General features: G+C 70.7%; 48 protein-coding genes and 1 tRNA gene (2 of these 49 only partly in view). 14 read left to right on the top strand and 35 right to left on the bottom strand.

Annotation, left to right across the window (positions count from 1 at the left end):
• A protein-coding gene (locus ACWFRJ_RS29560) for a helix-turn-helix domain-containing protein (RefSeq protein WP_453537405.1) crosses the window boundary here: on the bottom strand, positions 1-584 show its 5' portion. The gene continues 280 nt to the left of window position 1, outside the view; only the first 584 of its 864 coding nucleotides appear in the window; the start codon lies at positions 582-584; the stop codon falls past the left edge of the window.
• Between the two features lie 327 nt (positions 585-911).
• On the opposite strand from ACWFRJ_RS29560, the gene ACWFRJ_RS29555 reads away from it, so the two are divergent.
• A complete protein-coding gene (locus tag ACWFRJ_RS29555) occupies positions 912-1397 on the top strand; it encodes an ATP-binding protein (RefSeq protein ID WP_453537402.1) in 486 nt (161 codons plus the stop codon).
• Positions 1398-1423: 26 nt separating this feature from the next.
• Here the strand turns inward: ACWFRJ_RS29555 and ACWFRJ_RS29550 are convergent, their stop codons facing one another.
• The 5 genes from ACWFRJ_RS29550 to rpmG all read right to left on the bottom strand — a co-directional run bounded on the left by ACWFRJ_RS29550 (position 1424) and on the right by rpmG (position 3954).
• Positions 1424-1663 (bottom strand): DUF397 domain-containing protein, encoded by a 240-nt coding sequence (locus ACWFRJ_RS29550; RefSeq protein ID WP_383323480.1) that lies wholly within the window; start codon positions 1661-1663, stop codon positions 1424-1426.
• 454 nt (positions 1664-2117) lie between these two features.
• Positions 2118-2357 carry a 30S ribosomal protein S18 gene (rpsR, locus tag ACWFRJ_RS29545; RefSeq protein ID WP_453537398.1) on the bottom strand — a complete coding sequence of 80 codons (240 nt, stop codon included), beginning with the start codon at positions 2355-2357 and terminating at the stop codon, positions 2118-2120.
• Complete coding sequence (locus ACWFRJ_RS29540) at positions 2358-3491, bottom strand: CobW family GTP-binding protein (RefSeq protein WP_453537664.1); 1134 nt, start codon at positions 3489-3491, stop codon at positions 2358-2360.
• A gap of 47 nt (positions 3492-3538) precedes the next feature.
• Complete coding sequence (locus ACWFRJ_RS29535; protein WP_453537395.1) at positions 3539-3784, bottom strand: type B 50S ribosomal protein L31; 246 nt, start codon at positions 3782-3784, stop codon at positions 3539-3541.
• A 5-nt stretch (positions 3785-3789) separates the two neighbouring features.
• A complete protein-coding gene (gene rpmG / locus ACWFRJ_RS29530; RefSeq protein WP_383267870.1) occupies positions 3790-3954 on the bottom strand; it encodes a 50S ribosomal protein L33 in 165 nt (54 codons plus the stop codon).
• A gap of 83 nt (positions 3955-4037) precedes the next feature.
• Between rpmG and rpmB the strand changes: the two genes are divergently transcribed.
• The 3 genes from rpmB to ACWFRJ_RS29515 all read left to right on the top strand — a co-directional run bounded on the left by rpmB (position 4038) and on the right by ACWFRJ_RS29515 (position 5159).
• Positions 4038-4274 (top strand): 50S ribosomal protein L28, encoded by a 237-nt coding sequence (gene rpmB / locus ACWFRJ_RS29525; protein WP_453537392.1) that lies wholly within the window; start codon positions 4038-4040, stop codon positions 4272-4274.
• Positions 4274-4579, top strand: a complete 306-nt coding sequence (gene rpsN, locus ACWFRJ_RS29520; protein ID WP_453537389.1) for a 30S ribosomal protein S14 — start codon at positions 4274-4276, stop codon at positions 4577-4579. The genes rpmB and rpsN overlap by 1 nt, the downstream gene beginning before the upstream one ends.
• Before the next feature lie 82 nt (positions 4580-4661).
• Complete coding sequence (locus ACWFRJ_RS29515; protein WP_453537386.1) at positions 4662-5159, top strand: hypothetical protein; 498 nt, start codon at positions 4662-4664, stop codon at positions 5157-5159.
• Between the two features lie 36 nt (positions 5160-5195).
• On the opposite strand, the gene ACWFRJ_RS29510 is transcribed toward ACWFRJ_RS29515, so the two are convergent.
• Together ACWFRJ_RS29510 and ACWFRJ_RS29505 are read right to left on the bottom strand one after the other, a co-directional pair.
• Positions 5196-7448, bottom strand: coding sequence for an FUSC family protein (locus ACWFRJ_RS29510; RefSeq protein ID WP_453537384.1), 2253 nt, complete (start codon positions 7446-7448; stop codon positions 5196-5198).
• A gap of 219 nt (positions 7449-7667) precedes the next feature.
• On the bottom strand, positions 7668-8837 hold the full coding sequence (locus ACWFRJ_RS29505; protein WP_453537661.1) for a DUF2786 domain-containing protein: 1170 nt from the start codon (positions 8835-8837) through the stop codon (positions 7668-7670).
• A gap of 92 nt (positions 8838-8929) precedes the next feature.
• Here ACWFRJ_RS29505 and ACWFRJ_RS29500 point away from each other — a divergent pair, with 92 nt between their 5' ends.
• From ACWFRJ_RS29500 to ACWFRJ_RS29490, 3 genes are all read left to right on the top strand, one after another.
• Positions 8930-9727: an ABC transporter ATP-binding protein gene (locus ACWFRJ_RS29500; protein ID WP_453537381.1), complete on the top strand. Its 798-nt coding sequence runs from the start codon at positions 8930-8932 to the stop codon at positions 9725-9727.
• On the top strand, positions 9727-11901 hold the full coding sequence (locus ACWFRJ_RS29495) for an FtsX-like permease family protein (RefSeq protein WP_453537378.1): 2175 nt from the start codon (positions 9727-9729) through the stop codon (positions 11899-11901). The genes ACWFRJ_RS29500 and ACWFRJ_RS29495 overlap by 1 nt, the downstream gene beginning before the upstream one ends.
• Positions 11902-12073: 172 nt before the next feature.
• Positions 12074-13801 (top strand): bifunctional 3'-5' exonuclease/DNA polymerase, encoded by a 1728-nt coding sequence (locus ACWFRJ_RS29490; RefSeq protein ID WP_453537375.1) that lies wholly within the window; start codon positions 12074-12076, stop codon positions 13799-13801.
• A 45-nt stretch (positions 13802-13846) separates the two neighbouring features.
• On the opposite strand, the gene ACWFRJ_RS29485 is transcribed toward ACWFRJ_RS29490, so the two are convergent.
• The 4 genes from ACWFRJ_RS29485 to ACWFRJ_RS29470 all read right to left on the bottom strand — a co-directional run bounded on the left by ACWFRJ_RS29485 (position 13847) and on the right by ACWFRJ_RS29470 (position 21401).
• The gene (locus ACWFRJ_RS29485; RefSeq protein ID WP_453537372.1) at positions 13847-17401 is read right to left on the bottom strand and encodes a BTAD domain-containing putative transcriptional regulator; all 3555 of its coding nucleotides are present in this window, start codon (positions 17399-17401) and stop codon (positions 13847-13849) included.
• Between the two features lie 475 nt (positions 17402-17876).
• Complete coding sequence (locus ACWFRJ_RS29480; RefSeq protein ID WP_453537369.1) at positions 17877-20021, bottom strand: ATP-binding protein; 2145 nt, start codon at positions 20019-20021, stop codon at positions 17877-17879.
• Positions 20011-20892 carry a response regulator transcription factor gene (locus tag ACWFRJ_RS29475; protein WP_453537367.1) on the bottom strand — a complete coding sequence of 294 codons (882 nt, stop codon included), beginning with the start codon at positions 20890-20892 and terminating at the stop codon, positions 20011-20013. The genes ACWFRJ_RS29480 and ACWFRJ_RS29475 overlap by 11 nt, the downstream gene beginning before the upstream one ends.
• 86 nt (positions 20893-20978) lie before the next feature.
• Positions 20979-21401 (bottom strand): hypothetical protein, encoded by a 423-nt coding sequence (locus ACWFRJ_RS29470; RefSeq protein WP_453537365.1) that lies wholly within the window; start codon positions 21399-21401, stop codon positions 20979-20981.
• A 165-nt stretch (positions 21402-21566) separates the two neighbouring features.
• On the opposite strand from ACWFRJ_RS29470, the gene ACWFRJ_RS29465 reads away from it, so the two are divergent.
• Positions 21567-22058, top strand: coding sequence for a hypothetical protein (locus tag ACWFRJ_RS29465; RefSeq protein WP_453537363.1), 492 nt, complete (start codon positions 21567-21569; stop codon positions 22056-22058).
• Between the two features lie 55 nt (positions 22059-22113).
• On the opposite strand, the gene ACWFRJ_RS29460 is transcribed toward ACWFRJ_RS29465, so the two are convergent.
• Positions 22114-22707: a TetR/AcrR family transcriptional regulator gene (locus ACWFRJ_RS29460; RefSeq protein WP_453537360.1), complete on the bottom strand. Its 594-nt coding sequence runs from the start codon at positions 22705-22707 to the stop codon at positions 22114-22116.
• An 88-nt stretch (positions 22708-22795) separates the two neighbouring features.
• On the opposite strand from ACWFRJ_RS29460, the gene ACWFRJ_RS29455 reads away from it, so the two are divergent.
• Complete coding sequence (locus tag ACWFRJ_RS29455; protein WP_453537357.1) at positions 22796-23404, top strand: LppU/SCO3897 family protein; 609 nt, start codon at positions 22796-22798, stop codon at positions 23402-23404.
• Between the two features lie 29 nt (positions 23405-23433).
• On the opposite strand, the gene ACWFRJ_RS29450 is transcribed toward ACWFRJ_RS29455, so the two are convergent.
• The 13 genes from ACWFRJ_RS29450 to bldG form a co-directional block, all read right to left on the bottom strand.
• Complete coding sequence (locus ACWFRJ_RS29450) at positions 23434-24510, bottom strand: LacI family DNA-binding transcriptional regulator (protein WP_453537354.1); 1077 nt, start codon at positions 24508-24510, stop codon at positions 23434-23436.
• Between the two features lie 114 nt (positions 24511-24624).
• Positions 24625-24942 (bottom strand): hypothetical protein, encoded by a 318-nt coding sequence (locus ACWFRJ_RS29445; protein WP_453537351.1) that lies wholly within the window; start codon positions 24940-24942, stop codon positions 24625-24627.
• Between the two features lie 117 nt (positions 24943-25059).
• Positions 25060-25133: transfer RNA gene (locus ACWFRJ_RS29440), tRNA-Thr, on the bottom strand.
• Positions 25134-25234: 101 nt separating this feature from the next.
• Complete coding sequence (locus tag ACWFRJ_RS29435; protein WP_453537348.1) at positions 25235-26782, bottom strand: alpha/beta hydrolase; 1548 nt, start codon at positions 26780-26782, stop codon at positions 25235-25237.
• Between the two features lie 123 nt (positions 26783-26905).
• The gene (locus ACWFRJ_RS29430) at positions 26906-28111 is read right to left on the bottom strand and encodes a DNA polymerase III subunit delta' (RefSeq protein ID WP_453537345.1); all 1206 of its coding nucleotides are present in this window, start codon (positions 28109-28111) and stop codon (positions 26906-26908) included.
• 122 nt (positions 28112-28233) lie between these two features.
• The gene (tmk, locus tag ACWFRJ_RS29425) at positions 28234-31395 is read right to left on the bottom strand and encodes a dTMP kinase (protein ID WP_453537342.1); all 3162 of its coding nucleotides are present in this window, start codon (positions 31393-31395) and stop codon (positions 28234-28236) included.
• A 141-nt stretch (positions 31396-31536) separates the two neighbouring features.
• On the bottom strand, positions 31537-34368 hold the full coding sequence (gene topA / locus ACWFRJ_RS29420) for a type I DNA topoisomerase (RefSeq protein WP_453537339.1): 2832 nt from the start codon (positions 34366-34368) through the stop codon (positions 31537-31539).
• Between the two features lie 330 nt (positions 34369-34698).
• On the bottom strand, positions 34699-34896 hold the full coding sequence (locus tag ACWFRJ_RS29415; protein ID WP_389902071.1) for a hypothetical protein: 198 nt from the start codon (positions 34894-34896) through the stop codon (positions 34699-34701).
• Between the two features lie 289 nt (positions 34897-35185).
• The gene (locus ACWFRJ_RS29410) at positions 35186-36718 is read right to left on the bottom strand and encodes a DUF7059 domain-containing protein (RefSeq protein WP_453537336.1); all 1533 of its coding nucleotides are present in this window, start codon (positions 36716-36718) and stop codon (positions 35186-35188) included.
• Between the two features lie 138 nt (positions 36719-36856).
• Positions 36857-37438, bottom strand: a complete 582-nt coding sequence (locus ACWFRJ_RS29405; RefSeq protein ID WP_389902076.1) for a small secreted protein — start codon at positions 37436-37438, stop codon at positions 36857-36859.
• Positions 37439-37636: 198 nt separating this feature from the next.
• A complete protein-coding gene (locus tag ACWFRJ_RS29400; protein ID WP_453537333.1) occupies positions 37637-40045 on the bottom strand; it encodes a sodium-translocating pyrophosphatase in 2409 nt (802 codons plus the stop codon).
• A 349-nt stretch (positions 40046-40394) separates the two neighbouring features.
• Positions 40395-40832 (bottom strand): ATP-binding protein, encoded by a 438-nt coding sequence (locus ACWFRJ_RS29395; protein ID WP_453537330.1) that lies wholly within the window; start codon positions 40830-40832, stop codon positions 40395-40397.
• A 113-nt stretch (positions 40833-40945) separates the two neighbouring features.
• A complete protein-coding gene (gene bldG, locus ACWFRJ_RS29390; RefSeq protein WP_003975386.1) occupies positions 40946-41287 on the bottom strand; it encodes an anti-sigma factor antagonist BldG in 342 nt (113 codons plus the stop codon).
• A gap of 80 nt (positions 41288-41367) precedes the next feature.
• Here bldG and ACWFRJ_RS29385 point away from each other — a divergent pair, with 80 nt between their 5' ends.
• Complete coding sequence (locus ACWFRJ_RS29385; protein WP_453537327.1) at positions 41368-43821, top strand: DEAD/DEAH box helicase; 2454 nt, start codon at positions 41368-41370, stop codon at positions 43819-43821.
• Positions 43822-43917: 96 nt separating this feature from the next.
• Here the strand turns inward: ACWFRJ_RS29385 and ACWFRJ_RS29380 are convergent, their stop codons facing one another.
• From ACWFRJ_RS29380 to ssd, 7 genes are all read right to left on the bottom strand, one after another.
• Positions 43918-44412 carry an Rv3654c family TadE-like protein gene (locus ACWFRJ_RS29380; protein ID WP_453537324.1) on the bottom strand — a complete coding sequence of 165 codons (495 nt, stop codon included), beginning with the start codon at positions 44410-44412 and terminating at the stop codon, positions 43918-43920.
• A 32-nt stretch (positions 44413-44444) separates the two neighbouring features.
• Entirely contained in the window at positions 44445-44849 is a 405-nt protein-coding gene (locus ACWFRJ_RS29375) for a TadE family type IV pilus minor pilin (RefSeq protein WP_453537322.1), read from the bottom strand.
• Positions 44836-45048 (bottom strand): DUF4244 domain-containing protein, encoded by a 213-nt coding sequence (locus ACWFRJ_RS29370; RefSeq protein WP_453537319.1) that lies wholly within the window; start codon positions 45046-45048, stop codon positions 44836-44838. The genes ACWFRJ_RS29375 and ACWFRJ_RS29370 overlap by 14 nt, the downstream gene beginning before the upstream one ends.
• A 100-nt stretch (positions 45049-45148) precedes the next feature.
• Positions 45149-45931, bottom strand: a complete 783-nt coding sequence (locus ACWFRJ_RS29365) for a type II secretion system F family protein (RefSeq protein ID WP_453537316.1) — start codon at positions 45929-45931, stop codon at positions 45149-45151.
• Positions 45928-46773: a type II secretion system F family protein gene (locus ACWFRJ_RS29360; RefSeq protein ID WP_453537313.1), complete on the bottom strand. Its 846-nt coding sequence runs from the start codon at positions 46771-46773 to the stop codon at positions 45928-45930. Before ACWFRJ_RS29360 ends, ACWFRJ_RS29365 begins: the two co-directional genes overlap by 4 nt.
• Positions 46770-47942, bottom strand: coding sequence for a TadA family conjugal transfer-associated ATPase (locus tag ACWFRJ_RS29355; protein WP_453537310.1), 1173 nt, complete (start codon positions 47940-47942; stop codon positions 46770-46772). The genes ACWFRJ_RS29360 and ACWFRJ_RS29355 overlap by 4 nt, the downstream gene beginning before the upstream one ends.
• On the bottom strand, positions 47939-49081 hold the full coding sequence (gene ssd / locus ACWFRJ_RS29350) for a septum site-determining protein Ssd (RefSeq protein WP_453537307.1): 1143 nt from the start codon (positions 49079-49081) through the stop codon (positions 47939-47941). The genes ACWFRJ_RS29355 and ssd overlap by 4 nt, the downstream gene beginning before the upstream one ends.
• Positions 49082-49601: 520 nt before the next feature.
• On the opposite strand from ssd, the gene ACWFRJ_RS29345 reads away from it, so the two are divergent.
• On the top strand, positions 49602-50441 hold the full coding sequence (locus tag ACWFRJ_RS29345) for an HAD family hydrolase (RefSeq protein ID WP_453537305.1): 840 nt from the start codon (positions 49602-49604) through the stop codon (positions 50439-50441).
• A gap of 315 nt (positions 50442-50756) precedes the next feature.
• Here the strand turns inward: ACWFRJ_RS29345 and ACWFRJ_RS29340 are convergent, their stop codons facing one another.
• Positions 50757-51572 carry an oxidoreductase gene (locus ACWFRJ_RS29340; protein WP_453537302.1) on the bottom strand — a complete coding sequence of 272 codons (816 nt, stop codon included), beginning with the start codon at positions 51570-51572 and terminating at the stop codon, positions 50757-50759.
• A 100-nt stretch (positions 51573-51672) separates the two neighbouring features.
• Here ACWFRJ_RS29340 and ACWFRJ_RS29335 point away from each other — a divergent pair, with 100 nt between their 5' ends.
• Positions 51673-52653 (top strand): ATP-binding protein, encoded by a 981-nt coding sequence (locus ACWFRJ_RS29335; RefSeq protein WP_453537299.1) that lies wholly within the window; start codon positions 51673-51675, stop codon positions 52651-52653.
• Positions 52654-52821: 168 nt separating this feature from the next.
• Here ACWFRJ_RS29335 and ACWFRJ_RS29330 read toward each other — a convergent pair whose 3' ends face one another.
• Positions 52822-54102, bottom strand: a complete 1281-nt coding sequence (locus tag ACWFRJ_RS29330; RefSeq protein ID WP_453537296.1) for a hypothetical protein — start codon at positions 54100-54102, stop codon at positions 52822-52824.
• A gap of 364 nt (positions 54103-54466) precedes the next feature.
• Between ACWFRJ_RS29330 and ACWFRJ_RS29325 the strand changes: the two genes are divergently transcribed.
• Both ACWFRJ_RS29325 and acs read left to right on the top strand, forming a co-directional pair.
• Complete coding sequence (locus ACWFRJ_RS29325) at positions 54467-56842, top strand: bifunctional SulP family inorganic anion transporter/carbonic anhydrase (RefSeq protein WP_453537293.1); 2376 nt, start codon at positions 54467-54469, stop codon at positions 56840-56842.
• A 49-nt stretch (positions 56843-56891) separates the two neighbouring features.
• Positions 56892-57671, top strand: the 5' portion of a protein-coding gene (acs, locus tag ACWFRJ_RS29320; RefSeq protein ID WP_453537290.1) for an acetate--CoA ligase. 1224 nt of this gene lie beyond the right edge of the window; 780 of the gene's 2004 nt are visible here — the first part of the coding sequence; its start codon is at positions 56892-56894; the stop codon falls past the right edge of the window.

Raw genomic sequence — 57671 nt, 5'->3', positions numbered from 1 at the left:
TGAATCTGACCACGCATCACTTCCCGGTCTCCGTACGGACGTCGGAGGGCCGCTTCGTCGAGTACGCAGTGGAAACTGGGCGCACGCTCGGAGATGAGCAGCTTCTGGCGCTCGAGGCGCAGGGCGACGCGGCGATCGATGTCGGCCTCGCTGGCGCCCTTCATGCCGCGCGAGACGACCGCGTGCGCGTACGCCTCGGTCTGCAACAGGCCGTTGACGAACTGGACTTCGTAGACGCGGATGAGCGAGGCGGCGCCTTCGAGCCCCACGTATGTTTGGAACCAGCCAGGCAGGACATCCGAGTAACTGTGCCACCAGCCGGTGAGGTTGGCCTCTTTGGCGAGCGAGAGCAGGGCGACCCGCTCGGCATCGTCGGTGACGCCGTACAGCGTCAACAGGTCCTCGACGTCCCTGGACTTGAAGCTCACCCGTCCCAACTCCATGCGGCTGATCTTCGATTCGGATGCGCGGATCGAGTAGCCGGCCGCTTCACGGGTGATGCCGCGCGATTCCCTCAGGCGCCTGAGTTGCGAGCCAAGGAGCATGCGCCGTACGACCGAGCCGCTCGACTCCCCTGCGGTCACTTCGCTCAACCCTCCCCATCACTTGGAAGCCAGCAGTCTGCCATTAAACGCTTCAGGCCGTACTCGTTCGGTTACAGAAACGGAAAGACTTGGGAAGGTCTCCACAAGAAGTCGTAGGAAGAAATGGGCAAGAAGTAGCACGGGAACTAGCAAGTCCGGCGCGTGCACGTGCATCTGCCCTTGCATCTGCTGTACGCATTCGGAACCATGGACAGCGCGACGTTGCTGTATGACCGTCGGACCGAGCTGTACCGATGCGTCGGCGTTGCTGTACTGACCGCACCACCGCTCCATCGCTATGTACCGCGAAACCGGGGAGTGCCTCGCATGGGGACGAATGGATCGACCATGCTCGAGCCGTTACGGCAGGGGCTTCCCCCACTCGACCCCTCAGCGGTCTCCAGCGCGGCGTCCTGCTCCCTGCCCGCCCGCTATGAAGCGGTCAGCAGCGCACGGCAGTTCACCCGCAAGACGCTGTGTCAGTGGGAACTGGAAGAGCGCTTCGACGACATCGCCCTCGTCGTCTCCGAACTGGTCACCAACGCCCTGCGGCACGCCCTGCCTTCGGACACCCCGCGCGACCAGCGCCCGCCCGTGCGGCTGCACTTGATGTGCTGGACCTCGCGTCTGGTGTGCGCGGTGCGTGATCCCAGTGACGACAGTCCGGTCGCGCGCGAGACGGACGACGACTTCTCGGCCGAGTCGGGACGCGGTCTGTTCCTGGTGGACTCGTTCAGCGACAGCTGGGGCTGGCACCCGCTCGCGGGCGCACTGCGGGGCAAGGTCGTGTGGGCGTTGTTCCAGCTGGCTTAGTGGGACCGGCCGGCTGTCGTGGGGTGCTAACCACCTATCAGGTGGTCGAAATCCCCGTCCTTCATCCCGAGCAACATCGCCTCTATCTCGGCGCGCGTATAGACGAGCGCCGGACCGTCGGGGAACCGCGAGTTGCGTACGGCGACGTCGCCGCCGGGCAGTTTCGCGAACTCCACGCAGGCTCCCTGCGAGTTGCTGTGTCTGCTCTTCTGCCAGACCACCCCGTGAAGCTCCGTGGCGGCCATGCCGTTAAACACGTGGTGCACAGTCGCTCCCCGATGCTGCAGTTCCTGATGTGGTGGCCTTAGATGCAGTGGTCAACTGTCTCGGATCATAGCTGTGTTCATATGCCGATGCATGGGCAGATGCACGTGCACGCGGGGTGTTCCCTTGATTACAGCTCTGTCAGCATCCCTGTCAGCACCTGCCCAGGTCCCCGCGTGACATGCGAACTGATCGTCGGGCGGGGTCTCCGGGTCGGCGCTTCGCGAGCCAGGTGGGCGCACCGAGTTCGCGTACTTAGCTCGCGTACTAAGAAAAGACGCGTACCGCGCCCTATGTGTTCCAACGTTCAGGTAACGGACCGGATGAATCTTGACCTGCGCGCCCGCAAGACAAAAACACGACAAAAAGCAGGACGCTCCCTGTCGGGTAGACGGGGAGCGTCCTGCGGGTCCGGTTCGGTCCGATTCTGTCCGGTCCGGGGCGGGGCGGCACGCTTCAGCGAGCCGAGCCGTACGGCAGCAACGCCATCTCCCTCGCATTCTTGATCGCGCGGGCAAGGAGTCGCTGCTGCTGGGCGCTGACACGGGTGACCCGCCGGGAGCGGATCTTCCCCCGGTCCGAGATGAACTTGCGGAGCAACTCCGTGTCCTTGTAGTCGATGTACGTGATTTTCGCGGGGCCCAGTGGATTGGGGCGCGGCTTCTGGACGCGTGGGGACGGCTTGCGGGGGGACATTCAGACCTCCAGGAGGGTGTCGAAGGCAGGGGGCAAGTGCTTCCAGGCGTCGCGCCCCGCGGCGTACTCCTCGTCCGTCAGGAGGCAGGATTCGAGGACCTCTTCGAGGCCCTCGCGGTCCAGGCCCGGCGAGGTGAAGACCAGGTGCTGGCAGCAGTCGCCGTGCTCGGGATGCCAGTCGAGGGCCGCCGCCGCACGCCGCACCGGCGGCACCATCTCCCACGCCGCGTCCGGCAGCGAGGCCAGCCACGGCCCCGCGCTCTCTACGCAGAGCGCACCGCCCGCCGCATCCCAGCCGAGCAGCGTGTCCGGGTGGTCGGCGAGCCAGAACCGGCCGCGGCTACGGGCCGCGGCGCAGGTCAGGTCCTCCAGGGCCTGGTAGAGCCGCTCCGGGTGGAAGGGCCGTTCCCGGTGCCATACGAGGGTGGCTACCCCCGCCTCGTCCGCGTCGGTCGGCAGCAGCGCGCAGGACGGATGCTGGGCGGCGGCGGCCGCCTCGACGTCGAATCCGGCGAGCGCGGCGCCCGCCAGGTCCCCATGACCGCTGATCGGGACCTGACGGGCAGTCGGGTGGAGCTGGGCGAGGAGCGCGCGGTCCTCGTCGTCGGCTTCGGGAGAGTCCGCGACGGCGAGCACGGGCGCGTACTCGAGCTGGCGGGCCCAGGTGTCGGCGACCGTGCGCTGGTCCGTGGCGGCCGCGGCGAGCCCGGCTTCCGTCAGGTCATCGCCGTTGCCGAGGTACGGCAGAAGGAGCGCCGGGTCGACAGCCGTGATCACGCCGCTCAGCCGCAGCCCCTCGCGCACGTGCGCCGTGATCACCTCGGCCATCGCCTTGGGCTCGACGGAGTCCCACAGCTCGACGACCGCGAGCCGCGTGAGGCCGGAGTCCGCGAGCCGTTCGAGCTCGGGCACCAGGTCCTCGCGCAGGGCGCAGCACGCACAGTCGTTGACCAGGGGCGCCTCACCGGTGGAGAGCACTCCGGTGGCGTCGCGCACCGTACGTACGACTGTGCCGTGCACGGCCGTCGCCAGGTCGTGATGGAGCGCCACGCTCCCCGGAACGGTGGCGAGGAGCCGCTCGACGGCCTCCTTGCGGGCGTCGGAGTGCAGCCCGCCGACGATCGCGATGTCCATGTCGATGCCCATGCCCATGCCCATGCCTGTGCCTGTCTCCGCCGGGTTCACCGCGCGCCGTATCGGCGTTCGAAGCGCTCCACGCGGCCCGCGGTGTCCAGGACCTTGGCCGTGCCCGTGTAGAAGGGGTGGCTCGCGGAGGAGACCTCGACGTCGATGACGGGGTAGGTGCGCCCGTCGTCCCACTCGACCGTCTTCTCGCTGATCGCGGTGGACCGGGTGAGGAAGGCGAAGCCGGCGGACTTGTCGCGGAAGACGACGGGGCCGTACGGCGGGTGGATGTCCTTGCGCATGGCGGTCAGCGCTCCTCTCGGAAATCGACGTGGCGGCCGACGACCGGGTCGTACTTGCGCAGCGTCACGCGGTCGGGGTCGTTACGGCGGTTCTTGCGGGTCACGTACGTGTAGCCGGTGCCGGCCGTGGACCGGAGCTTGATGACGGGGCGGAGTTCGTTGCGAGCCATGGGGCTAGTGTATGAAAATGATTCCCGTTTTCAAAACGGTTTCCGCAGGGGATCTCGCCCCCACGACCGAGAGGTGCGTCACCTTGTCCGCCCACTGCCAGCTGACCGGCGCCACGCCGGGCTTCGGCAACCAGATCTCCCATTCGCACCGGCGCACGTCACGCCGGTTCGACGTCAACGTCCAGCGCAAGCGCTACTGGCTGCCGAGCGAGGGCCGCCACGTACGGCTGCGGCTCAGCACCAAGGGCATCAAGACCGTCGACGCCATCGGCATCGAGGCCGCCGTCGCCAGGATCCGTGCGCGTGGAGTGAGGGTCTGATGGCCAAGAAGAGCAAGATCGCGAAGAACGAGAAGCGGCGCGAGATCGTCGCCCGGTACGCCGTGCGGCGGGCAGAGCTGAAGGAGATCCTCCGCAGGCCCGGCACGGGCGAGGCCGAACGGCATTCCGCCCAGGCCGAGTTGGCGCGACAGCCGCGGGACGCGAGCGCGACCCGCGTACGCAACCGGGACAGCGTCGACGGCCGCCCACGCGGTTACGTAGGCAAGTTCGGCCTCTCCAGGGTGAAACTGCGTGACCAAGCGCACGCCGGATTCCTTCCCGGGGTGCGCAAGTCGTCCTGGTAGCTTGGCGCGCGATTCACCGACCTGATCCGACCGCCGTACAGCGTCATGCCGTAGGGCGTCATGTAGGGGGACTTCAGTGCGCATGCACGTCCGGAACGTACGTATCGGTGCCGCGGCCGCGGGTCTTGTCGCCGCCCTTGTCCTGACCGGTTGCAGCAGTGACGGCGGCGATGGTGGGGACGGCGGGAACGGCGGTGACGCGGGCAAGGACAAGAGCTCGGCGGGCGCCTCTGCCGGGTCCGACGGGTCCGATGCGCCGGACGAGGGTGGCGCCAAGGACGGCAGCTCCGAGGGCAGCTGGGTCGCCACCGCCGACGGGAATCCGCTCGCGCTTGTCATCGCGGGGAAGCAGGCGACGCTGCTCGGCGAGAACGTCCTGTGCAGTGGGACCGCCGGCGGTGAGAAGGTCACCCTCAAGTGCGCCAAGGGCGACTCGGGTCGCACCGAGGGCACGATCGAGTCGGTCGACAAGACGTCGATGACGGTCTCTTGGCAGGGTGCGGGCAAGGACCAGTTCAGGCGGACCGAGGGCGGGAAGCTGCCGGAGGGGCTGCCTACGGCGGGGCTTCCGCAGTCCTGAGGTGTTGCCTCACGTGTTGCCTCACGTGTTGAACGGCTAGCGGGCCGTGGGACCTTGTTCGGGGTCCTGCGGTCCGCTGTCTGCTTTCGCTTGCGTACCCGGACCTGTACCTGCACCTGCACCTGCACCTGCACCGGTACCTGTTTCCGAGCCGTCCACCAGCATGGGCGGAGGTGCGGTGTCCAGGGCGTCCGACAGTTCCTGGAGAGTCGCGAGAAGGAGGGTCGCTCCTCTGCGTACGACCCGGTCGGGGACACCGTCGCCGTCCCACGCGTCGAGGGCCTCGCGTACGGCTTCCCACTTCGGGACGCGGCGTTCGCGTACCGCCTTCGCGCCGTCCTCCGTCGACTTGCGCAGGGCTTCCGCGAGGTGGTCGGCGGCGGGGACGGGGGTCGCGTCGCGGTCCGGGAGGTGGGCCTCCATCAGCATGGCCACGCGGCCGAGTTGAGCTAGGACCTCCTCGGCGTCGGCAGCCGCGGCGCGGGAGAGGCCGCGGTGGCGCACCGGTTCGTGCTTGGCGCGGGCCACGGCTTCCTGCCAGGCGATACGGGCGTCGCGGGCGGCGAGGAGCGCCGCGCGGACATCCGGGCAGGAGCTTCCGGTGGGGTCGGCGTAACGGCTGACGACGGCTGCGGCGTAACGGCCGTCCGCCACCAGCCAGCCGGCCAGGCGGTTGCGCAGGCGCGGGGTCTCCCAAGCCGGGTACACGGCGTACGCGATCATCGCGAGGACACCGCCGAGGAGCGTGAGGACGACGCGTTCCGGCACGGTCTGCGTCCACTGCTCGCCGCCCATCCCGAGCAGGAACACGACGTACGCGGCCACGCAGGCCTGGGCCGCGACCTGCCCCGTACGCATCAGCAGATACATCATTCCGGCGCAGAGCACGGCGAGCGCCGCGGAGAGCTCGGTACCGGGGCTCGCCAGCTGCACCAGGCCCGTGGCCAGGGCGACACCCACGAGGGTGCCGCCGAAACGGGCCACCGCGCGGGAGTACGTCTGCGAGAAGTCGGGCCGCATGATCATGACGGAGGCCATGGGGGCCCAGTAGCCGTGGCCGAGGGGAAGCCAGGTGCCCAGGAGGTATCCGGCGGCGGCCACCGCGGTGACGCGGATCGCGTGGCGGGTGACGGGGGATTCGTGACGGCGGCGGAGCTCGGCCCTCATGGCGCGGAGGGCTGCGGGGAGCAGGGCGGGGAAGGTGGGGCGGAGGAGGGGGACGGGGGTGGGGGTCGGGGTTGCTCCCGCTGTTCCTGTGGTCTTGGTGCTGCCCGCTGTGGCGGTGAGGGCTGCGGCCTTGTCGGGGGGCTTGCCTGCTGTTTCGACGACGTCGCGCAGTAGTGCGGCCAGGCGTTTCGCCGCTCTCTGTGCCGGGCCCGTGAGGATCGCTCCGGTGTCCGGGGTCTGGAGGGTGGCCACGGCCGCGGGTGGGATCTTCACCGGTTCGCCCTGCCGGATCGCCCTGGCCGCCGCGTCCAGGATCGCGCCCGCCGCGGCCAGGACCTCGCGTACGCGGTCGCGCTCGGGCCCCTCTTCCGGTACGCCCACCGCCGGGTCGGCAAGGGAGGCGAGTACCGGCCGGATGCGTTCCGCGAGGCCGCGGGCGCCGTGTAGTTCGGCGGGGCGGCTACGGGCCTGGCGCGGGGTGACGGTCGCCGCGTCGCGGGCCGCCATCAGGGGTTCCGGGTCGAAGTCGGCGTGGGGGTCGTGGCGCAGGCGGCGGGCGTAGTCGGCCTCGGCCGCGAGCGCGTCGGCGAGGGCGTCTCTGTGGGCGCCCCATCTGCGTACGGGGAACAGGACCACGAGGGCGGCCTGGACCGCGCCGCCCACCACCATCATCGCGGCGTGTCCGGCGGCGGCGGCGAGCGAGCCGGGGAGGGTGACCGTGACCAGCATGATCGCGACGTTGGACGAGGCGATGATGCCGATGGTCGGGCCCGCGGCCCAGCTCAGCCCCGAGAGGAAGGTCCACAGGGAGAGGAGGGCGAGGAAGAGGAGGGTGTGGGAGCCGGTGAGGTAGCCGAGGAAGGTGGAGACGGCGAGGCTCGTGCCGGAGGCCAGGGCCAGTTCCGGGCGGGGACGCCAGCTGCGCTGAAAGGTGGCGATGGCGGCCTGAAAGGCCCCGAAGGCGGAGCTGGCGGCTACGGCCGGGCCGAAGAGGGTGAGGCTTACGCCGATGATGATGGCGAGGCCGGCCGCACCCCGGAGGGCGATAAGGGGTTCGAGGCGCTTCCGCTCGACGGTCAACCCCGAGCGGGTGGTCTCCTTCAGCGCCCGAAGCCAGGTCACTCTGTGATGATACGGGGCATATCGGGCTGAGGGGGGCGGCGGTCCCTGCCGGTGCGGGGGCGCCTGTCCCCTCCCTGCCTGGCCGCCCACAAGCCGACCCGGGGCAATCGGGCGGGTGGGCGGGAAGGGCTTGTTCGTTCAGGTAAGACTGCGGGGTAACGGGCGGGTGGGCGGGAAAGGTCCGTTCGGCCAGGCGGCACCCCGGGCCACCCGCACGCCCTAGGCGAGCCGCCGCCGCCCCGCCCGCACCTGCGCCTCATCCGCCGCCGCGGTCCCATGGGCCCAGCCCTCATGGTCGGTGACGCCCCGCACCCGCGTAGTGGTCGTCTCCGGAAACATCCGCTCGGCATGGGAAGTGACGGCCACATCCCGGGCAGCGAGGACGGGCAACAGCTCCCCCGCGTCCGGGGACCCCACGGCGACATCCTCCGCCGCCGCGGCGAGACGCGTCCCGAGACGATTCGCATACGCCAGCAGGAACGCCTGCCGAAACGTCTTCGTACGCTTCCGGCCCCCCGCCCGCTGCCCGGCCTCCGCCTTCGTCATCGCAGCCGTCCCCTGCACGAGGAGAGAGGTGTGGAGAAGCTCGACCACTTCCAGGTCGGGCTCGAAGCCGACGACGGTCGAGAAGCCGTACGCCTCGTTCCACACCGCGCGGCAGCGATTCGCGGTGGCCACCGCGTCCAGGAGGATCGCCTTCGCCGTCTCGTACGGGGCGTCCACGCCGATACGGCAGGCCCCCGGAGTGTCCTTGGCATGCGTACGGGACGCGAGCAGGGCCTCATCGATGGTGTGCCTGGCCATCAGCTCCTGCGCCTTGGCGGTGAGCGCCTCCGCCTCCTCGGGAAACCCGGTGGCCTCGGCCTTCGCCAGGAGGGCACGGATACGGGTGAGGATGCGGGGCTCCTCGTGGCCGGGAGGCGGCGGCGCGTGGAGCGGGGTGCCGGGGGCGGGACCCACCGGCTCGATCGAGGGGAGGCGCAGAAGAAGACGGTAGAGGGCGAGGGCGGCGGTGGCCTGGGAGAAGCGATCCGACTTCGGACGGCTGTCCTGGCAGGGACCGAACTCGGCGAGCTGCGCCTGCCAACGCGGCGGGAGAGTATCCCCGTACCGCCCGGTCTGCGTCGTGATCACCTCGGCGGCCAACCGCACCACCAGAACCCGGTCGACCCCGTGGGCGGTGTCGTCCTGGGCGCGGCCGACCATGCGTATGACGTCCGCGGGCTGCCAGCCCCGCTCCCACGCGCGGGCAACCAGTTCCTCGCCCCTGCGCCACAGCTCCGCGTCGGTCTCCGGGGCAGCCGCGAGGAGGGACGCGCCGGTGTCGAGCCCCTCGTCGCCGGCCGCGTACAACGCTGCCGCGAACGCCTTGTCGATCACCTCGGTCACCGGATCCATACGTCAAGGGTATGGCTGGCCCTACCCCCAGGACGCCCCCCAGTGGTCGTGCCCGGCGGGGCGGCGGACGGTTGGGTTGAGACATGGACTCAGCCACAGACTCAACTGCCGTACGACTCACCGCCGTCCGCCGCGCCTACCGCGATGTGACCGCCCTCGACGGCGTCGACCTCGCGATACGCGCCGGGACCTTCACCGCGATCATGGGGCCGTCCGGATCCGGCAAGTCGACGCTGCTGCAGTGCGCCGCGGGTCTCGACCGGCCGACCTCCGGAACGGTCGAGGTGGGCGGAACGGAGCTGACGGGGCTGAGCGAGCGGCGGCTGACCCTGCTCCGCAGGGACCGCATCGGCTTCGTCTTCCAGTCCTTCAACCTCCTCCCGTCACTGACCGCCGCCCAGAATGTCGCCCTGCCGCTACGGCTCGCGGGGCGCAGACCGTCGCGTACGGAGGTGCGCGACGCGTTGGCCCGGGTGGGCCTCGCCGACCGTTCCCGGCACCGGCCGGGGGAGCTCTCGGGCGGTCAGCAGCAGCGGGTGGCACTGGCGCGGGCGCTGGTCACACGCCCCGCGGTCCTCTTCGGCGACGAGCCGACCGGCGCGCTCGATACGACGACCAGTCGCGAAGTGCTGCTGCTCTTGAGGGAGTTGGTCGACACCGAAGGGCAGACCACGGTGATGGTCACGCATGATCCCGTGGCGGCGTCGTACGCGGACCGGGTGGTGTTCCTGGTGGACGGTCGGGTGGCCGACGAGTTGCTCGCGCCGGATGCGGGGGAGGTGGCCCGGCGAATGGCGGGCCTGGAGCAGCCGGGCCCCGTGACTGCGGGCACAGGCGCGGGCGCGGGTGCCGGTTCGATGATCGGCGCGGGTGGCCGGTGATGTTCCTCGCCTCCCTCCGTACCCGCTGGGCCGGCCTGCTCGGCGCGTTCGTCGCTGTCGCGCTCGGCGTGGCGCTGACCGCCGCGATGGGGCTCGGGCTCGCCTCGACATTCAGCGCGCCGGAGCGGGAACCCGTGCGGTTCGCCGACTCCGCCGTGGTCGTTATGGGGCAGAACACCCTGACTGTCCCGGTAGAACGAGGCCCGAACACAGGCCATGTGACCAAGCCGCTCATTCATCCACACCCTGTGGATATCGAACTTCTGCGCGAGCTTCGACGCCTCGGCCCTGTCCGACTGGACGGGGTGAAGAGAGATGCGGTGGGCGTGGACGCTCCGGCCGATGAGGTGCGGGAGACCGTCGGGACGCGAGCCCGTGTCCTCACCGGAGGTGACCGGCGGCTGGCCGATCCGGAGCCGGGTCAGGACGCGGAGGCGTTGGTGGCGGTGAACTCGTTCCTGGGGACGGCGGGCGGGGTGTCCGCGTTCGTCTCCGTATTCGTCACCGCTTCCACCTTCGCCTTCGTGGTGGCGCTGCGGCGGCGGGAGTTCGGGCTGCTCCGACTGGCAGGAGCGACACCCGGGCAGGTGCGCAGGATGCTGCTCGCGGAGGCGCTCGCGGTCGGGGTCGTGGCCTCCGGGGCGGGGTGTGCGCTGGGGGCATGGGGTGCGCCGGTGCTTGCCCGGATCCTTGTGGACGCCGAGATCGCACCGGAGTGGTTCGGGATCGGCGGGGCCGTGTGGCCGTACCATCTCGCCTTCTGGGTCGGGGTGTTGGTCGCCTTCTCGGGTGCGTGGACCGCTTCCCGGCGGGCGGGGCGCGTGGGTCCCGTCGAGGCGCTGCGGGACGCGTCCGTCGACACCGGCGTCATGCCGTGGAGCCGGCGGATCGTCGGGGGCGCGCTCCTGGCGGCGGGGATCGGGCTGCTCGGCTTGACCCTGTGGACCGATCCGGCCGCGCTGATGAAGCGGAAGACGTACACCACCCAGCCGATGATCCTGATCACCGCACTCGCCGCACTCACTCCCCTTCTCGTACGTCCCGTACTGCGTGCCGTCCGTCTTCCCGGCGCCGTCGGTCTCCTGGTCCGCGAGAACTCCGCCGCGTCGGTGCGGCGCACCGCGGCCGTCGCCGCGCCGGTCCTGGTGACGGTGGCGCTCGCGGGCTCGCTGCTCGGCTCGGCGGAGACGTCGGGACAGGCGCGGGCGGCGGAGGCGAGGGAACGTACAAGGGCCGAACTGGTCCTGACCGGCGAGGACTTGAGCCCTCTCGGACAGCTCAGGTCGGTGGACGGGGTGGCGGTGGCCGCTTCATCGGCGTCGACGGCCGTGTTCGTACGGGAGGAGGGCTCGGCGCTGGTCCGCTCGGAAGCACGGGCGGTGAGTGATCCGGCGGCGTTCGCCTCTGTGTCGCGGCTTCCGGTGGTGGCGGGGGACGTACGTGACCTCGACGACCGGTCGATCGTCGTCAACGAGGAGTGGGAGCGGCGGCGGGTGGGTGAGCGGGTCGATGTGTGGCTCGGGGACGGCAGGCCCGCGCGGCTGAGGATCGTCGCGGTGCTCGCGCGGGGGACGGGGGACAACGGGGCGTACGTGACGGCGGCGAACGCGGGGGTGGGGTCGGTGACCGCGCCGGTGGACCGTATCGACGTGGGGCTGCGGGCGGGGGCGGACCGGGACGAGGTGGCGGGAGCGCTGCGAGAGCGTGCGCGTGGAGGCGAGGGTGCGGGGGAGGATGCGGGCGAGGGGCGTGTTCGGGTGCGGTCGGCGGAGGAGTGGCTTGCGGACACACACCCGGCGACGAAGCCGCAGACACGGCTGGGGCTGCTGGTACTGCTGGGTATAGCCCTCATCTACACGGCCATCTCCCTGGCCGGAACCCTGCTGATGGCGACATCGGTACGGGGCCCTGAGCTGCGGTCGCTCCGGATGGCAGGGGCCACGCGGCGGCAGGTGCGGATGGTGATCGCCGGGGAGTCGCTCCTTGCGGTGGGGGTGGGCGCGGTACTGGGCCTGGCGGTCACGCTGCTCAACCTGGGCACTCTGAGCGCGGGCTTGGCACGGCTGTCGGCACCGGCGGGATTGGTGGTTCCGTGGGGGATGGTGGGGCTGGCTGCGGGGATCTGCGCGGTGGTCGGCGTGGGGTCGGGACTGCTGGGGGCACGACGCCACTGAGGCCACTCCTCCCTTCTGTACTGAGGCCCCTTCCTTCTTTACTGAGGCCCCTTCTCCCTTCCTTTCCGTACGGCTCCCATCCCCTTCCGTACGGCTCCCCCACTCCCACCCCCACCCCACCCCCGCAAAGCCTTCCGCGGAATTGTCAGTGGTGGCTGCGAGACTCACTCACATGACAGAGAGGTGGGCCCTCGCCCCCACCGAGACCGGCGGCGCCACCCTCGCCCCCCTCGGAGAAGACGGCCTGCCCTCAGGACCGACCCTGCACGAGCCGGACCTCGCCGGAGCCGTGCGCGCGAGACCCGGCACGAGCCGCTGGGTCTGGCGCTCCACCGCCGAGATCTACCCCGCACTGCTCACGGCGGGCGTCCGCGTGGAGCGTTGCTACGACATCGAGGACGCCGAGCTCCTCCTCCTCGGTCACGAGGGCCGCCTGGGCGAACCCCGCTCGGCCGCGGCCGCCTGGGCCCGGCTGCACAACGCCCCCGTACCGAACGACCCTCCCCCCAGAGCGGCAGCTCCCGGCGCCCAGGACTCCCTCTTCGAGCCCTCCCCCGTGACGTCCCTGCCCTTCGACGCCCTCCTGGAGGTGTACGCGGCGCAGCAGCGAAGACACGGGGCCGCCGAGCACCCCGGCAGGATGCGGCTGCTCACGGCGGCCGAGTCGGCCGGGATGCTGGTGGCCGCCGAGATGAACGTGGCGGGCCTGCCCTGGCGCGCCGACGTCCACCACGCCCTGCTCACCGAGCTCCTCGGCGAGCGGTATGCGGGCGGCGGCAGGAACGCGGGAGCGGCCGAGCCCCGCCGCCTCGCCGAGCTCGCCGACGAGATCTCCGCCGCCTTCGGCCGCCGCGTCCGCCCCGACCTGCCCAACGACGTCATCAAGGCCTTCGCGCAGGCCGGCATCAGGGTCAAGTCCACCCGGCGCTGGGAGCTCGAGGAGATCGACCACCCCGCCGTGCGGCCCCTCATCGAGTACAAGAAGCTGTATCGGATCTGGACGGCGCACGGCTGGAGCTGGCTCCAGGACTGGGTGCGTGACGGCCGCTTCAGGCCCGAGTACACCCCGGGCGGCACCGTCAGCGGCCGCTGGACGACGAACGGGGGCGGCGCGCTGCAGATCCCCAAGATCATCCGGCGTGCGGTCGTCGCCGACCCCGGCTGGCGGCTCGTCGTCGCCGACGCCGACCAGATGGAGCCGCGCGTCCTCGCCGCGATCTCCCGCGACCGGGGCCTGATGGAAGTGGCCGGGAGCCACGAGGACCTCTACACCCGCCTCTCGGACCGCGCGTTCTCCGGCGACCGCGACCACGCCAAGATCGCACTCCTCGGCGCCGTGTACGGGCAGACCTCGGGCGACGGCCTGAAGAACCTGGCGGCACTGCGCCGCAGATTCCCCGCCGCCGTCGCGTACGTCGACGACGCGGCGAAGGCGGGCGAGGACGGCAGACTCGTACGGACCTGGCTGGGTCGTACGAGCCCTCCGGCGGCCGGAGCGGGAGACTTCGACGAGGCGGGCATCCCGCAGGACGACCCGGCCGATCTCGCGTCCCCGTCCCCGTCCCAGGACGGCGAGTTCACTCCGGGGTACGCCTCCTCCAACACCCGTGCCCGCGGCCGCTTCACCCGCAACTTCGTCGTGCAGGGCAGCGCGGCCGACTGGGCCCTGCTGATGCTGGCCGCGCTGCGCCAGTCCATCGCCGCGGCCGGACTCCGCGCCGAGCTGGTCTTCTTCCAGCACGACGAGGTCATCGTGCACTGCCCGCAGGAGGAGGCGGAGACGGTCACGGCGGCGATCCGCGCGGCCGGGGACCTGGCGGGGCGCATAACGTTCGGCGAGACGCCGGTGCGTTTCCCGTTCACCGTCGCCGTGGTGGAGTGCTACGCGGACGCGAAGTAGCCCTCGCGCAAGCCTGGTTCAGCCCGCTCGGTCCGCTCGGCCTGCTCAGCCCGCCAGCAGGCCCTTCAGCTCGTCGACCACTTCGCTGCTGTCCGTACCGTCCAGCGCCGCGAGGGCCGACCTCCACTGCGCGTACGCCTCCTCGGCGCGCCCCTCCGCGTACAGCAGGAGGCCGCGCTGGTGACGGGCCAGGCCCGCCATGTGGGCGTCGGCCCGCTGCTCCGCGCGCTCAAGAAGGTCGGCGCACTCGCGTTCCGCGTCCTGCGTCCGGCACACCTCGCGCAGGGCGCGGACCATGCCGAGCCGCACCTTCGACTCGTTGTGCCAGTCCTCGGCCTCACCGTGGATGCGCAGGCTTTCCTCGAAGTGCGTGAGTGCGATGTCCGGTTCGTCGAGGAGGAGGTAGGCGTGGCCGAGGTCGCAGTGGGCTTCCTGCCGGACTCCGGCGTGCGCGAGGGACTCGCCGATCTCCAGGCTCCGCTCGTAGTAGTCGATGGCGGTGCGCGCGTCGGTGTGCTCGTAGATGTTGCCGAGGTGGCTGAGGGCGAACGCCTCGCTCAAGGGGTCGCCCAGGGTTTTGGCCAGTTCGAGGCTCTGCCACAGCCCCTCGACGGACTCCTCGTAGCGGCCGAGTGCTTCGAGGAGGAGGCTGCGGTTGAGGACGGCGCGGTGGACGAACGACGTGAGGTCGAGCCGGCGCCACAGTTCAAGGGCCTCGTCGATGAGGGCGAGCGCCGCGCCACTGCGCCCCGACACATAGTTGAGGCCCGCGAGGTCGGTGAGGGCCTGCGCCTCGGCCGCGGTGTCGTTCCAGCGGCGGGCGGCGGTCACCGCGAGGCGGTTCAGGCGGTCCGCCTCGGTGAGCCGGCCACGGCGCTTGAGGTACGAGAAGAAGCAGCGGACCAGCACGGGCAGGAGCACGGATTCGCGGCCGTGGCGGTCGGCGAGCGCGATGACGTTGGAGAGTTCCGTGTCGCCCCAGGCGAAGGCGTCATCGGTGGACATCGGCGGTACGGCGGGGATCGGGAAGCTTTCGGCGGGGATCGGGGAGCCCTCGACGGGGATCGGGGAGCCCTCGGCGGGAATGGGGGAGCTGCCGTCCGCGGTGTGCCGGGGAGGCAGCCGGTCATCGACTCCCATCAGCCGGTCGTCGCGGTCCAGGCCCTCCGGCATGATCGCCATCACGGTCTGCCGAGCCGACTCCGCGTACCACTGGAGCGCGGATTCCACGGCGTCCGCCGCCCGCGCCCCGTCCTGGTGGGCCGCCTCACGCGCGAAGTCACGTACGAGATCGTGCGGGGCGTAGCGGCCGTAGGCCGTCTCGTCGAGGAGCGCGACATCGACGAGCCGGTCGAGCGCGGCCCCCGCACGCCACTCCTCCACACCCAACAGCCGGGCGATGAGAGGGACTCCGTACGCCGGAAGATCAAGGGCGCCGATCGCGGCGAGGGCGGCAGCCGCGTCCCGGTCGGACTCGCGCTCCGCCGTACGCAGCGAATCCAGGGCCACTGCCAGCGAGCGCCGCACGCTCAAGTCGTCGTGCTCCAGGTGGTGCAGGCGTCCGCCGCTGACGGTGAGGAGTTCGGCAAGGGCGTCCGGGGTGAGCGCGCGGCGGGCGGCGAGGCGGGCCGCGATGATCCGCAGGGCCAGCGGGAGGCGCCCCGCGAGTTCGACCAACGGGTGCCCCGCGTCGAGCCCAGAACGCCCGGACACGGCTCGCAGCAGGGCGATGCTGTCACCCTCGGAGAGCGGCTCCAGCGGGAAACGCCCCGCCCCGTCGAGCGCGGTGAGCGGGGAACGGCTGGTGACGATGACCGTACAGCCGGGCCCCGCGGGCAGCAGCGGGCGCACCTGCGCGGCGGTCGCCGCGTCGTCGAGGACAAGGAGGGTGCGGGTGGGCGCGAGCAGCGAGCGGAGCAACGCGGCTGCCGCGTCCGGGTGTTCGGGGCTGTGACCCGACTCGACCCCGAGGTCCCGGAGCAGGGCGGCGAGGGCCTGGGCGGGCGTGAGGGGCGTCATCCCCGGGGTGGCCCCGCGCAGATTGATGTAGAGCTGCCCGTCGGGGAAGTACTCACGCAGCCGGTGCGCGACGTGCAGGGCGAGCGCGCTCTTCCCCACGCCCGCCATGCCGGACAGGACGGCGACGGGCGGCCCGGCACCGGGCACTTGCTCGTACGCGCCGCCAATGCCACCGCCAATGCCACCGACGCCGCCGCTCTGCCATGTGAGGAGTCGCACCAAGGAGCGCACGACTTCTTCGCGGCCCGTGAAGTGGGGTGGGGAGGGCGGAAGTTGAGCGGGCCGGGTGGAGGAGGAAGCAGATGCGGAAGCGAAAACGGAAGCAGAAGCAGAAGCTGCTGGTCCGGATCCAGAGGAAGAGAGCGACGCCCGTTCCGCCGAGGCGCCGGAGTCGGGACCCGCCACCTCACCCTCTGCCCCGAAGTCCACCGAGGCGGCCGCATCGAACTCACCCGAACCGACCCCAGCCGCCCCGCGCCCACCCGAGCCGATCCCGCCCACCCGGTGCCCGCCCGAACTGACCCCGCCTACCCCGTGCCCGCCCGAACCGACCCCAGCCACCCCATGCCCACCCGAGCCGATCCCACCCGCATCGACTCGTCCCGAACCGAGCCCTCCCACGCCACGCCCGCCCCGCCCAACTCCCACGCCAGGCCCGCCCCGCTCAACTCCCCTGCCACGTCCCCCCGAACCGACCCCACCCCCATCGCCATCCGCATCCCGATCCCCATCCGCATCCCCATCCCCATCGAATCGATCCGGGCCGAGCCCAGCGGCGGTACCGGGACCGGCCGCCGAGCGGAGTCCCCCCAAAGCCGCGCCCGCGGGCTCCTGCAGCACCTCACGATGTGCCTCCCGCACCGAAGAACCCGGCTCCACGCCCAGCTCCTCCACCAGCCGACGCCGCAGCTCGCGGTGGACGGCGAGGGCCTCCGCCTGGCGGCCCGAGCGGTGCAGCACCAGCATCAGCTGGCGGTGGAAGGCCTCACGCAAGGGATATTCGGCGACCAGCTCCGCCAGCTCGGGCACGAGCCCTCCGCCACCGGCCCCGGTCGCCAGTTCCGCGTCGTACCGCAGCTCGAGGGCGAGGAGCCGCGCCTCCTCGAGGCGCGGTACGAGGGCGTGGCCCGCCGCGTCGGCGGGGAGCCCGCCCAGCGGAGTTCCGCGCCACAGGGCGAGCGCGGCGGACGCGGCGTCCACGCAGACACCCCAGTCGCGTTCCACGTGCGCGACCCGCGCCTGCGCGACCAACTGTTCGAAGACCCGTACGTCGAGCTCGCCGTCGGCCACCCGAAGCCGATATCCCGGAGGTACGGCCCGCAGCCGTTCCGGATCGTCGAGGAGCCGGCGAAGACGCGTCACGTGGTTCTGCAGCGAGGCGTGCGCGGACGCAGGCGGGGTAGCGCCCCACAGCGCGTCCTTGAGGGCGTCGACGGAGACCACCCGACCCGGTTCGAGCAGCAGCGCGGCCAGCAGGGCGCGCCCCTTGGCGCTCTGTACGGGCTGCGGCTCGCCCTCGGCGTCGTACACCGCAGGCGCGCCCAGGAGTCCGAACCGCAATCCGTCGAACCGCACGTCCACGCCATCTCCCGCCAACCGTTGGCCTCATGTTAGCGATCGGTTGGCGGCCTCTGATGGGATGAATCCATCGGGCCCGGCCCCGCCGGTACTCGCGCTCAGCGCGTAACTCGGGGGAGTGTCACCGTTGCGGTCGGGCCCGCTCAGTTTCTGCGATGAACTCTCAACTTCCCGACGGGGTGGGGAAGTTGAGAGTCTCGCGGAATCATGGCCACTGCGCGTGAGGCACCGTACGCACGCGGGAAGCGCCACCCCACGGACCCCGGCCACATGCGTCGGCCTCCGGATTCCGGCACGAGGTGTTCACCGATCACGCACGATCTGCCCACGATTGGCACACATCGCCGAATCCCTCGGTGACGCCAACCGGCCATTCCTACGGGTAACACCAACAGGCAACGCCACCACGCAGCACCAGGCACCCCCGCGCACCACCAGACAGCACCAGGCACCCCCACGCAGCACCAGGCCCCGTCCATCATTCCGACGGCACCCGCACCGTGAAGACCGCCCCTTCCCCGGGCGTGCTCCGCGCCGTCACCGTCCCGCCGTGCCCCTCCACCAGCTGCCGGACGATCGCGAGGCCGAGACCGCTGCCGCCGGTCGCCCGCGTGCGCGACTTGTCGGCGCGCCAGAAGCGGTCGAAGACGTGCGGCAGATCATCGGGCGCGATGCCGGTACCGGTGTCGGCGACCTCCACCACCACCGCGTCGAGCGTGGCGCGGCAGCTGATCGTGACGCTGCCGCCCTCCGGGGTGTGCCGGATCGCGTTGGAGACCAGGTTGCCGATCGCCTGGCGGAGCCGGAGCGGATCGGCGGTGAAGCAGGGGTCGCCGAGCGTCGTCGCGCTCAGCCGTACGCCCGCAGCCTCCGCGCCCGCCTGGTGCCCCGCCGCGACCTGATCCACGATGTCGGAAGCGTGCACGGGCTCGCGGTGCAGCCGGAGCGTACCGGCGTCGGCAGCGGCAAGGTCCTGTAGGTCATTGACGATGTGCTGGAGCAGAAGCGCCTCTTCGAGGAGCGAGGTGACGAGCTCCGGGTCGGTGTCGACCACGCCGTCCTCGGCCGCCTCCAGCCAGCCGCGGATGTTGGACAGCGGCGTACGCAGTTCGTGCGCGACGTCGCTCACCATGGCCTGACGCTGATCCTCCAGGGCCTTGCGGTGGGCGGCCATGTCGTTGAATGCCTCGGCGAGCTGGCGGATCTCACCGGCGGAACCAGCCGACCGCGCCGTGACGGGTTCGGCCGCCTCGCCCGTCTTCATCCGCTGAGTCGCGGCGGTCAGCGCCCGCAGGGGGCGGGTCAGCCGGGTCGCGGCGAAGGCGGTCACGGCGACCGTCACCGCGAGGATGCCCGCGGAGAGGCCCGCGAGCCGGACCGTATTGGCCCCGGAGAGGCTGAACTTCGAACTCTCCACCGCGCGGGCCATCGCGGTGCGCGAACCGTCGGAGCTGGTGACGAAGAGGAGCGCGGGCTCGGAGACGTACAACCCGAGCTGCTCGCGGCGGGCACTGCCCACGCAGGCGGCGGTCTTGGTGTCGTACTCCCGGCCGGCGCGGCTGACACCGCCCGACGGCACGGCGGGGGGACCCGATTCCGAGGGGGTGACCGTAGACGCGTCCGGCGCGTCCGGCGTGTCCGGCGTCTCCGGCGCGTCCGGCCCCTCGGGAGCGCGGGCAGCATCGTCCGGCTCGGTGGGAGGGAAGGCGTCGCCCTGGCCGCCCGACACCGGGTCGGGCAGGCCAGAATCGCCGGGGTCGCCGGAGTCGCCGGAGTCGCCGGAGTCGGCAGGGATGTAGCGGCCGGAAGGCCGGTCGAACACTCCCACCGACTGCCACCACGTCAGATCGAGCCCGACCTTGACGGGCGGGGCGTCCCCGCGCCGCAGGCAGGCGTTGGTGAGCTTGTTGAGCCGCTCGAGCGCTTTGCTCTCGGTACGGGTGGGCATGTCGAGCTGGTAACTGTGGCAGGTCGAGTCGAGGAACCGGGACGGGTCGTTGGGGGCGTCGACGCGAGGACGCCCACCGGGCCCTTGCACGACCCGGGCGGAAACCCCGAGGCCGTGCATGCAGTCCACGACGCTCGCGGCGGCCTTCCCCAGCTCTCCGCGCTCCCCCGCCGGCAACCGGAAGGGACCGACCGCGCGCGGGTCGATACGGTCCTGCCCCCCGGTCTCGGCGTTCGCGTTCCCCGCACCGGCGGTCAGCGCCCCGTCGACGGCGAGCGGATCGACGACGGCCGAGGCTTTGGCAGGCAGATCAGCCGCAACTATCCCTTTACCGCCCTTACTTACTTTCTCACCCTTATCGCCCTTGCTCCGCGAGTCGGCGATGACGACACGCTTCTGTGTGGTCAGGGTGATACGCCGTCCGGTCTTCCGGGCAAGCTCCCGCACGGTCTCGTCGGCACCCTGCCACCCGGGCGCACTGGCCCCGAGGCCCAGCAACTCGTCGTAGACACGGGCGTCATCGGCAAGCACCTGTCCCTGCTCCTGCCGGATCGCGCCGGACGTGGTCTGCGCGGCAAGCCAGGCGGTGGCGGCGATCGAGACCACGGAGACGAGCACGGAGACGGCGAGCAGCCGGGGCAGCAGGCTCTTGCGGAACGGTATGTCACGCGCCATGTCGCGCCGCCGCCCCCAGGGCCGCGCCGGTGGATGCGCCGGTGGATGCGCCGATGGAGCCGCCGATGGGTCCGCCGGTGGGCGCGCCGATGGCCGCACCCGTGAGCTTGTATCCGACGCCGAAGACCGTCACGAGATGGCGTGGCCTGCGCGGATCGTCCTCGATCTTCTTGCGCAGATTGAGGACATGTACGTCGACGGTGCGCACCGATATGTATCCGGACGACCCGTGGATACGGTCCAGGAGCTGGGGCCGCGTGAACACCCGCTCAGGCTCCGCCGCGAGCGCCGCGAGCAGGTCGAACTCCCCCGGCGTGCACTCGACGAGCCGCCCGTCGACGGTCACCTCGTGCCGCACGGGATCGACGGCGATCCCACCCGCCCGCAGCACACGCGACACGGCTTCGGCACCCTCGACGACCGGGTGGTACGTGCCCTGGGCGCGCCGCAGCAGCGTACGGACGCGGGCCATCAGCTCGCGCGGACTGTACGGCTTCGTCAGATAGTCGTCGGCGCCGAGATCGAGGCCGAGCAGCAGATCGTCCTCGGTCGTACGAGCGGTCAGCATCAGAATCGGAATGGCGGCCACGGGACTGGGCCCGCCCCCGTTCCCGCTGCCGCCCCCGTTCCCGCTGCCGCTGCTACCGCCGCCCCCATTCCCGCCCCGCAGGACGCGAGTGACGCCGAGCCCGTCGACGCGCGGCATCATCACGTCGAGCACGAGCAGGTCCGGGGGCCTGCGCCGCACCTCGTCGATCGCGGCACGCCCGTCATGGACGACGGCGACCGTGTGGCCCTCACGCTCCAGATAGCGGCGGACCAGCTCGGCCTGTTTCTCGTCATCCTCCGCGACCAGGACAAAAGCGCACATGGCGATGAGCATAAGCGGGGCGGGCCTGCCCGAACTGAATACGAACAGCGGCCTGACAGGATCCTCATAAGTCCCCGCGAGACTGCCTACGCCTCGTGCGGCCCGTCGTACGGACCGTCGTACGGCACGACGACAACCTGGAACTCGTCCTCATAGACAACGCGCCCAGGATCCGACGACCGCACCACCCGGCACTCGATGTCGTGCGCGTCCAGGATCTCCAGATACCCGGGGATGCGGTCGATCAGGTGAGTGGCGGTGACCTTGAACCAGGCCACGGCGCCGGGCGTGATGTCGTGGTCGTAGACAGCGGGGTCGACCTTCGACGGGATCGGATACGCGGTGTCGTACCAGTCGTTGTTGGCACGCCGGAACCGCTCCTGCTCCGGCGTCAACTTCCCTTCCCTCGCAAGCCCGTTGACGAGAACGAACACGCCGGGGAAGTGCCCGCGCTCATGGCGGACGGGCGACTCGTAACGAACGTATGCGGCAACACTCTCAGCACTCATCGCGGCATCCTCGCACCCCCACCACGGACGCCACGAGGGGCCTCTCCCCCTCCCCACACCCTCACGCACCCGCACCCGCAGCGCACCCGAGCCCGCAGGGGACCCCGCAACCCATACGGCCGCCCCACCTCGCGCCGACCGTCGATCCCCCCGAAGGTGGTCCGCATGACCCGTACCCGTACCCGCGCCCGCACCCATGCCGCCGCCAGATTCGCCACCGCCGCAGCCGCCACCGCCCTACTGGCCCTCACCACCACCGCCTGCTCGGACAGTGACGTGGACAAGGCCAAGGACAGGGCCGCCTCCGCGACGGCCAAGGCGGGCGAAGCCGTGTCATCCGCCACGGAGGCCGCAGCCTCCAAGATGGCCGAGGTGAAGGACGGAGTGGACGCGAAGGCCGACGTGAAGGTCGACGGCCCCACCAAGTCCGACGACAACCGGGCTACGGCGAAGATCACGGCCACCAACAGCACGGACAAGAAGGCGGACTACGCCATCTCCGTCAACTTCCGCGACGGCGACGGCAACCTCCTGGACACGGTCGTCCTCAACATCAACGACACGGACCCGGACCGGTCGAAGTCCGGCACGGCCCGCAGCAACAGAAACCTCTCCGGCACCCCGAAGGCAGAGATCGGCAAGGCACTACGCCACTGACCGCCCCGCCCGACGCACGACCCACGACGCACGACCCACCCCCCACGCCCCGTCCTCAGGGAACGAGCGAGCGCAAGATCCTCTCGGGCAGAACCCGCGCGGCCTGATCGAGATCGACGTCGTCGAAGCCGGAGAGCCAGCGGCGCGCGGTCGCGACGACGGGCCCAAGGACCAGCGCCTCGATCAAGGGCATGGGCAGCGGGGCGACCTCACCCGAGTCGACGTGCCGCTGCATCCAGTCGGTCATCGAGGACAGCCTTGCCTCCTGCGTGTCACGAAGCTGCCGGGCCTGAGCCATCCCGAGCCGGTCGGCGTACGAGGAGTGCAGGAGCCGGGCGGCGTCCGGGTTCTCCTGGATGAACTTCAGGTAGGCCCGCACAAGGGCGCGGACGCCGGTCCGGGCCGTACGAGAACGCTCGACGGAAGCGGCGAGGTCAGCGAAGAGGCGCCCGAGCCAGCGCAGCAACAGGGCGTTCATGAGGCCGTCGACGCTGCCGAAGTGGTGATAGAGGCTGCCGAGGCTGACACCGCTGGTCTTGGTGAGGGCGCCGACGGTGACGCCCTGCTCTCCGGAGTCGGCGTAGACCTGGAGCGCGGCGTCCAGCAGCCGGTCGGCGGTCTCGGCGCCGCGTTGTTGCTTGGGGCTCATGGTGCAACCAGCGTAGAGCACGCAATTTCTAGAACAACTTTCTAGAAAACCACTCCCCTAAAACAACCGGCTGAACCATACTGCCCACGTGCCCGAACCCATATACCCGACGTCACCTAATCCCCCCACACCACCAACACGCCCCACGCCCCGTCCCGGCGCCAGCGCCCGCGGCCGCGGCTGCCTGGTGACCCTCGGCGCCGTAGGAGCCGTGATCATCGGCATCCTGCTCCTGAACCAGGGAGATGACGACAGCGACAGCGCCGCCCCAGCCCCGTCAACGAGCCAGGGCTCGTACACCCCGTACACGGACGCGCCGAACACGAACGACCCCTACACAAGCGCCCCGCCCGCCGAGGACACCGCCGACACCGACGACCCGTACGCCACCGGAACGGCCCCCGTAGACACCCCCACGAGCGAGGCCCCCACCCCCTTCTCGTCGGGCACCTGCCTCAACGGCACGCTGCCGGACTCCACGACCGCGCAGGAGGTCGACGACGTGGATGAGGTGTCCTGCTCGGCGGCCGACGCCCACTACGAGGTCATCGAGACGATCCCCATGACGTCAGACATGAGCCGCTGCGACGGCAACCCCAAGACGCAGTACGCCTTCTCGTACCGCTACACCCTCAACGGCTCGGCCATCAACGAGTACGTCTACTGCCTGGTCGGCCTCGGCTCATACGCACGCTGAACAAGACCCCACAAGCCAGTTCAGGCGGATCAGGCCGACTCCCGCACGACCAGCCGTACCGGAGTGACCACCGACGACAACGGAAGGCCACCGTCCCGCGCCGCGGGCTCACCCGTTGTTGCCGCTGGCTCCCCCGATGTCGTCGACTTGAACAACAGCTGCGCCATCAGGCGCCCCATGCCCTCGATGTCCTGGTGCACCGTGGTCAGCGGCGGCTCCGTCACTTCGGCGATGGTCGCGAGATCGTCGAAGCCGACGACTGCGACGTCCTCGGGTATACGCCGCCCGCGTTCTCGCAACGTGCGCAGAGCACCGGCGGCCATGAGATCCGAAGCGACGAAGACCGCGTCAAGGTCGGGACACCGGTCGAGGAGCACGGACATGGCATCGGCGCCGCCCCGCAGCGTGAAGTCGCCCTCGGCGATGAACTGGGGCGGGTTGTCGCGAAGTACATCCCGATAGCCGTCGAGGCGGTCGATGGCGGAGGCCTGGTTGAGCGGGCCGGTGATGGTCCCGATACGTCGGCGTCCCCTCCCCACGAGATACCGGACGGCTTCCCTGGCTCCGTCACGGTTGTCGGCATCGACGTACGTGTAACTGCGACTGCCGCGATGGCCGGAGTCAACGCCCGCCCGCCCTCCGAAGACAGCGGGCAGGCCCATGCGCTCGACCATGGCGGGCAGCGGATCGTCGGTGCGCAGCGAGAACAGCAGGGCGCCGTCGACGTGGCCGCCGCCCAGGAAGTTCCCGACGCGCGGATAGTCGTCCGGCTCCTCGATGAACAACAGCACCGGCTGCGCCCCTTGCAGGACGAGCTCCTGTCGGATGCCTCGGAGCAGGCAGTCGAAATACGGGTCCACGAAGAGCCGGTTCTGCGGTTCGGTGACCACGACGGCGACGGCGTTGTTGCGACGCGTGACCAGGCTTCGAGCGGCCTGATTCGGTACGTATCCGAGCTCGTCCACGGCCTGTCGGACACGTTCCGCGACCGTGGCCCGCACTCGGGGCTCCCCGTTGATCACACGGGACACGGTGGACTTGGACACCCCGGCCCGCTGCGCCACGTCTTCAAGAGTGGCGCGATATCCGTTCGACCGTTCCGTCAACGCCGTCTCCGATTCGCGCAGTTGATCAGGCGCAGAACACGTTAGCCGCCGAAGGCCGGTAGAAGGGGTGCAATACCTCTTGCCGCCGCTCACCGCCCGCCGGAGTCAGGCACGTCAGGCCCCGCCCGCCGCCCCGCCCGTCTCCTCGGTGTCCGCGCCCCCGGCACGACGACGCCCCAGCAAGGCGGTCCCCGCGATCACCAGCCCGATGGCGACGACCTTGGCGGCCTGGTAGTACCCCATCGCCATCTCGTCCGGAGTACCGGGCAGCCGGAAGAAGACCCACACGGCCGCGAGCCCCCCAAAGACGATCAGCCCAACGGCCCCCCACGCCCCAAGGTCCTCCCACCAGGGCCCAGGCCCGTAACCCCGCTCGTCGTTCTGCTCGACGCCCTTGTCGGTCACGGTCTGCTCCCCTGTACGTGTAGTCACGATCAAGAGGAAAGACGCAGGCCCGGCACGACCGGTTCAACAACCGGAACGTTCACCACCCACCCACCAAAAGCAAAAGCCCCAGGTCACGGCGAGTGAGTCCTGGGGCTTCTACAGGGCCGCCTTCGGGATTCGAACCCGAGACCTACGCATTACGAGTGCGTTGCTCTGGCCAGCTGAGCTAAGGCGGCACGCGTTCCGCACCTATGGTGCGATCAGCAGCGACGCCAAGTCTACACAGTTTCCGGGGGTGCTCCGTACACCCCCGGTGTACGGAGCACCGGGGCCCGCGTCACCCCTGTGAGCAGCGCTTTCCGTCGTCCGGGGCCTTGCCTTCCAGCAGGTACGCGTTGATCGCCGAGTCCACGCACTTGCTGCCACGGCCGTACGCCGTGTGCCCGTCTCCCTCGTACGTGAGCAGCTTGCCGGAGGAGAGCTGGTCGGCGAGGGACTCGGCCCAGCGGTAGGGGGTGGCCGGGTCGCGTGTGGTGCCGACCACGACGATCGGGGCCGCGCCGTCCGCCTCGATGCGGTGCGCCTCACCCGTCGCCTTCTCCGGCCAGTACGCGCAGTTCAGCGAGGCCCAGGCCAGGCCCTCGCCGAAGACCGGGGAGGCCTTCTCGAAGTCCGGGAGCGACTTCTTCACCTCGTCCGCCGAAGCGAAGGCGGGGGGCAGGTCCAGGCAGTTGACGGCGGCGTTGGCGAACATGAGGTTCGCGTACGTTCCGTCGCCGTCGCGCTCGTAGTAGCTGTCGGAGAGGGCGAGGAGGCCCGCGCCGTCCTTTTCCTTGATCGCGGCGGTCAGCGCCGTGCGCAGCTGGGGCCAGGCAGCCTCGTCGTACATCGCGGCGATCACGCCCGTCGTGGCGAGCGCCTCGCCCAGCTTGCGGCCGTCGGAGTCGCCCGCGGCGATCGGCGTGCGGTCCAGGTCGTCGAAGAGAGACTTGAGGCGCTTGCCCGCGTCCGCCTCGCTCTCCGTGCCCAGGGGGCATTCCGCCCGGCCCACGCAGTCCTTCGCGAACGACTGGAACGCCGTCTCGAAGCCCTCCGTCTGGTCTCGGTTCATCCGGCGGGCCGGCAGGGACGGGTCCATCGCGCCGTCCAGGACGAGGCGGCCGACGCGGTCGGGGTAGAGCCCGGCGTACGTCGCCCCCAGGAACGTGCCGTACGAGGCGCCCACGTAGGTCAGCTTCTCGTCGCCGAGCGCCGCGCGCAGGATGTCCATGTCACGGGCCGCCTCGACCGTGGAGACATGCGGAAGGACCTCAGCGGAATGCTTCTCGCAGCCCGCCGCGAACTTCTTGAAGGAGTCCGAGAGTTCGGTGGTCTCGCGCTGGTCGTCCGGTGTGATGTCCGTCTGCGTGTACGCGTCCATCTGCTTGCCGTCGAGGCAGGTGACGGGCTCGCTGCGGGCCACGCCACGCGGGTCGACCGCGGCCATGTCGTACTGGGCACGGACCTTCTCGGGGTACCCGAGGGCCGCGTACGTCTGGAGGTAGCCGATCGCCGAGCCGCCGGGGCCGCCCGGGTTGACCAGGAGCGAGCCCAGGCGCTTGCCGGGCCCTGTGGCCTTCTTCCGGGAGACGGCGAGCTTGATGGCCTTGCCGTCCGGCTTCGCGTAGTCCAGGGGCGCCTTCATCGTGGAGCACTCGAAGCCGGGGACGCCGCACTCGCGCCAGTTCAGCTTCTGTCCGTAGTACGGGGCCAGCTCCGCCGGGGTCGCACGGGGCAGCGCCGCCATGGACACATCCGCCGTCGTGCTCCCGGCGGAGCAGCCGGAGATGAGCAGTCCGGCGGCCAGGAACGCGGTCGCGGGGGTGCGGAGTCCTCTGATGCGCATCACGTGAGCCTAACGCTATGCGATGAGCTGGCGACGCAATGTGCCCTGGAGTGCCCTTATGGGTGACTCGGTCAACCCTCCTGCCGGGGGCCGCCTGCGCGCCGCCGCGCGCCTCGAGCGCGCCTACCCCGCCCGCAGCGCCACCGTCATCGCCTCCACCGCGAGCAGCGGCGCCACATTGCGGTCCAGTGCGACGCGGCAGGCGCCGATCGCCTCGATGCGGCGCAGCGTCGACTCGGGCGAGGCGCCGCGCGCCAGGCGCTCCAGCATGTCGAGCACCTCCGTGTTGGCCAGCGCCACGCGGGAGCCGAGCTGCAGGGTGAGCACGTCGCGGTAGACACCGGTCAGCTCGATGAGTGCGAGGTCGAGGCTGTCGCGCTGGGTGCGGGTCCTTCGGCGCTTCTGCCGGTCCTCAAGTTCCTTCATGACACCCGCCGTGCCGCGCGGCATCCGGCCGCCCTTCTCCGCGCCGAGAGCCGCCCTCAGGTCGTCCGTCTCCTTGACGTCGACCTCCTCGGCGACCTGCTTCGCGTCGTCGCCGGCCGTGTCGATCAGCTCCTGCGCGGCCTTGAGGCAGCCGCCGATCTCCCCCACCCGCATCGGCAGCTTGAGCACGGCGGCCCGGCGCTCGCGCGCCTTCGGGTCGGTCGCGAGGCGGCGGGCACGGCCGATGTGCCCCTGGGTGGCGCGCGCGGCGGCCGCGGCGACGTCCGGCTCGATGCCGTCGCGCCGGATGAGCACGTCCGCGACGGCGTCCACCGGAGGCGTACGCAGCGTCAGATGGCGGCAGCGGGAGCGGATCGTGGGCAGCACGTCCTCAAGGGAGGGCGCGCAGAGCAGCCACACGGTGCGGGGGGCGGGCTCTTCCACGGCCTTCAGGAGTACGTTGCCCGCGCCCTCGGTGAGGCGGTCGGCGTCCTCCAGGACGATGACCTGCCAGCGGCCGCCCGCGGGCGACAACTGGGCCCGTCTGACCAGCTCGCGGGTCTCCTTGACGCCGATGGACAGCAGGTCCGTACGCACCACTTCGACGTCGGCGTGGGTGCCGACCAGGCTCGTGTGGCACCCGTCGCAGAAACCGCAGCCGGGGGAGCCGCCGAGCGCGCGGTCCGGGCTCGTGCACTGGAGCGCGGCGGCGAAGGAACGGGCTGCGGTGGACCGTCCGGAGCCGGGCGGTCCGGTGAACAGCCAGGCGTGCGTCATCTTCGACGCCTCGGGCCGCGGAGCGCGCGTGGCCACGGCGGTGACCAGCGCGTCGGCGTCCCGGGCGGCGGCGCCGAGCTGCTCACTCACCCGCTCCTGGCCCACCAGGTCGTCCCATACGGTCACCGGTCACCGCCTCCGCCCTGCACACCTGCGTCGCGCATGTCGCACACGTCGCTCGTCACGCTGTCGAGTTCATTGTGGAGCACGCCACTGACAACGCGGGCCCAGCTCCCGCCGCGAGGGGGTCAGCGCCTGTTCCGCCCCCGGCCGCCGCGACCGCCCCGGCCGTCCTCGTCGTCATCCCGCGAGCCCAGCAACTCGTCCGCCAGCGTGGGCAGATCATCCAGCGGGGTCTCCTCCGCCCAGTCCGAGCGAGGACGCTGCCGGGGCTGCCCCTGCTCATCGACCTGAGGCAGCTCACGGGTCCGGTCGTTGCCGCCGCCGGGCGAAGGCTCAGCCTTGGGCCGCTCATCGCGGAAGTACCCCGGCGGCACCTTGTCCTCCTGCACAGCAGGCAGCACGGCCGTCTCGTCGGCAGCCCCCGGCACCGGCGGCTGCGGCAGCACCTCGGTCTCGTCCGAGCCGGACGCGTCCCGCACCGCGGGCAGCACCGTCGTCTCGTCCGCGGCGGAAGCCTGAGCCGCGTCGGGCTTCACGATGGGCGTGGGCACCGTCGTCTCGTTGTCCGGCACGGCGTCCGAAACGGCGCCGGAAGGGGAAGCGGACGGAGCTGGAGCCGATTCCGCCTTCGGCTTCTGCTTCGAAGCCGGAGTCGAAGCAACCGCCGTAGAAGCACTCGTAGCCGTCGCAGCAGCCGCCGCGGCCGCCGCCGAAGCAGCAGCCAACCGCCGCGCCTCCTCGGCCCGCAGCAGCGCCTCCTCGGCCTTGCGCTGCTTCTCGACCCGCCGCGCCTCGGCCTCGGCCCGCAGCCGCGCCTCTTCCTCCGCCTCGCGGCGGCGCCGCGCCTCCTCGGCCGCCCGCACCTTCTCCTCGGCGAGCAGGCGTGCCTGCTCCTCCTCGGCCTTGCGCTTGGCCTCCTCGGCGCGCTGCCTGGCCTCCTCGGCCTGGCGCTCGGCCTCGCGGCGCTGCGCCTCCTCCAGCTCGCGGCGCTTGCGCTCCTCCTCCTCGGCGCGGAGCTTGGCGAGCTGCTCCTGGCGCTCGCGCTCGACCCGCTCCTCCTCGGCCTTGCGCGCGGCCTCTTCCTCGGCCTTGCGGCGTGCCTCTTCCTCGGCGGCCTTGCGGGCCTCCTCCTGCGCCTTCACCTCGGCCTCGGAGAGCGGCAGCATCAGGTCGAGCCGGTGCCGGGCCACGGTCGTGACCGCCTCCGGCTCCTGGGCGGCGTCGATCACCAGGTAACGCCCGGGGTCGGCCGCGGCCAGCGTCAGGAAACCGGAGCGCACGCGCGCGTGGAACTCGGCGGGCTCCGACTCCAGACGATCGGGTGCCTCGGTGAACCGCTCCCTGGCAGCTTCCGGGGAGACGTCGAGCAGCACCGTCAGATGCGGCACGAGACCGTCCGTCGCCCACCGGGAGATGCGGGCGATCTCGGTCGGGGACAGATCGCGCCCCGCGCCCTGATACGCCACGGACGAGTCGATGTACCGGTCGGAGATGACGACAGCGCCGCGCTCAAGAGCGGGACGTACGACCGTGTCGACGTGCTCGGCGCGGTCGGCCGCGTACAGAAGTGCCTCGGCGCGGTGCGAGAGGCCCGCCGACGACACGTCCAGCAGGATCGACCGCAGCCGCTTCCCGACCGGCGTGGCACCCGGCTCGCGCGTCACGACGACCTCGTGGCCCTTGGCCCGGATCCACTCGGCGAGCGCCTCGGCCTGCGTCGACTTGCCCGCGCCGTCGCCGCCCTCCAGGGCGATGAAGAATCCCGCGGTCGCGATCCCCTGCACGGGGTCGTCGCCACCGCGCAGGGCGTCCCGCAGGTCGTGCCGCAGCGGCACGCCCTGCCGGTCGTCGATCTTGGCGAGGACCAGCGCGGCCACCGGCAGGAGCAGCGCGCCCACCAGCATCAGCGTGAAGGCGGCGCCGCCGTGGTCGAACACGAACTTGCCGTTGACGAAGCGGTGCGGCCCGATCGCCGCCGCGACCACGGGGGCCACGAGCGCGCCGAGCGCGATGAAGAGGCGTACGACCGCCTGGAGATGTTCCGTCGTGCGCGCCCTGCGGTAGTCCTCGACCTCCTGGTCGAGGAGCGCGTGCCCGGTGTGCGCGGCGATGCCCGCGGCCACTCCGGTGAGCACCAGGAGCAGCAGCACGGTCGTCACGTCGGGCACGAGACCGGCGGCGAGCAGCGCGACACCGGTGAGGGCGATCGCCAGTGCGAGCAGCCGGCGGCGCGGGAGCGTGGGCAGCAGGGACGGTGCGGTGCGGATGCCGACGGCGGTGCCGCCGGTCAGCGCGAGGACGACGAGGCCGTACGTGACGGGCCCGCCGTCGAGGTCCTTGGCGTGCAGGACGGCGACCGCCACGGCGGCGGCGACGGCTCCGGCGACCGCGGCGCAGGCGGCGATGAGCAGCGGGATCGCGCCGGTGCGGCCCTTGTCGGTGCCGCTGCCGGTACGCGGCCTGCGCAGCCCTTCGAGCGGGCTACGCGCGCGTGGCGTCTGCGTGGCGGGAAGTTCGAGGAAGTAGACGATCGAGAGGGAGGCCGCGAAGAGGCCCGCGGCGACGAACGAGCCGAGCCCCGCCTGATGCAGCGCGAACCAGTCGAGCCCGGTGCCGAGGAGGTTCCCGACCAGCGTGACGGCGACGAGCGCGGCGGCCGCGATGGGCAGCGCCACGAATCCCGTACGCAGCGACAGGCGCCGCAGTGCGTCCATGTGGTCCGGCAGCGGCCGCACCGTCGCGCCCTCCGGGGGCGGCGCGGGCAGCAGCGCGGGCGCCGCGCTCTCGCGGCAGACCGTCCAGAAGCGCTCGGCGACTCCGATCACGAAGGCGGTGACGAGCAGTACAGCGAGCGCGTTGTCCGGCGTCCAGTCGATCCACAGCGGCGCGACGACAAGGAGCGCGGCGCGCAGGCCGTCCGCCACGACCATCGTCCAGCGCCGGTCGAGCGGTCCGTCCGGTGAGGTGATCGAGCTCAGCGGTCCCAGAAGTACCGCCCCGAAGAGCAGCGTCGCCAGAACGCGTGCCCCGAAGACAGCGGTGACGGCGAACGCCGCCCCTCGATAGCCGCCCCCGAACGCCCCCTCGGCGATGGACGCTTGCAGCGCGAGCACCACCAGGACAAGGAGGGCGAGGGCGTCGCCGACACCGCCGACGAGCTGGGCGCTCCAGAGGCGCTTCAGCTGGGGCACGCGCAGCAAGGCGCGGACAGCACGCTCTCGCGAATCTGCGACCAGGGCGTCGTCGGGGGTCGGGTTTCCGACCGTTGGCTGCTCGGCACGCGTCATCCGTCCAGCCTATCTGGACGGTGCGACACCCCGAAGGGGCGCCCGAACAAACGGGCGCCCCTTCGGTTCACACATTCACAGCACCGTTTCACAGTGCCGTACTGAAAGACGTACAGAACGGCGCAAGGGCCGCCGACCGCCCTACTCGGCGTCGGACGCCTTGGCCGCCGAAGCCGTGGTCTTCTTGGCGGCGGCCGTCTTCGTAGTGGTCTTCTTCGCGGCCGTCGTCTTCTTTGCGGCTGTTGTCTTTGCGGCCGTCTTCTTGGCCGCGGTCTTCTTGGCGGGGGCCTTCTTCGCCGCCTTCTTGGCGGTCTTCTTGGCCGGCCCCTTCGCGCGCTTCTCCTCAAGCAGTTCGTAGCCGCGCTCGGGGGTGATGTCCTCGACGCTGTCGGAGGCCCGCAGGGTCGCGTTCGTCTCGCCGTCCGTGACGTACGCCCCGAAGCGGCCGTCCTTGACGACGACCGGCTTCTTGCTGACCGGGTCCTCGCCGAGCTCCTTGAGCGGCGGCTTGGCGGCGGCCCGCCCGCGCTGCTTGGGCTGGGCGTAGATCGCGAGGGCCTCTTCCAACGTGATGTTGAAGAGCTGCTCCTCGGCCTCCAGGGACCGGGAGTCCGTGCCCTTCTTCAGATACGGGCCGTAGCGGCCGTTCTGCGCGGTGATCTCCACGCCTTCGGCGTCCGCCCCGACCACACGCGGCAGGGACATCAGCTTCAGGGCGTCCTGGAGCGTCACCGTGTCGAGCGACATGGACTTGAAGAGCGAGGCCGTCCGCGGCTTGACCGCGTTCTTGCCGGTCTTCGGGGTGCCCTCGGGGAGCACCTCGGTGACGTAGGGGCCGTAGCGGCCGTCCCTGGCGATGATCTCGTGACCCGACGTGGGGTCGGTGCCGAGCGCGAAGTCACCGCTCGGCTTGGCGAGCAGCTCCTCGGCGTACTCGACGGTCAGCTCGTCCGGCGGCATGTCGTCGGGCACGTCGGCGCGCTGGTGGCCCTCCGAGTCCTTCTCGCCGCGCTCGATGTACGGGCCGTAGCGGCCGACGCGCAGCAGGATGCCGTCGCCGACGGGGAAGGAGGAGATCTCCCGGGCGTCGATCGCGCCCAGGTCGGTCACCAGTTCCTTGAGCCCGCCGAGGTGGTCGCCGTCGCCGTTGCCCGCGTTCGAAGCGGCTCCCGCGTCGTCGCCCTCACCGAAGTAGAACCGCTTCAGCCACGGCACGGCCTGCGCCTCGCCCCGCGCGATGCGGTCGAGGTCGTCCTCCATGCGTGCGGTGAAGTCGTAGTCGACGAGGCGCCCGAAGTGCGTCTCCAGGAGGTTGACCACGGCGAAGGACAAGAAGGAGGGCACGAGGGCCGTGCCCTTCTTGAAGACGTAGCCGCGGTCGAGGATCGTGCCGAGGATCGACGCGTACGTCGACGGGCGGCCGATCTCGCGCTCTTCGAGCTCCTTGACCAGCGAGGCCTCGGTGTAGCGGGCCGGCGGCTTGGTCGCGTGGCCGTCGACGGAGATCTCGTCGGCGGACAGCGCGTCACCCTCGCTGACCTGCGGCAGCCTGCGCTCACGGTCGTCGAGCTCGGCGTTCGGGTCGTCCGCGCCCTCTACGTAGGCCTTCATGAAGCCGTGGAAGGTGATGGTCTTGCCGGACGCGCTGAACTCGGCGTCGCGGCCGTCGGCGGCCGTGCCGCCGATCTTGACCGTGACGGAGTTGCCGACCGCGTCCTTCATCTGGGAGGCGACGGTCCGCTTCCAGATCAGCTCGTAGAGCCGGAACTGGTCGCCGGTGAGGCCGGTCTCGGCGGGCGTGCGGAAACGATCACCCGAAGGGCGGATCGCCTCGTGCGCCTCCTGCGCGTTCTTGACCTTCCCGGCGTACGTACGGGGCTTGTCCGGCAGATAGTCGCTGCCGTACAGCTGCGTGACCTGCGCGCGAGCGGCGGTGATCGCCGTGTCGGACAGCGTCGTGGAGTCCGTACGCATGTAGGTGATGAAGCCGTTCTCGTACAGCTTCTGGGCCACCTGCATCGTGGCCTTCGCGCCGAAGCCGAGCTTGCGGCTGGCCTCCTGCTGCAGCGTCGTCGTACGGAACGGCGCGTACGGAGAGCGGCGGTAGGGCTTGGACTCTACGGAGCGGACCGCGAACCGGGTGTTCTCAAGGGCCGCGGCGAGGCTGCGGGCGTTCGTCTCGTCCAGGTGCAGCGTGTCGGACTTGAGCTGTCCGACCGAGTTGAAGTCGCGGCCCTGCGCGATGCGCTTGCCGTCGACCGTGGTGAGGCGCGCGACCAGCTGCGAGGGGTCGGACGCGTCACCGGTGCGGCCCGTGCCGAAGGTGCCCGTCAGGTCCCAGTACTCGGCGGAGCGGAAGGCGATGCGCTCGCGCTCACGCTCGACGACGAGGCGGGTCGCCACGGACTGGACACGGCCCGCCGACAGGCGCGGCATGACCTTCTTCCACAGGACCGGCGAGACCTCGTAGCCGTAGAGACGGTCGAGGATGCGGCGGGTCTCCTGGGCGTCGACCATGCGTTTGTTGAGGTCGCGGGGGCTTGCGACGGCCTCCTGGATCGCGGCCTTGGTGATCTCGTGGAACACCATGCGCTTGACCGGGACCTTGGGCTTCAGGACCTCGAGGAGGTGCCACGCGATGGCTTCGCCCTCGCGGTCCTCATCGGTGGCGAGGAAGAGTTCGTCGGAGTCCTTCAGCAGGTCTTTGAGCTTCTTGACCTGCGCCTTCTTGTCGGAGTTCACGACATAGATGGGCTCGAAGTCGTTCTCGACGTCCACGCCGAGACGGCGCACCTCGCCGGTGTACTTGTCGGGGACCTCCGCGGCGCCGTTCGGAAGGTCGCGGATGTGCCCGACGCTTGCCTCGACTACGTAGCCGGGGCCGAGGTAACCCTTGATCGTCTTCGCCTTGGCAGGCGACTCGACGATGACGAGTCGGCGGCCGCCCTTTGCGGTCTCGCTGGTCGGGGACAACTTCGCTCTTCTCTCCGGTCGGTACTCGGTGGCCGCGGTGCGTGGCCTCGTGGCCGCGGTGCGTGGCCTCGCTCGGTGCGCTTGAGTTGCGCTGACGCTGCGGAGTGTGACGGTACATCCCGCCCCCGTGTCAAACGGGAAAAGCCCGCAACGGCCACTCGAACGGTAACCCGACTACCGCCATTCCTGCCGCCCGGAGTGGCGACCTGCCGTTTCCTCACCTGGTTCACCACGGGCTTCACCACCGGCTGCGCACCGGCTCAGCACCGGCGCCGGGCCTACGGCCCGTACGCGCCCCGCAGCCGCCACCCGGTCACCGACCGCCTCCGGTCACAACCGAGTGAAACACCACACTCCGAGCACCAGCGCGCCCGATCCCGCAAGCGCGGCGAGTGTCGCCGATGCGACAGGGTTCACACCCTCGGCGACGGGCGCGCGGTGCGCCACACGTGCTCCGGTCCACAGCAGAAGACCTGCTCCGAACAGCGCGAACACCGTTCCCGCGAAGATCGCTGGTCCGCTCTCCATGTCTTTCCCTCCCCGTACCGAGTTCCCGGCTTGGGAACCTGACACGCCCGGGAAGCCGGGGCGCGAACCCCGGGTGAACGGAGGGCGCCCGGCCTGAAGAACCGCTCGGCCCGGGGCTTGGCTCGACCGGAATCGGACACCTCGGGGCCGGTTCGCACAGTCCACCTTCTCGATGTACGTCCGGCGGTCGCCGCCGCCCATCCATCCCACCCACAACGGGGGACCGATGCCCCCGGAAACGTACGAGACACGCCGTACGCACACCACGAACGGCCCGGCGCCGCGCCCGCTACGAGCCGACCGGCTCCAGGAAGCCCTGCTCGACGAGGAGCCGGATCTGCGCGGGCGTCCGGTCCCGCAGCAATACGGGGTCCTCGCCCACCAGTTGGGCGATCGCGTCGAGGATCCGCCCGGCGCTCAGCGTCCCGTCGCACACGCCTGCGAAGCCCGCGCCCACCGTGTCCACCTTGGTGGCCCGCCGCATCCCTCGGTGCTGGCGCAGGACGACATGCTCCGGGTCCTCGGCGCCGGGCAGCCCGACCTGCTCCTGCACGACCTCGTCCGCGAGCTTGAAGTGCCCGGCGAGCAGCGCGGCGTCGTCGTGCGCCCGCAGGTAGTCCTGGCGCGCGAAGAACTCCCGCACCGTGTCGCCGAGCGGCTGCTCGACGGGGTGCGGCCACTCCTCCACGGTCACGGACGGCTCGGCGGCGTCTGATCCGGCAGCCCTCTTGCGCAGCGTGATCCACCCGAACCCGACCGCGCGCGTCTTGCGGGCCTCGAACTCGTCCAGCCACGCGTCGTACCGTGCCGCGTACTCCTGCGGATCCGACCGGTGGTCCCCGGCGTCCCGCAGCCACAGCTCCGCGTACTGCGTGATGTCCTGCACCTCGCGCTGCACGATCCACGCGTCGCACCCGCGCGGCACCCAGGAACGGAGCCGCTCGGTCCACTCCTCGCCCTCCACGTGCTGCCAGTTGGCGAGGAAGTGCGCGTACCCCCCTTCGTTCAACCGCTCCCCCGCCTGCTGAACGAGCGACCGGCACAGATCGTCCCCGCCCATCCCGCCGTCGCGGTAGGTGAGGCGCGCCCCGGGAGAGATGACGAAGGGCGGATTGGACACGATCAGGTCGTACGTCTCCTCGCCCACGGGTTCGAAGAGGGAGCCCTCCCGCAGGTCGGCCTCGGGCACGCCGGAGAGCGCGAGGGTGAGCCGCGTGATGTGCAGCGCACGGGGGTTGAGGTCGGTCGCGGTCACCCGGGTCGCGTGCTGCGCGGCGTGCAGCGCCTGGATCCCGGATCCGGTGCCGAGGTCGAGAGCACTGGCCACCGGCGTACGCACCGTGAGTCCGGCCAGCGTCGTGGACGCACCGCCCACACCGAGGACGACCCCTTCGTCGTGGCTGCCGATGCCACCGGCACCGCCGACCGCGCACCCCAGGTCCGAGACGATGAACCAGTCCTCGCCGCTCGGCCCGCCGTAGGGCCGCACGTCCACCGTCGCCTTCAGCGCACCCTCGCCGTCCGCCGCGGACAGCCAACCGCTCTCCTGCAGAGGGCCGACCGGCAGAACGGCCGCCACGCGCGCGTGCGGCACGGAACGCTGCAGCAGGAAGAGCCGTACGAGCGTCTCCAGCGGCCCTTCGCCGCGGGTGGCCCGCAGGGCGGGCACGGTCTCGCTGCGCGCGAGCGCCGTGTAGGCGGGCGCCCCGAGCAGCTCGAGCAGCCCGTCAGCGGTGAAGTCGGCCGCCAGCAGGGCTTCCCGCAACTGGGCGGCGGCGTCGGCACGATCGGACGAGGGCAGGGGGGCGCTAGCGATACTCACCCCCTCATTGTGACCCGCATCCGGCTCACCGGCTGTGCCCGCCGCCGACGGGCGCGGCTGGGCGCGACACTGCCCCGGCGCCCCGGGGATTCTTTCCCCCGGGGCATCGGGGCAGCAGGCGGAGGAAGGGGGCGGCCCCTAGGCCGCAGAAGGCGTGGCGGAAGCCGACTTGCAGCTGTCCTGCTTGCTCATCGCCTTGCCCACCTCACCCTCCTGCAGCTTCTCAAGGGCCTCGTTGCCACTCTTGCTCAGCTTGTCCAGCTCACCCGCGACGCTCTTGAGCCCGTCGGCGAAGTCCGCCTGGTCCTTGGTGTCCAGGCCGTCGACCTTCTTCTTCAGGTCGCCGTACGACTTGGAGATGGCGTTCAGTTCCTTGACCGCGTCGTCGGTCTTCTTCTGACCGCCGTCGACCGGCGGGGCGCCCGCCTTCTTCACCGCGGCGCCCATCGACTTGTAGGCGTCGGACATGTCCTGGAACGCCTTGGAGTCGGTCTTCTGGACGTCCCCCGGCGAGCTGTTGTCCGAGGTCTCCTTCTGGATCGCCGCGTTGGCGTCGGCGATCTTCTTCGACTGCGGCTGAACCGAGTCACAGACGTCCTTGGCCCAGGAGTCCAGCTTCTCGTTGCCGTCGTCGCTGCAGCCCGACAGCGCCAGTACCAGTACCGCACCGCCGGACAGTGCGGCTGCAAGCTTCTTGTTCACCGGATTGGTCCCTTCCATCGCTCTCGGCCCCGGAACTTACACGCCAATTGGGCTACAACCGCATGCCGGGGGCCCGGTACCGCCTCTATTGAAGCCATTTGCACCAAGCAGAGAGCGCGAGAGAAGGCTCACCAGACGGCTCACCGGACACACAAGGGCGGACGCCGCGTCAAAACGCGCCGCCCGCCCTTGTGTTGGGCAGAGTCTGACCCGGCGTTACGAAACTACGGCCGGGTCAGCCGAGTTACCTACTCGCTCCGCACCACCTTCCTCCTCGTCGCCCACGGCGATCCCTCGCCTCTTGGACACGTACACCGCGCCGATGATGACCAGGATCGCCAGCACCGCGATCAGTGCCCGCACCCCGGCGCTCGCGTCGTCCCCGTAGCTGAACTGGACGACCGCGGGCGCGATGAGCAGCGCCACCAGGTTCATCACCTTCAGGAGCGGGTTGATCGCAGGGCCCGCGGTGTCCTTGAACGGGTCACCTACGGTGTCGCCGATGACCACCGCGGCGTGGGCCTCACTGCCCTTGCCGCCGTGGTGACCGTCCTCGACGAGCTTCTTCGCGTTGTCCCAGGCGCCGCCGGAGTTGGCGAGGAAGACCGCCATCAGCGTGCCCGTGCCGATCGCGCCCGCCAGGAACGAGCCGAGCGCGCCGACACCGAGCGAGAAGCCGACCGCGATCGGCGTGAGCACGGCGAGCAGCCCTGGCGTGGCGAGCTCGCGCAGCGCGTCCTTGGTGCAGATGTCCACGACGCGCCCGTACTCGGGCTCCTCGGAGTAATCCATGATCCCGGGGTGCTCGCGGAACTGCCGCCGCACCTCGTAGACCACCGCTCCGGCCGATCTGGACACCGCGTTGATCGCGAGCCCCGAGAAGAGGAAGACGACCGCGGCACCCAGGATCAGGCCGACCAGGTTGTTGGGCTGCGAGATGTCCATGACCAGGTTCATCGGTGCGCCGTCGCCCATTTTCTCGCCGACGTCCTTGGCCGCGCCCGCGATGGCGTCGCGATACGAGCCGAAGAGCGCCGAGGCCGCGAGGACGGCCGTGGCGATGGCGATGCCCTTGGTGATGGCCTTGGTGGTGTTGCCGACGGCGTCCAGGTCGGTGAGCACCTGCGCGCCCGCGCCCTCGACGTCACCGGACATCTCGGCGATGCCCTGCGCGTTGTCGGAGACCGGACCGAAGGTGTCCATGGCAACGATCACGCCGACCGTGGTGAGCAGGCCGGTACCGGCGAGCGCCACCGCGAACAGGGCGAGCATGATCGACGTACCGCCGAGCAGGAACGCCCCGTACACGCCGAGCCCGATCAGGAGCGCGGTGTAGACGGCCGACTCGAGGCCGATGGAGATTCCGGCAAGGACGACGGTGGCCGGGCCGGTGAGCGAGGTCTTGCCGATGTCCCTGACCGGACGCCGGTTGGTCTCCGTGAAGTAGCCGGTGAGCTGCTGGATCAGCGCGGCCATGACGATGCCGATCGCGACGGCGACGACCGCGAGAACCCGCGGATCGCCGTCATGACCCGCGATCGACGCGTCCGAGACGCCGTCCAGGTCGGCGTACGACGACGGCAGATAGACGAAGACCGCCGCGGCCACGAGCGCCAGCGAGATGAACGCGGAGATGAAGAACCCGCGGTTGATGGCGGTCATCCCGCTGCGGTCGGAGCGCCGTGGCGCCACCGCGAAGATCCCGATCATCGCCGTCACGACACCGATCGCCGGAACGATCAGGGGGAAGGCGAGTCCGGAGTCTCCGAACGCCACCTTGCCGAGGATCAGCGCGGCGACCAGGGTCACGGCGTACGACTCGAAGAGGTCGGCGGCCATGCCCGCGCAGTCGCCGACGTTGTCGCCCACGTTGTCGGCGATGGTCGCGGCATTCCTCGGGTCGTCCTCCGGAATGCCCTGCTCGACCTTGCCGACCAGGTCGGCGCCGACGTCGGCGGCCTTGGTGAAGATGCCGCCGCCCACACGCATGAACATCGCGATCAGCGCCGCCCCGAGGCCGAAGCCCTCCAGGACCTTCGGCGCGTCGGCCGCGTAGACGAGCACCACACAGGAGGCGCCCAGCAGACCGAGCCCCACCGTGAACATGCCGACGACGCCGCCCGTGCGGAAAGCGATCTTCATGGCCTTGTGCGAAACAGCGGTGAGATCCTTTTCGGGTTCACCTTCCGCGGGAGTGGCCTCTCGTGCGGCTGCCGCCACACGAACATTGCTGCGTACGGCGAGCCACATGCCGATATAGCCGGTGGTCGCCGAGAACACCGCACCGATCAAGAAGAAGATCGATCGGCCGGCGCGCTGATTCCAGTCGTCTGCCGGCAGCAGCAGGAGCAGGAAGAACACCACGACGGCGAAAACACCGAGAGTGCGCAGTTGCCTGCCGAGATAGGCATTGGCGCCCTCCTGGATCGCCTTCGCGATCTTCTTCATGCTGTCGGTGCCCTCGGTGGCCGCCAGAACCTGGCGTACGAGCACCCAGGCGACCGCTAGGGCCGCGAGCGCGACGACCGCGACGACCATCACGATGAGTCGGTTGTCGTCGGTCAGTACTGCAGCTGCGAAGGTTGAGGTGTGGTCAAACTGATGAGGGGTAGAAAGCCCCGCCATTCGTCCTCCTTGACGCCTGGGGTGAGCTCAAGATGTGGACGGATTGTAGGGAGCTGAACCTGATCAAAACAGAGCGCCGCAAACGGAATTGGCTAGAGATTGCTTCCCAGCAAATGATCGCGACCGCAGATTGGCCCCGAAAGCGGTAATGCCCCAAAACCGTTGACAGAGGTCGGCCACCCCGAGGCAATTGACCGGGGCAATGATCAAATAATAAAAAGGCCCTGCTCCGGGTGGGGAGCAAGACCTTGGTGCGGCGGGAAGGGGAAGCCCGCCGGATGGGGCTGGATCAGACCGGGTCGGGCCGAGTCGGGTCGGGCCGAGTCGGGTTAGATCGGACCGGAGCCGATCAGAGGAGCGGCGCGGGGGTCGTCGGCCACGTCATCCGGATGAGACCGCCGTTCTCGCCGGCGGTGACCTCCACGTCGTCCACGAGTCCGCTGATGACGGCGAGACCCATCTCGTCCTCACCCTCGGCATCCAGATCGTCGGCCACTCCGGGCCCCGAGCCGGATGCCCGGTCGCCGGACGTCGCGTGGGGGGCCTCGTCGCCGACCTCGATGGAAAACTGCTTCTCGTCCTCGATCAGGGCGACAAGAACCGGCGCCGAGACGCCGTTGCTCTGGTGCAGTCCGACGGCACGCGTGCAGGCCTCGCCGACAGCGAGTCGGACCTCGTCGAGAACGGCCTCGTCCACTCCGGCCCTGCGCGCGACCGCCGCCGCCACGAGCCGGGCGGTCCTGACGTGCTCGGGCAGCGCGCTGAATCGGAGTTCAACGGTGGCCATGCATCCCCCTCGGACATACACGCGTGCTGTCAGGGGGCCGGGCCGAGGGCCCGGTCCCCTGCTGTTCTGCCACCCCCGGGCCGAGCAAGCAGCCGACCCGGGGCATCCGGCTCTCAGTCGGTGGCCGCGACCGCTTCCTCGACCGAGGTGTGAATGGGGAACACCTTGGTCAGGCCGGTGATGCGGAAGATCTTCAAAATACGTTCCTGGTTGCAGACCAGGCGCAGTGAGCCCTCATGGGCACGCACCCGCTTCAAGCCGCCGACCAGTACGCCAAGTCCGGTGGAGTCGAGGAAGTCCACGCCCTCCATGTCGACGACCAGGTGGAAACTGCCGTCGTTCACCAACTCAACCAACTGTTCGCGCAACTTGGGCGCGGTATAAACGTCGATTTCGCCACCGACCTCGACGACCGTACGATCGCCGACGGTACGGGTCGACAGGGACAGGTCCACGGATCCTCCAGCACCTTGCTATCGAGCGGTCATCCCTTGGGACACCTCGGCAGAGCCCCCAGGACGGATCGCCAGCCGCGATGGCATTCAATCACTTACCGGCAGGCATGCACGACGCCTTGGGACCATTGTCCATCCTGCCAGTGACACACTCGGTGCCGATGGCCAACTTTCCTCCACCGGGAAGACCCTTCACGGGCGCCCCGGCACGCACGTCTCCACGGACGGTCCTGGACCGGCTCACCGCGGGACCGAGCCGTGCTTCGCGCGTCACTCATACGGAGCACTTGCCCCCGCGTGCGGCCCGATATGCAGTCTGGCCTGATCGCATTCGATCCGAGGTCGTCGCGGCGGTGCAATCGGCCGGGATCGAGCACCCCTGGGCCCACCAGGCACTCGCCGCCGAGCACGCCCTGGACGGCGATTCGGTCATCGTCGCCACCGGCACGGCGTCGGGAAAGTCGCTCGCCTACCTCGCCCCCGTCCTCTCGGCCCTCCTCGACGGATCGGAAGCCCCGAACGGCCGCGGCACGACCGCGCTGTACCTCGCACCGACGAAGGCCCTGGCCGCCGACCAGCGCCGCGCGGTACGCGAACTCGCGGCGCCCCTGGGCAACGCGATCCGCCCCGCCGTGTACGACGGCGACACCCCCGTCGAAGAACGCGAATGGGTACGTCAGTACGCCAACTACGTCCTGACCAACCCCGACATGCTGCACCGCGGGATACTCCCGTCCCACCCCCGCTGGTCCTCCTTCCTGCGCGCCCTGCGCTATGTCGTCATCGACGAGTGCCACACGTACCGCGGCGTCTTCGGCTCCCACGTCGCCCAGGTCCTGCGCCGCCTGCGCCGCCTCTGCGCCCGCTACGGCTCCGACCCCGTCTTCCTCCTCGCCTCCGCCACCTCCGCCGAGCCGGCCATCGCCGCCGAGCGCCTGACCGGACTGCCGGTCAAGGAGGTCGCCGACGACGCCTCACCCCGCGGCGACCTCGTCTTCGCCCTCTGGGAACCCCCGCTCACCGAACTCCACGGCGAGAAGGGCGCCCCCGTCCGCCGCACCGCCACCGCCGAGACGGCGGACCTCCTCACCGACCTGACCGTCCAGGGCGTCCGCTCGGTCGCTTTCGTACGTTCCCGGCGCGGCGCAGAGCTGATCTCGGTGATCGCCCAGGAGCGCCTCGCGGAGGTCGACCGCTCCCTGACCCACCGCGTGGCCGCCTACCGGGGCGGCTATCTCCCCGAGGAGCGCCGCGCCCTGGAGCGGGCCCTGCACTCCGGCGAACTCCTCGGCCTCGCGGCCACCACCGCGCTCGAACTCGGCGTGGACGTCTCCGGGTTGGACGCCGTGATCATCTCCGGCTACCCGGGGACCCGCGCCTCGCTCTGGCAGCAGGCGGGCCGCGCCGGGCGCTCCGGGCAGGGCGCGCTCGCCGTCCTCGTCGCCCGCGACGACCCGCTGGACACGTATCTCGTCCACCACCCCGAAGCGCTGTTCCAGCAGCCGGTGGAGTCGACGGTCCTCGACCCCGACAACCCGTACGTCCTCGCGCCCCACCTCTGCGCGGCCGCCGCGGAACTCCCGCTCACGGACGATGACTTGGTCCTTTTCGGCCCGGCCACCGAGGAACTGCTCCCGCAGCTGGAGGCCGCGAAGCTCCTTCGCCGCCGCACGAAGGCCTGGCACTGGACCCGCAGGGAACGGGCCGCCGACCTCACCGACATCCGCGGCGAGGGCGGGAAGCCCATCCAGATCGTCGAGGAGGGCACGGGCAGGCTGCTCGGCACCGTCGACGCGTCCGCCGCGCACACCGCCGTCCACGAGGGGGCGGTCCACCTCCACCAGGGCCGTACGTATCTCGTGCGCCGCCTGGATCTCGAGGACTCGGTCGCCCTGGTCGAGGAGGCCGGTCCGCCGTACTCCACGACGGCCCGCGACACCACGGCCATCTCCATCCTGGAGACGGACGCCGAGATCCCCTGGGGTTCGGGCCGCCTCTGCTACGGCTCCGTCGAAGTCACCAACCAGGTCGTCTCCTTCCTGCGCCGCAGGCTGATCACCGGGGAGGTCCTCGGCGAGACCAAGCTGGACCTGCCGCCCCGCACCCTGCGCACCCGCGCGGTCTGGTGGACGGTCACCGAGGACCAGCTGGACGCCGCCCGCGTCAATCCGGAGATCCTCGGCGGCGCCCTGCACGCCGCCGAGCACGCCTCCATCGGCATGCTGCCGCTCTTCGCGACCTGCGACCGCTGGGACATCGGAGGCGTCTCCGTGCCGCTGCATCCGGACACGCTCCTGCCGACCGTCTTCGTGTACGACGGCCATCCGGGCGGCGCGGGATTCGCCGAGCGGGCCTTTCACACGGCCCGTGAGTGGCTGACCGCCACCCGCCAGGCCATCGCTTCCTGCGAGTGCGAGGCCGGCTGCCCGTCCTGCATCCAGTCCCCGAAGTGCGGCAACGGCAACGACCCTCTGCACAAACGCGGCGCGATCCGCCTGCTCTCCACCCTGCTCAAGGACGCGCCCGGCCCCTGAGGGGCATCGGTGGAACGCACCGCCTTCGGGCCGCCGATCGCAACCACCGGGCGCCGGGGTCGCTACCCCCAGCGGCGCGAGGTGCGCATCGGATCGCTACCCGGCAGAACGCGCCGCCCGCACCGCCCGCACCTCAGGCTTCCGCCCAGCAGGCCCCTCAGGGCGGCCTGACAGCCCTCTGGGGGCTCGCGCCGACCTTGCGTCCGCCCGCCACCCGGCGCGCGCCACAGCCCCCGCTCCGGGCGTCGGAGCGATCGGCCCGGCCGGGCCCGCCCTGGACCTGACCTCCGTCACGAACGGGCCGAAGCCCGCCGCCGCGGTGACGTCCGAGATCTCGCCCCGCAACCCGCACCGCACGATGCGCACCCCCTGCGCCTCGGCCACCCGCCCGGCCTCGGCACACGCTCCGGAACGCCCCTCCGTCCAGTGGTCCGCCGCCGCGAGCGCCGCCAAGTCGGCCGCGCCGCCCGCTCGATGGCGGGCGACGATCACCTGCCCCATCGCGAGAACCGCGCCGCAGATCACGCACAGCACCGCCATCACGACGACGACCCACACCGTGGCGGCTCCCCGGTCGCCCCGGTCCGACACCGGCCCGGCAGCTCGCCACCCGGCCCGCCCCCTCACGCGCCCACCCCCACGGTCTCCCCCACCGTCTCCTCCGCCGACGCCACCGCCTCCGACCGCAGCCGAAGACCGAGCCCGAGCACCCCGGGCCCCGGCAAGTCCGCCACGACCTCCACCCGCACCAGATCCCCGTCCCGCCGCACGACCACCGACGCACCACGCGGCGCCGCCTGCCGGGCCACCGCCACTGCCGCGCTCTCCGGGTCCTGCCGGGCCATCGCGCGCGCCCCTGCCCGCGCCGCGTCCACGCACTGGATCTGCGCGGACGCGGTCAGCAACGCCCAGACCAGCGCCATCGTGAACAGCACGAGCGTGGGAAGCACCACGGCCGCCTCAGCCGTCACGAACCCCTGGTCCCCGTGGCGGCCGCGGCTACCCCCGGACCCCTCAGAACTGGACATCGAGCGCCTTCTCCACGACCGCCTGCAACGCCGCCCTGACCTGCCCGCTCGTCACCACCTTGTAGAGCAATCCGGCGAACCCCACCGCCGCGATGAGCCCCATCGCGTACTCCGAGGTGACCATCCCCACGTCCCCTCGCACCGCCCGCCCCGCACGCGCCCTGCACCGCGACGCCCGTGCACACAGCTGTCCCCACATCTCAACCCCCGTGAAATTTCCGTCTGTTCTCTTCAGAACACGGCGACCACGCCTTACGAAGCCGCCGTCGGGCCACTTGGCCGTTCAGCCACCGAACCGCTCAGATGCCGCTCAACAACCCGCCGGCCAGGCCGATCACCACAGGCAGCACTCCCACCGCGATGAACGCGGGCAAGAAGCACAGCCCCACCGGCGCCGTCATCAGCACCCCGGCCCTGCGCGCCGCCGCCGTCGCCGTACGGCCCCGTTCCGCACGGCAGTCCGCGGCGAGACGCGCCACCGGATCCGCGGCCGGAGCCCCCGACTCCCCCGCCCGCTCCAGCAGGCGGGCCAGCGCCCCGGCGCCCGGTATCGCGCCCAACCTCCGCCACGCGTCGGCTGGTTCACCGCCGAGGCGCACCTCCGCGGCCCCCTGCGCGAGCCGCTCCCCAACCGGCCCTTTCAACGCGTCACCCACCGCCTGTGCGGCCACGACGGGCCCCGCGCCCGCAGCGACACAGGCCGCCAACAGGTCAGCTGCCAGAGGGAGTTGCCGAGCGGCCTCCACGACGTCGAACTCCGCGACGCGAACTCCCCGCCCCCGCCACCAACGCCACACCCCGTACCCAGCGCCCGACCCCACCAGGCACCCCGGAAAACCGCCGACCAGCACCCACCCGGCACTCACCGCACCAGCCACCGCCAGCCATCCCCGCACCGCGTCACGCCGCCGGAGCCACCGCCGCGACGAGACCCCCGGCAGCCGCTCCACCACCCCCAGCACGGCCCCCGAACGTCCCCGCACCGCCCGCTCGCGCCGCGCCGCGAGGACCGCCGACACCAGCCACAGCACGGCCGCCGCACCCCACACGGCCACCCCCACCTTGTGGACAACGAAACTCATCGCTCCTCCGCCCCTCGTACGATCCGCAGCGCCCACCACACGCCGGCGCCCTCCAGCGCCCCGCCCACGGCCAGGCATCCGAGCCCCGCCCCCGTATGCAGCAACACCCGCAACGGCGCCGCCCCGAGCGCGCTCCCCATCAGCAGCCCCAGGACCGGAAGCCCCGCGAGCATCACCGCCGTCGACCGCGCACCCGCCAGCTGGGCCCGCAGATCGGCACGCTGGTCCCGCTCCGCCCGCAGCGCACCCTCAAGCCGCTCAAGGCCCGCCGCGAGCCCGGCACCCCGGTCCACCGCCACCCGCCAGCACGCCGCGAGCCCCAACAACCCCTGCGCCCCCGGCTCCCGCGCCGCTTCCTCCAGCGCGCCCGGCACATCCCCGCCGAACCGCGCCGCCGCCAGAACCCCGGCCCGTGCCTCCCCGAGCCCAGCGCCCGCTGCCGCCCGCAACGCCTCCCCCGGCTGCCGCCCCGCCCGAACCTCACCGGCGAGCGTCCCGCACAACGCGATCACCTCGGCGGCCCGACGCTCCCCTTCGCGCCGCGCATCACCGGCCCGCCGCACACGCCGCATCAACAGCACCCCGGCCGCACCCAAGATCAGCGGCACCACCGACTCCCCGAGCAGCGCGAGCGCCGCCCCACCCGCCAGAGCCCACCACTCGTGCCGCACCCGCTCGCCGACACAGTCCGCCGCCCGCCGCCACGCCGCGCCCCCTGACGCCGCCTCGAAGCCCCCTCCCGCGAGAACCGCCCGCGCCCGCCGCAGCCCTCGGTCCCGCCCGATCACCAGCCAGGCCGCGCTCCCCGCACACGCGGCCGCCGCCACCCCCGTCGCGCTCATCGCCCATCACTCCAACCACCGGCCGTCAGAAGCGAGCCCAGCCGCTCCCAGCCCCGCTCCCGGACGAACTCCTTCTCGCCCCACCGCAGCGCCGGCACCGTCACCACGAGGCCGGACGGATCTCGTTCCAGAACATGCACCTCGGCGATCCGCCGCCGCCCCGCCCGGTCCCGTACGAGATGGATCACCACGGACAGCGCGGCCGCCAACTGGCTGTGCAGCGCCGCCCTGTCGAGTCCGGCCGCCGTCCCCAGCGCCTCCAGGCGGGCCGGAACATCCCGGGCGGCGTTGGCATGAACCGTGCCGCAACCTTGATGGCCCGTGTTCAAGGCGGCAAGGAGGTGCACCACCTCCGCGCCCCGCACCTCGCCCACGACCAGCCGGTCGGGACGCATCCGCAGCGCCTGCCGCACCAGGTCGTCGAGGCCCACCTGACCGGCCCCTTCCTGGTTCGCCGGTCTGGCCTCGAGGCGGACCACGTGCGGGTGATCGGGGCGCAACTCCGCCGAGTCCTCGGCGAGCACGATCCGTTCCCCCGGCCCGACGAGACCCAGGAGCGCGCTAAGGAGCGTCGTCTTGCCCGACCCCGTACCGCCACTGATCACGTACGAGAGCCGGGCGTCGAGCAGTGCCCGCAGTACGCGGTCTCCACCCGGCGGCACCGTCCCCGCCGCTGTCAGTTCCGCCAGCGTGAAGGCCCGGGGGCGTACGACGCGCAGGGAGAGGCAGGTCGATCCGACGGCGACCGGGGGCAGCACCGCGTGGAGGCGGGTGCCGTCCGGGAGTCGTGCGTCCACCCAGGGCCTCGCGTCGTCGAGCCGGCGTCCGGCCACGGCCGCGAGCCGCTGTGCGAGCCGCCGCACCGCCATCGCGTCCCTGAAGGACACCCCGGTCAGCTCCAGGCCCCCGCCGCGGTCCACCCACACCCGGTCGGGCGCGGACACCAGCACGTCGGTCACCGAGTCGTCGGCGAGCAATGCCTCAAGGGGTCCCGCGCCCACCAGTTCCGAGCGCAGTTGCCGCGCCGTGCCCAGGACTTCCGCGTCGCCGAGCACCCTGCCCTGGGCCCGCAGCGCCTCGGCGACGCGGGCCGGTGTCGGTTCGGTCCCGTTCTCCGCGAGCCACTGGCGCACCCCGTCCAGCATCTTTGCCCCGACGACGGCGCTCATGAGCCGCCTCCGGTGGCATCGACCGGGACGCGGTCCCAGAAGGCCGTGCAGAACCGTGCCAGCGGCCCCCGGGCGGCGCTTCCGGGCGGCATCCCCTCGGCCTGTGCGGACAGCAGGCCCGCTTCCCGTGGCAGTTCGCCGACGAGCGGCAGCCCGAGCAGGCGCGCCACCTCCTCCGCGTCGAAGCCACCGAGTCCGTCGATTCCGCCTCCTCCGGCGCGACCGGCGCCGCCTCTGCCGACCACCACCCGCAGATCCCGCAGCACCATCCCCACCGCCGACGCGACCCGCCTCGCCCCGGCCACCGCGCGCAACTCCGGCGGCACCACCAGAAGCCCCAGATCCACCTGGGCCAGCGCCTCGGCCACTCCTTCGTCCACGCGGCGCGGCAGGTCCACGATCACTGCCCCGCCCCGCCGCCGGGCGGCGGCGATCACCGCCCGCATGGCCTCGGGCGCGATGACCACCGCGTCACCCCGGTCCCAGCTCAGGACCCGCAGGGAATGCAGCTCGGGCAGTGACTCCTCGAGCGCGCCACCCCCGACCCGGCCCCTGGACTGCGCGAAGGCGGGCCAGCGGAGACCGTCGGCCGCCTCGCCGCCCAGCAGCACATCGAGACCGCCACCGAGCGGATCGGCGTCGACGAGCATCGTGCGCCGCCCCGCGCGGGCCGCCGTGACGGCGAGCGCGCACGCCAGCGTGGAGGCACCGGCTCCGCCGCTCCCGCCGATCACCCCCACCGTGAGCGCGGGCCTTCCCACGCCCTCGGCGACATCGGCGATGCGGTCCACCAGCCATCGTTCGCCGTCGGGCAGGACAAGGACATGATCGGCACCGATCTCCACCGCGCGCTGCCACACCCCGGAGTCGTCCTGATCCCGCCCGACCAGGACGACCCCACGCCTGCGCGCGGCTCCCCGCACCCGGTCCACCGCGTCGTCCCCGACAAGGACCAGCGGCGCCGCGTCCCAGCCGCCCCTGCGCTCCGGCACACCGTGCTGCACCTCGGGCCGTGCCCCCGCCGCGGCGCACAGCCGCAGCAGGTCGTCCAGCAGGTCCACATCTTCCGTGACGATCAGCGGTCCGCCCTGTCGTCCATCGGACGACGGCGGTCCGTCACGTGTAATCACTCCAGCCACGATCCTCAGCCCCCACTCACTACAAGCCCGTTGAATGCCGCGTTCCACATCGGCGATGAACCGGCCAAAGCAATCCGGCCATGAACTTCGCGTGCAGAACGAGCGGATTCAGCGTGCAGCGGTCGCGGATAACGTGTGGATCTTGGTCAATAACTGTGGACAAGACGGGGGCTGTGAATATCCCCTTCACCCATACCGGTGACATCTCTGAGACTTCCACAGAGCAGCCCAACGGCTACACACAGTGACGGATCATGGGCATGCGAAAAGATCGCCGATACGGCCGCCGGAAGGCGCCAGGCGATCAGATGAAGGTCGAGAGAGGTCCGGAAAACCCATCCGGACATGCGACGACCCCCGCCGGGGGGGAGAGCGGGGGTCGTCCCCACGGTCCGACTCGGGGGGGGAGGAGCCAGACCGGGTTAGCACGGTCGCGAACGATCCGTGACTTCCATGGTGTACCCGAGAGCCTTCTCAGGCAAACCCACACGCCTCACCTTACGCCGAATGGTGGGCGCCTATGCTCGGGCTCGTGGAAAACCACTCGTTGCCCCGCACAGCCGCCTTCTTTGACCTGGACAAGACGGTCATTGCGAAGTCGAGCACTCTCACCTTCAGCAAGTCGTTCTACCAAGGCGGCCTGATCAACCGCAGGGCCGTACTACGAACTGCATATGCACAGTTCGTCTTCCTCGCCGGCGGAGCCGATCACGACCAGATGGAGCGGATGCGCGAGTATCTGTCCGCGCTGTGCCGCGGCTGGAACGTGCAGCAGGTCAAGGAAATCGTCGCCGAGACGCTTCACGACCTGATCGACCCGATCATCTACGACGAGGCCGCGTCCCTCATCGAGGAGCACCACACCGCGGGACGGGACGTCGTCATCGTCTCCACATCGGGCGCCGAAGTGGTCGAGCCGATCGGCGAACTTCTTGGCGCGGACCGAGTGGTGGCGACCCGGATGGTGGTCGGCGACGACGGCTGCTTCACCGGCGAGGTGGAGTACTACGCGTACGGCCCCACAAAGGCGACGGCGATCAAGGAACTCGCGGAGTCCGAGGGGTACGACCTCGACCGCTGCCACGCCTACAGCGACTCGGCGACGGACCTCCCCATGCTCGAGTCCGTGGGACATCCGCACGCGGTCAACCCGGATCGCGCGCTGCGCCGTGAGGCTCTCGCGCGCGGGTGGCCGATTCTCGACTTCCACCGCCCGGTCCGGCTCAAGGAACGGCGCCGGAAGCCGTCCCGGCCCGCGCTCGTCGCGGTGGCGGCGGTGGGCGCCGCGGCGGCCACGGCGGGCCTTGTGTGGTTCGTGAGTCGGCGCAGGACCTCACCCGCCCGATTCACCCTTGTTTGAACCTAAAAGTAAAGAAGTAGTGCCAGGACTTCCGCTTACTCCAGGACAGGAGTACAAAGGATTCAACGGCCCGCGAGACCAAGGACATCCGAGAGGATTACCTTTAAACGCAACCAAGGCCCCACGGACCGAAGCATGAACACCGAGCACCCACGCGACGTCGACCCGTCGATTACGGGCCAGCCGCACCAGGTGACGGGCTAAGTACCCGACCTGATGGGCAACCTTCGAGGACGCTTGGTAACACGGTGAACATGCCAGCGGCGGTACGAGAACTCGTACCGCCGCATCCCTGTGCAGAGCCCTTTACGGCCTTTACGCCGCGCCGCGCTGCATCGCCTCGCAGACCGCCGTCGACTCCCTGGCCCCCAGTTCGACCGCACGCCCGCAGTGGGCGATCCAGGCCGCCATACCTTCCGGAGTCCCGGACGCGTATCCGTCGAGCGCCCCTACGTAGGCCGCCCTCCCCTGTTCCGCGTGCCCCGCCTCGGCCGGGCAGACGGACTTCGGGTCGAGCCCGCTGCCCACCAGGACGATGCGCTCGGCGGCCCGCGCGACCAGGCCGTTGTGCGAGCCGAAGGGGCGCAGACTGAGCAGCTCGCCGTGCACCACGGCCGCTGTCACCAGAGCGGGTGCGGAGCCACCGGCGATGATCAGCTGCGAAAGCCCCTCCAGGCGGCCCGCCACCTCGTCGGAGTCCGGCACGTCCAGCTCGACCAGCGGCTCGTCGACGGGCTCACCAGCAAGGCGGGGCCGCCCCGCCGCCTCGTCGTTCTCCGCTGCGGCGACCAGGTGGAGGCGCGCGAGGACCCGGAGCGGAGACTGCCGCCAGATGGACAGGAGTTGACCGGCCTCCGCGGTGAGACGCAGGGCCGCGCCGATCGCGCGGGCCTCGCCGTCGCCGCTGAAGTCGCTGCGACGACGTACCTCTTCCAGTGCCCAGTCGGCACCGGAGAGCGCCGCCGAGCCGCGTGCGCCGCGCAGCGCCGCCTCGGAGGTGATCTCGTTGCTGCGGCGCCGCATGATCCGGTGGCCGTAGACCCGGTCCACGGCCTTGCGCACGGAGTCCACGGAGTCGGGCACGCCGGGCAGTGCGCCCAGGGCCGCGAGCGGATCGGCTGTCGTACTCATGAGTACGACCCTACGCACCCACCGCACTCCCCCACGAAGGAGTGGTCTTCTTCACGCTGGATCGATACGGCAGGTAATCGTCCGGCTACCCTTGGTGAACATGAAGATCGCTTTCGTAGGGAAGGGCGGCAGCGGCAAGACCACGCTGTCCTCGCTCTTCATCCGACACCTCGCCGCCACCGGAGCGCCGGTCCTCGCGGTGGACGCCGACATCAACCAGCACCTGGGCCCCGCGCTCGGCCTCGACGAGGCGTACGCGGCCGAGCTGCCCGCCATGGGCGCGCACATCCCGCTCATCAAGGACTACCTGCGGGGCTCCAACCCGCGGATCGTCTCCGCCGACACGATGATCAAGACGACGCCGCCCGGCGAGGGGTCGCGAATCCTGCGGGTGCGCGAGGACAACCCCGTGTACGACGCGTGCGCCCGGCCGGTGGAACTCGACGACGCAGCCGTGCGTTTGATGGTCACAGGGCCGTTCACCGAAGCCGACCTCGGTGTCGCCTGCTACCACTCCAAGACGGGGGCGGTGGAGCTGCTCCTGAACCACCTGGTCGACGGGCGCGACGAGTACGCGGTCGTCGACATGACGGCGGGTTCGGACTCCTTCGCGTCCGGCATGTTCACCCGCTTCGACATGACGTTCCTGGTGGCCGAGCCGACCCGGAAGGGGGTCTCCGTCTATCGCCAGTACAAGGAATACGCACGGGACTTCGGCGTCGACCTCAAAGTCGTCGGCAACAAGGTGCAGGGCCAGGACGACATCGACTTCCTGCGCGAACAGGTGGGCGACGACCTCCTGGTGACGGTCGGGCACTCGGACTGGGTGCGCGCCATGGAGAAGGGCCGCCCGCCCCGGTTCGAGTTCCTGGAGGACGACAACCGCCACTCCCTCCAAGCACTTCAGATCGCCGCCGACACCTCGTACGAGCGCAGGGACTGGGACCGCTACACCCAGCAGATGGTCCACTTCCACCTGAAGAACGCGCAGAGCTGGGGCAACGAACGAACAGGGGCCGACCTGGCTGCCCAGGTCGACCCCGGCTTCGTACTCCGGGAGACGCAGCCTCAAAGCGCCTGACGGCACGCCGACCGACGGACGGAGTCCGGCGCAGCACCCCGAAGCCCGCGAAGCGGTGCGAGGGGTGCAGAAGGAGGATTCTGCCTGGCATCCCAGGTCGACCCCGGCTTCGTACTCCGGGAGACGCAGCCTCAAAGCGCCTGACGGCTACGGCTTACCGGCCGACGGCTACGGCTTGCTGGCCGGGGCGCCCGGGACTCCCTTCGGGGCCGGTGCGGGCTGGGCGGAGAGGAAGGACGCCCAGCCCTCCTTCGGGGCCTTGCCGACCGGGAGCTTGGTCAGGCGCTCCACGGTCTGCGGGTCCTGGGCGTCGAGCCAGTCGGCGAGTTGCCGGAAGGAGACGCACCGCACGTCGCGCTTGGTGCAGACGGACTCAATCGTCTCCTCGATGGCGCGCATGTACGTGCCGCCGTTCCAGGACTCGAAGTGGTTGCCGATGATCAGCGGGGCGCGGTTGCCCTTGTAGGCGCGGTGGAAGCCCTGGAGCAGGCCGTCGCGCATCTGGTCGCCCCAGTACGCGTGCTTGTCCGGGTCGCCCTGGGACGCCGTACCCGACTGGTTGACCATGAAGTTGTAGTCCATGGTCAGCGTCTCGAACTTGCGGCCGGGGACGGGGACCAGCTGCATCGACAGGTCCCAGAGGCCCTCCTTCTTCTTGGGCCAGATCTGGTCGTTGACGCCACTGGTGTCGTAGCGGAAGCCCAGCTCACGGGCCGCCCGCATGAAGTTCTTCTGACCTTCGAGGCACGGCGTGCGCGCGCCGACGAGTTCCTTGTCGTAGTCGAAGGGCAGGGGCTGCGCCTTCTTCATGCCCGTGTTCGTCTTCCAGGCCTTCACGAAGGACTTGGCCTGGTTGATCTCGCTCTTCCAGTCGGCCACCGACCACTGGCCCACGCCACCGCTGGTGCCGCAGAAGTGGCCGTTGAAGTGGGTGCCGACCTCATTGCCCTCGAGCCAGGCGCCGCGGAGCTGCTCGACGGTGTCCTTGATCCCCTTGCGGTCGTTGAAGCCGATGTCCGAGCTCCCGGACTGGTGCTGCGGCGGGTCGTAGAGCTTCCGCTTCGCCTCGGGGAGCATGTACACGCCGCTGAGGAAGTACGTCATCGTGGCGTCGTTCCGCTTGGCGACCTTGCGGAAGTGCGAGAAGAGCTTCTGGCTGTCCTCGCCGGCGCCGTCCCAGGAGAAGACCACGAACTGGGGTGGCTTCTGGCCGGGTCTCAGTCGCTCGGGGCGGGGCAGGTGCGGCTGTTGGCCGGTGAAGGCGGTGGAGCCGTCACCGATCATGCGGACCGCGCTCTTGGGAGCCGGGGCGGGGGACGCCTTCTTGGCTCCGTGGGTGACTTCCTCGGCGCCGGTGTCGCCGCTCGCGCAACCGGCCAGTACTGCGGCGCATGCGGTGAGGGCGGTGACGCCCCCGGCGATCCGCTGGATCCTCTGGGTGGCGGCCATCTTCCGCCCACCTTCTTCCTTCGAGTCGGCTACGGGTCGGGGCATGGCTGCAGGGGTCACCACCGAAGGTGTCGCGGTGCAATTGCCCTGAAATGCCCGACAGTGCCGCCAACGTCGCACGAAGGTTTGGGTCAGATGTTCCGACAAGCCGACAAATAGCTTTAATCACTCTCTAGAGTGATCTACTGCCCCATTTGCCCCGTTTATCTATCCTTCGCATTTACTCTCCATTACGATTCATTTACCGAGAGTTGAGATATCCCGCCGCTGCAACGCCGTGACCCACGGCCGCGACCCGCCCTCCGGTGACCGCCGGAGGACCCCCTGTTCCGCGACCGCGCTGCCCCGGAGGAGACGGGAAACCATGTCTGCCTGCGTCCCCACCCATGCCACCGACTCGGCCCACGCCTCACGCGACCACGAGCCCCACGGGCCGCCGCCCGGCAAATTCCGCAAGTTCCGCAAGATCCGTAAGTTCCGCATCGCCGGTGCCGACGTATCCGCGTCCATCGCCGTCTTCCTGATCGCCCTGCCGCTGTCCCTCGGTATCGCGCTCGCCACCGGAGCACCGCTCCAGGCGGGCCTCGTCGCCGCCGCAGTCGGCGGCCTCGTCGCCGGACGGATCGGCGGATCGCCGCTGCAGGTCAGCGGCCCCGCCGCAGGACTCACGGTCGTCACAGCCGACCTCATCCACCAGTACGGCTGGCGAACCACCTGCGCCATCACCGTTCTCGCCGGGTTCGCCCAACTCGCCCTGGGATGCCTGCGCGTAGCCCGCACGGCGCTCGCCGTCAGCCCCGCCGTCGTGCACGGCATGCTCTCCGGCATCGGCGTCGCCATCGCCGTCGCCCAACTGCGCATCGTGCTCGGCGGCACCCCGCAGAGCACCGTCCTCGACAACCTCCGTGCGCTGCCCGCCCAGTTGGCCGACCTTCACCCGGCCACGCTGACGGTCAGCGTGCTGACCCTGGCGGTGCTGCTGCTCTGGCCGCGGATTCCCGGCCGCGTAGGAAAAGCCGTCCGCGTCGTGCCCGCTCCCCTCGTCTCCGTGGCCGCGGCGACGGCTGTCGCCGCGATCGCAGGGCTGAGCGTGTCCAAGGTCGACCTGCCCTCGTGGCGCAGCCACTCCCTCGCTGGTCTGCCCGAAGGTCCCGTACTGGGGCTCGTCGCCGCCGTGCTCACGATCACACTGGTCTGCAGCGTGCAGTCGCTTCTCGGCGCCGTCGCCGTGGACAAGCTCGTCTCCGGGCGGCGCGACCTGGGCACCGGTGGCGGCCGCTCCAACCTGGACCGCGAACTGCTCGGCCAGGGCGCGGCCAACGCCGTGTCCGGGGCGCTCGGCGGACTCCCCGTCGCCGGGGTCGCGGTGCGCAGCGTGGCCAATGTGAAGGCCGGTGCCGTAAGCCGGAACTCCACGATGCTGCACGGCGTTTGGGTAGTAGTAGCCGCCCTGCTGATGGTTCCCCTGCTAGAGCTGATCCCGCTCGCCGCGCTGGGCGCCCTGGTGATGGCGGTCGGCATCCAGATGGTGAACCTGAACCACATCCGCACCATCACCCGCCACCGCGAGATCCTCGCCTACACCACCACCACACTCGGCGTCGTCTTCCTCGGCGTACTCGAAGGCGTGGCCCTCGGGGTCGCCGTGGCCGTGGCCGTCGCACTGCACCGCCTCGCCCGGACCCGGATCACCCACACCGAGGAGGACGGCACCCACCACGTGCGCGTGCGCGGCCAGTTGACCTTCCTCGCCGTGCCGCGTCTCAGTAGGGCGCTGCACCTCGTACCCCAAGGGGCATCCACCATCGTGGAGTTGGACGGATCATTCATGGACCACGCGGCGTACGAAGCACTGCAGTGCTGGCAGGACGCACACACCGCGCAGGGCGGCACCGTCGAGGTGACCGGGCGCGCGGGGACGCGGATCGCCGAGCACGCAAGCGCCTCGCACTCCTGCTGCAGGCCCTGGACGGCCTGGCGCAACCACCACTGCGACCGCCCGCAGGAAGCACCCCAGGGCGAGAGCCGGCCCAGCGGGCACCAACTGGCAAGCGGCATCAGCGCGTTCCAGCGGAACACGGCCCCGCACGTGCGGGGCGAGCTCGCCCGCCTCGCCCGCGAGGGCCAGCAGCCCTCGCAGCTCTTCCTGACCTGCGCCGACTCCCGGCTCGTCACCTCGATGATCACGTCGAGCGGCCCCGGCGACCTCTTCGTCGTACGCAATGTCGGCAACCTGGTACCGCTGCCGGGCGCCGAGAGCGGGGACGACTCGGTGGCCGCCGCGATCGAGTACGCGGTGGACGTCCTTGAGGTGCGGTCCATCACCGTGTGCGGGCACTCCGGGTGCGGGGCGATGCAGGCGCTGCTCAACACCCCGCCCGGAGGCGCGCAGACGCCCCTGAAGCGGTGGCTGCGGCACGGGGCGCCGAGCCTCGAGCGTCTCGCGGCGCACAAGGACGAGGGGGGCTGGGCGCGGCTCGCGGGCCGGGCCCCCGCCGACGCCGTCGAGCAGCTCTGCCTGACCAACGTGGTCCAGCAGCTGGAGCACCTGCGCGGCCACGAGTCGGTGGCGCGGCGCATGGCCGAGGGCACCCTGGAGCTGCACGGCATGTACTTCCATGTCGGCGAGGCCCAGGCGTATCTCCTCACCGAGAGCCCGGACGACGTATTCGACCAGGTCACACCGTCACCGCACGAAGGAACACCGCGTGAGGAGCCACCCACCCGAGTAAAGGTCTAAACCAATTTTCGGCAAGCTCTTGTCACCAGGGGTATACGTCTGATGAGCTGTGGCTTTGGACACAACGGACACCCTGGGAATGGGAGATGTCGTGAGCAACGAAAGCCTGGCCAACCTTCTTAAAGAAGAGCGAAGGTTCGCGCCGCCGGCCGACCTGGCGGCCAACGCCAACGTCACCGCGGAGGCGTACGAACAGGCCAAGGCTGACCGGCTCGGCTTCTGGGCCGAGCAGGCCCGCCGGCTGACCTGGTCCACCGAACCGACCGAGACGCTCGACTGGTCGAACCCGCCGTTCGCGAAGTGGTTCGCCGACGGGAAGCTCAACGTCGCGTACAACTGCGTGGACCGCCATGTGGAGGCCGGAAACGGCGACCGTGTGGCGATCCACTTCGAGGGTGAGCCCGGCGACAGCCGGGCCATCACCTATGCCGAGCTCAAGGACGAGGTCAGCCGGGCCGCCAACGCGCTGACCGAGCTGGGAGTCCGACAGGGCGACCGCGTCGCCGTGTACCTGCCGATGATCCCCGAGGCCGTCGTGTCGATGCTGGCCTGTGCCCGCATCGGCGCCGCGCACTCAGTGGTCTTCGGCGGCTTCTCGGCCGACGCCATCGCCAAGCGCGTGAAGGACGCCGACGCCAAGGTCGTCATCACCTCCGACGGCGGCTACCGCAGGGGCAAGCCCGCCGCCCTGAAGCCCGCGGTCGACGACGCCGTCGCGCGCGAGGACAGCTCCGTAGAGCACGTCCTCGTCGTACGCCGCACCGGCCAGGACGTGGCGTGGACCGAAGGCCGCGACGTGTGGTGGCACGAGCTCACCGAGCGTCAGTCC

Source organism: Streptomyces sp. NPDC055239 (genome assembly GCF_053606205.1).
This window is presented reverse-complemented; position numbering and strand designations above follow the sequence as displayed.

Excerpts from the sequence above, each read along its gene's own strand:
- ACWFRJ_RS29500 (WP_453537381.1), top strand. The coding sequence starts at position 8,930 with ATGGACTCAGCCACAGACTCAACTGCCGTACGACTCACCGCCGTCCGC.
- ACWFRJ_RS29490 (WP_453537375.1), top strand. The coding sequence starts at position 12,074 with ATGACAGAGAGGTGGGCCCTCGCCCCCACCGAGACCGGCGGCGCCACC.
- ACWFRJ_RS29495 (WP_453537378.1), top strand. The coding sequence starts at position 9,727 with ATGTTCCTCGCCTCCCTCCGTACCCGCTGGGCCGGCCTGCTCGGCGCG.
- ACWFRJ_RS29355 (WP_453537310.1), bottom strand. The coding sequence starts at position 47,942 with ATGAGCGCCGTCGTCGGGGCAAAGATGCTGGACGGGGTGCGCCAGTGG.
- ACWFRJ_RS29345 (WP_453537305.1), top strand. The coding sequence starts at position 49,602 with ATGCTCGGGCTCGTGGAAAACCACTCGTTGCCCCGCACAGCCGCCTTC.
- ACWFRJ_RS29480 (WP_453537369.1), bottom strand. The coding sequence starts at position 20,021 with ATGGCGCGTGACATACCGTTCCGCAAGAGCCTGCTGCCCCGGCTGCTC.
- ACWFRJ_RS29460 (WP_453537360.1), bottom strand. The coding sequence starts at position 22,707 with ATGAGCCCCAAGCAACAACGCGGCGCCGAGACCGCCGACCGGCTGCTG.
- rpsR (WP_453537398.1), bottom strand. The coding sequence starts at position 2,357 with ATGTCCCCCCGCAAGCCGTCCCCACGCGTCCAGAAGCCGCGCCCCAAT.
- ACWFRJ_RS29535 (WP_453537395.1), bottom strand. The coding sequence starts at position 3,784 with ATGCGCAAGGACATCCACCCGCCGTACGGCCCCGTCGTCTTCCGCGAC.
- ACWFRJ_RS29335 (WP_453537299.1), top strand. The coding sequence starts at position 51,673 with ATGAAGATCGCTTTCGTAGGGAAGGGCGGCAGCGGCAAGACCACGCTG.
- rpmG (WP_383267870.1), bottom strand. The coding sequence starts at position 3,954 with ATGGCTCGCAACGAACTCCGCCCCGTCATCAAGCTCCGGTCCACGGCC.
- ACWFRJ_RS29330 (WP_453537296.1), bottom strand. The coding sequence starts at position 54,102 with ATGGCCGCCACCCAGAGGATCCAGCGGATCGCCGGGGGCGTCACCGCC.
- ACWFRJ_RS29400 (WP_453537333.1), bottom strand. The coding sequence starts at position 40,045 with ATGGCGGGGCTTTCTACCCCTCATCAGTTTGACCACACCTCAACCTTC.
- ACWFRJ_RS29340 (WP_453537302.1), bottom strand. The coding sequence starts at position 51,572 with ATGAGTACGACAGCCGATCCGCTCGCGGCCCTGGGCGCACTGCCCGGC.
- ACWFRJ_RS29360 (WP_453537313.1), bottom strand. The coding sequence starts at position 46,773 with ATGAGCGCGACGGGGGTGGCGGCGGCCGCGTGTGCGGGGAGCGCGGCC.
- ACWFRJ_RS29435 (WP_453537348.1), bottom strand. The coding sequence starts at position 26,782 with ATGCGCATCAGAGGACTCCGCACCCCCGCGACCGCGTTCCTGGCCGCC.
- ACWFRJ_RS29515 (WP_453537386.1), top strand. The coding sequence starts at position 4,662 with ATGCACGTCCGGAACGTACGTATCGGTGCCGCGGCCGCGGGTCTTGTC.
- ACWFRJ_RS29395 (WP_453537330.1), bottom strand. The coding sequence starts at position 40,832 with ATGGCCACCGTTGAACTCCGATTCAGCGCGCTGCCCGAGCACGTCAGG.
- ACWFRJ_RS29465 (WP_453537363.1), top strand. The coding sequence starts at position 21,567 with ATGACCCGTACCCGTACCCGCGCCCGCACCCATGCCGCCGCCAGATTC.
- ACWFRJ_RS29470 (WP_453537365.1), bottom strand. The coding sequence starts at position 21,401 with ATGAGTGCTGAGAGTGTTGCCGCATACGTTCGTTACGAGTCGCCCGTC.
- ACWFRJ_RS29555 (WP_453537402.1), top strand. The coding sequence starts at position 912 with ATGGGGACGAATGGATCGACCATGCTCGAGCCGTTACGGCAGGGGCTT.
- ACWFRJ_RS29375 (WP_453537322.1), bottom strand. The coding sequence starts at position 44,849 with ATGTCCAGTTCTGAGGGGTCCGGGGGTAGCCGCGGCCGCCACGGGGAC.
- ACWFRJ_RS29415 (WP_389902071.1), bottom strand. The coding sequence starts at position 34,896 with ATGGAGAGCGGACCAGCGATCTTCGCGGGAACGGTGTTCGCGCTGTTC.
- ACWFRJ_RS29405 (WP_389902076.1), bottom strand. The coding sequence starts at position 37,438 with ATGGAAGGGACCAATCCGGTGAACAAGAAGCTTGCAGCCGCACTGTCC.
- ACWFRJ_RS29540 (WP_453537664.1), bottom strand. The coding sequence starts at position 3,491 with ATGGACATCGCGATCGTCGGCGGGCTGCACTCCGACGCCCGCAAGGAG.
- ACWFRJ_RS29385 (WP_453537327.1), top strand. The coding sequence starts at position 41,368 with ATGGCATTCAATCACTTACCGGCAGGCATGCACGACGCCTTGGGACCA.
- ACWFRJ_RS29365 (WP_453537316.1), bottom strand. The coding sequence starts at position 45,931 with ATGAGTTTCGTTGTCCACAAGGTGGGGGTGGCCGTGTGGGGTGCGGCG.
- tmk (WP_453537342.1), bottom strand. The coding sequence starts at position 31,395 with ATGACGCGTGCCGAGCAGCCAACGGTCGGAAACCCGACCCCCGACGAC.
- ACWFRJ_RS29370 (WP_453537319.1), bottom strand. The coding sequence starts at position 45,048 with ATGTGGGGACAGCTGTGTGCACGGGCGTCGCGGTGCAGGGCGCGTGCG.
- ACWFRJ_RS29325 (WP_453537293.1), top strand. The coding sequence starts at position 54,467 with ATGTCTGCCTGCGTCCCCACCCATGCCACCGACTCGGCCCACGCCTCA.
- rpsN (WP_453537389.1), top strand. The coding sequence starts at position 4,274 with ATGGCCAAGAAGAGCAAGATCGCGAAGAACGAGAAGCGGCGCGAGATC.
- ACWFRJ_RS29475 (WP_453537367.1), bottom strand. The coding sequence starts at position 20,892 with ATGTGCGCTTTTGTCCTGGTCGCGGAGGATGACGAGAAACAGGCCGAG.